This window comes from Achromobacter sp. FW305-C-30-7 (assembly GCF_058783105.1).
Map to the genome: position 1 here is coordinate 114,371 of NZ_JBYSYI010000011.1, position 52,859 is coordinate 167,229.

Annotated in this window: 70 protein-coding genes (2 of these 70 running past the window's edge); 51 read left to right on the plus strand and 19 right to left on the minus strand. The window is 61.6% G+C overall.

The window, feature by feature from the left end; all coding sequences use genetic code 11:
- From AC3WOB_RS27375 to AC3WOB_RS27385, 3 genes are all read left to right on the plus strand, one after another.
- Positions 1-269, plus strand: the 3' end of a protein-coding gene (locus tag AC3WOB_RS27375; RefSeq protein WP_013392848.1) for a Bug family tripartite tricarboxylate transporter substrate binding protein. It extends 757 nt beyond the left edge of the window; 269 of the gene's 1,026 nt are visible here — the last part of the coding sequence; the start codon falls outside the window, past its left edge; the stop codon is at positions 267-269.
- 62 nt (positions 270-331) lie between these two features.
- Entirely contained in the window at positions 332-1,261 is a 930-nt protein-coding gene (locus AC3WOB_RS27380; RefSeq protein ID WP_492276765.1) for an SDR family oxidoreductase, read from the plus strand.
- Positions 1,262-1,312: 51 nt separating this feature from the next.
- A complete protein-coding gene (locus AC3WOB_RS27385) occupies positions 1,313-2,170 on the plus strand; it encodes a MaoC/PaaZ C-terminal domain-containing protein (protein ID WP_492276766.1) in 858 nt (285 codons plus the stop codon).
- A 504-nt stretch (positions 2,171-2,674) separates the two neighbouring features.
- On the opposite strand, the gene AC3WOB_RS27390 is transcribed toward AC3WOB_RS27385, so the two are convergent.
- The 10 genes from AC3WOB_RS27390 to AC3WOB_RS27435 form a co-directional block, all read right to left on the minus strand.
- Positions 2,675-3,643 (minus strand): tyrosine-type recombinase/integrase, encoded by a 969-nt coding sequence (locus AC3WOB_RS27390; protein ID WP_492276767.1) that lies wholly within the window; start codon positions 3,641-3,643, stop codon positions 2,675-2,677.
- The gene (locus tag AC3WOB_RS27395; protein WP_492276768.1) at positions 3,570-3,800 is read right to left on the minus strand and encodes a DUF4224 domain-containing protein; all 231 of its coding nucleotides are present in this window, start codon (positions 3,798-3,800) and stop codon (positions 3,570-3,572) included. Before AC3WOB_RS27395 ends, AC3WOB_RS27390 begins: the two co-directional genes overlap by 74 nt.
- Positions 3,801-3,964: 164 nt before the next feature.
- Entirely contained in the window at positions 3,965-4,279 is a 315-nt protein-coding gene (locus tag AC3WOB_RS27400; RefSeq protein WP_492276839.1) for a hypothetical protein, read from the minus strand.
- On the minus strand, positions 4,272-4,922 hold the full coding sequence (locus AC3WOB_RS27405; RefSeq protein WP_492276769.1) for a phiTE_015 family protein: 651 nt from the start codon (positions 4,920-4,922) through the stop codon (positions 4,272-4,274). The genes AC3WOB_RS27400 and AC3WOB_RS27405 overlap by 8 nt, the downstream gene beginning before the upstream one ends.
- A complete protein-coding gene (locus AC3WOB_RS27410) occupies positions 4,919-5,335 on the minus strand; it encodes an HNH endonuclease (protein ID WP_492276770.1) in 417 nt (138 codons plus the stop codon). Before AC3WOB_RS27410 ends, AC3WOB_RS27405 begins: the two co-directional genes overlap by 4 nt.
- 262 nt (positions 5,336-5,597) lie before the next feature.
- Positions 5,598-5,789, minus strand: coding sequence for a hypothetical protein (locus AC3WOB_RS27415; protein ID WP_175209082.1), 192 nt, complete (start codon positions 5,787-5,789; stop codon positions 5,598-5,600).
- Positions 5,786-6,391: a hypothetical protein gene (locus AC3WOB_RS27420; RefSeq protein ID WP_492276771.1), complete on the minus strand. Its 606-nt coding sequence runs from the start codon at positions 6,389-6,391 to the stop codon at positions 5,786-5,788. The genes AC3WOB_RS27415 and AC3WOB_RS27420 overlap by 4 nt, the downstream gene beginning before the upstream one ends.
- Entirely contained in the window at positions 6,388-7,344 is a 957-nt protein-coding gene (locus AC3WOB_RS27425) for a ParB/RepB/Spo0J family partition protein (protein ID WP_492276772.1), read from the minus strand. The genes AC3WOB_RS27420 and AC3WOB_RS27425 overlap by 4 nt, the downstream gene beginning before the upstream one ends.
- 27 nt (positions 7,345-7,371) lie before the next feature.
- Positions 7,372-8,271 carry a recombination-associated protein RdgC gene (locus tag AC3WOB_RS27430; RefSeq protein WP_492276773.1) on the minus strand — a complete coding sequence of 300 codons (900 nt, stop codon included), beginning with the start codon at positions 8,269-8,271 and terminating at the stop codon, positions 7,372-7,374.
- Positions 8,272-8,837: 566 nt separating this feature from the next.
- Positions 8,838-8,966 (minus strand): hypothetical protein, encoded by a 129-nt coding sequence (locus AC3WOB_RS27435; protein ID WP_346546901.1) that lies wholly within the window; start codon positions 8,964-8,966, stop codon positions 8,838-8,840.
- Between the two features lie 243 nt (positions 8,967-9,209).
- Here AC3WOB_RS27435 and AC3WOB_RS27440 point away from each other — a divergent pair, with 243 nt between their 5' ends.
- The gene (locus tag AC3WOB_RS27440) at positions 9,210-9,413 is read left to right on the plus strand and encodes a cold-shock protein (protein ID WP_193353254.1); all 204 of its coding nucleotides are present in this window, start codon (positions 9,210-9,212) and stop codon (positions 9,411-9,413) included.
- 261 nt (positions 9,414-9,674) lie between these two features.
- Here the strand turns inward: AC3WOB_RS27440 and AC3WOB_RS27445 are convergent, their stop codons facing one another.
- The 4 genes from AC3WOB_RS27445 to AC3WOB_RS27460 form a co-directional block, all read right to left on the minus strand.
- On the minus strand, positions 9,675-9,812 hold the full coding sequence (locus tag AC3WOB_RS27445; protein WP_492276774.1) for a hypothetical protein: 138 nt from the start codon (positions 9,810-9,812) through the stop codon (positions 9,675-9,677).
- Between the two features lie 255 nt (positions 9,813-10,067).
- Positions 10,068-10,322, minus strand: a complete 255-nt coding sequence (locus AC3WOB_RS27450; RefSeq protein ID WP_492276775.1) for a hypothetical protein — start codon at positions 10,320-10,322, stop codon at positions 10,068-10,070.
- A gap of 18 nt (positions 10,323-10,340) precedes the next feature.
- Complete coding sequence (locus tag AC3WOB_RS27455) at positions 10,341-10,562, minus strand: hypothetical protein (RefSeq protein ID WP_492276776.1); 222 nt, start codon at positions 10,560-10,562, stop codon at positions 10,341-10,343.
- 361 nt (positions 10,563-10,923) lie between these two features.
- Positions 10,924-11,655: a S24 family peptidase gene (locus tag AC3WOB_RS27460; RefSeq protein ID WP_492276777.1), complete on the minus strand. Its 732-nt coding sequence runs from the start codon at positions 11,653-11,655 to the stop codon at positions 10,924-10,926.
- Positions 11,656-11,763: 108 nt separating this feature from the next.
- Between AC3WOB_RS27460 and AC3WOB_RS27465 the strand changes: the two genes are divergently transcribed.
- The 10 genes from AC3WOB_RS27465 to AC3WOB_RS27510 all read left to right on the plus strand — a co-directional run bounded on the left by AC3WOB_RS27465 (position 11,764) and on the right by AC3WOB_RS27510 (position 16,560).
- Positions 11,764-12,036 (plus strand): transcriptional regulator, encoded by a 273-nt coding sequence (locus tag AC3WOB_RS27465; protein WP_492276778.1) that lies wholly within the window; start codon positions 11,764-11,766, stop codon positions 12,034-12,036.
- A complete protein-coding gene (locus AC3WOB_RS27470) occupies positions 12,029-12,214 on the plus strand; it encodes a hypothetical protein (protein ID WP_492276779.1) in 186 nt (61 codons plus the stop codon). Before AC3WOB_RS27465 ends, AC3WOB_RS27470 begins: the two co-directional genes overlap by 8 nt.
- A 78-nt stretch (positions 12,215-12,292) precedes the next feature.
- On the plus strand, positions 12,293-12,808 hold the full coding sequence (locus tag AC3WOB_RS27475; protein WP_492276780.1) for a phage regulatory CII family protein: 516 nt from the start codon (positions 12,293-12,295) through the stop codon (positions 12,806-12,808).
- Positions 12,809-12,890: 82 nt separating this feature from the next.
- Positions 12,891-13,106 carry a hypothetical protein gene (locus tag AC3WOB_RS27480; protein WP_492276781.1) on the plus strand — a complete coding sequence of 72 codons (216 nt, stop codon included), beginning with the start codon at positions 12,891-12,893 and terminating at the stop codon, positions 13,104-13,106.
- Between the two features lie 28 nt (positions 13,107-13,134).
- Positions 13,135-13,398, plus strand: coding sequence for a hypothetical protein (locus AC3WOB_RS27485; protein WP_492276782.1), 264 nt, complete (start codon positions 13,135-13,137; stop codon positions 13,396-13,398).
- Positions 13,395-13,889, plus strand: a complete 495-nt coding sequence (locus AC3WOB_RS27490) for a nuclease domain-containing protein (protein ID WP_492276783.1) — start codon at positions 13,395-13,397, stop codon at positions 13,887-13,889. Before AC3WOB_RS27485 ends, AC3WOB_RS27490 begins: the two co-directional genes overlap by 4 nt.
- The gene (locus AC3WOB_RS27495; RefSeq protein ID WP_492276784.1) at positions 13,886-14,731 is read left to right on the plus strand and encodes a phage replication initiator YdaU family protein; all 846 of its coding nucleotides are present in this window, start codon (positions 13,886-13,888) and stop codon (positions 14,729-14,731) included. Before AC3WOB_RS27490 ends, AC3WOB_RS27495 begins: the two co-directional genes overlap by 4 nt.
- Positions 14,703-15,461 (plus strand): replication protein P, encoded by a 759-nt coding sequence (locus AC3WOB_RS27500; protein WP_492276785.1) that lies wholly within the window; start codon positions 14,703-14,705, stop codon positions 15,459-15,461. The genes AC3WOB_RS27495 and AC3WOB_RS27500 overlap by 29 nt, the downstream gene beginning before the upstream one ends.
- Positions 15,458-15,907 (plus strand): VRR-NUC domain-containing protein, encoded by a 450-nt coding sequence (locus tag AC3WOB_RS27505; protein ID WP_492276786.1) that lies wholly within the window; start codon positions 15,458-15,460, stop codon positions 15,905-15,907. The genes AC3WOB_RS27500 and AC3WOB_RS27505 overlap by 4 nt, the downstream gene beginning before the upstream one ends.
- A complete protein-coding gene (locus AC3WOB_RS27510) occupies positions 15,907-16,560 on the plus strand; it encodes a hypothetical protein (RefSeq protein ID WP_492276787.1) in 654 nt (217 codons plus the stop codon). Before AC3WOB_RS27505 ends, AC3WOB_RS27510 begins: the two co-directional genes overlap by 1 nt.
- A 106-nt stretch (positions 16,561-16,666) precedes the next feature.
- On the opposite strand, the gene AC3WOB_RS27515 is transcribed toward AC3WOB_RS27510, so the two are convergent.
- Both AC3WOB_RS27515 and AC3WOB_RS27520 read right to left on the minus strand, forming a co-directional pair.
- Positions 16,667-17,212 (minus strand): hypothetical protein, encoded by a 546-nt coding sequence (locus AC3WOB_RS27515; protein WP_492276788.1) that lies wholly within the window; start codon positions 17,210-17,212, stop codon positions 16,667-16,669.
- A gap of 111 nt (positions 17,213-17,323) precedes the next feature.
- Positions 17,324-18,160, minus strand: a complete 837-nt coding sequence (locus AC3WOB_RS27520; protein WP_492276789.1) for an AbiJ-NTD4 domain-containing protein — start codon at positions 18,158-18,160, stop codon at positions 17,324-17,326.
- 436 nt (positions 18,161-18,596) lie between these two features.
- Between AC3WOB_RS27520 and AC3WOB_RS27525 the strand changes: the two genes are divergently transcribed.
- The 27 genes from AC3WOB_RS27525 (at position 18,597) to AC3WOB_RS27655 (ending at position 40,508) form a co-directional block, all read left to right on the plus strand.
- On the plus strand, positions 18,597-18,764 hold the full coding sequence (locus AC3WOB_RS27525) for a hypothetical protein (protein ID WP_492276790.1): 168 nt from the start codon (positions 18,597-18,599) through the stop codon (positions 18,762-18,764).
- Positions 18,765-18,976: 212 nt separating this feature from the next.
- The gene (locus AC3WOB_RS27530; protein ID WP_492276791.1) at positions 18,977-19,516 is read left to right on the plus strand and encodes a terminase small subunit; all 540 of its coding nucleotides are present in this window, start codon (positions 18,977-18,979) and stop codon (positions 19,514-19,516) included.
- A 3-nt stretch (positions 19,517-19,519) separates the two neighbouring features.
- Complete coding sequence (locus tag AC3WOB_RS27535; RefSeq protein ID WP_492276792.1) at positions 19,520-21,226, plus strand: terminase large subunit; 1,707 nt, start codon at positions 19,520-19,522, stop codon at positions 21,224-21,226.
- A gap of 8 nt (positions 21,227-21,234) precedes the next feature.
- Positions 21,235-22,521 carry a phage portal protein gene (locus AC3WOB_RS27540; protein ID WP_492276793.1) on the plus strand — a complete coding sequence of 429 codons (1,287 nt, stop codon included), beginning with the start codon at positions 21,235-21,237 and terminating at the stop codon, positions 22,519-22,521.
- Positions 22,499-23,338: a head maturation protease, ClpP-related gene (locus AC3WOB_RS27545; RefSeq protein WP_492276794.1), complete on the plus strand. Its 840-nt coding sequence runs from the start codon at positions 22,499-22,501 to the stop codon at positions 23,336-23,338. The genes AC3WOB_RS27540 and AC3WOB_RS27545 overlap by 23 nt, the downstream gene beginning before the upstream one ends.
- 2 nt (positions 23,339-23,340) lie before the next feature.
- Positions 23,341-24,585 (plus strand): phage major capsid protein, encoded by a 1,245-nt coding sequence (locus AC3WOB_RS27550; protein ID WP_492276795.1) that lies wholly within the window; start codon positions 23,341-23,343, stop codon positions 24,583-24,585.
- A 53-nt stretch (positions 24,586-24,638) separates the two neighbouring features.
- The gene (locus tag AC3WOB_RS27555) at positions 24,639-24,893 is read left to right on the plus strand and encodes a hypothetical protein (protein ID WP_492276796.1); all 255 of its coding nucleotides are present in this window, start codon (positions 24,639-24,641) and stop codon (positions 24,891-24,893) included.
- Between the two features lie 2 nt (positions 24,894-24,895).
- The gene (locus tag AC3WOB_RS27560; protein ID WP_492276797.1) at positions 24,896-25,372 is read left to right on the plus strand and encodes a head-tail connector protein; all 477 of its coding nucleotides are present in this window, start codon (positions 24,896-24,898) and stop codon (positions 25,370-25,372) included.
- Positions 25,369-25,722, plus strand: a complete 354-nt coding sequence (locus tag AC3WOB_RS27565; protein ID WP_105240789.1) for a head-tail adaptor protein — start codon at positions 25,369-25,371, stop codon at positions 25,720-25,722. The genes AC3WOB_RS27560 and AC3WOB_RS27565 overlap by 4 nt, the downstream gene beginning before the upstream one ends.
- Positions 25,715-26,212 carry an HK97 gp10 family phage protein gene (locus tag AC3WOB_RS27570; protein ID WP_492276798.1) on the plus strand — a complete coding sequence of 166 codons (498 nt, stop codon included), beginning with the start codon at positions 25,715-25,717 and terminating at the stop codon, positions 26,210-26,212. Before AC3WOB_RS27565 ends, AC3WOB_RS27570 begins: the two co-directional genes overlap by 8 nt.
- 7 nt (positions 26,213-26,219) lie before the next feature.
- A complete protein-coding gene (locus AC3WOB_RS27575) occupies positions 26,220-26,561 on the plus strand; it encodes a DUF3168 domain-containing protein (RefSeq protein ID WP_492276799.1) in 342 nt (113 codons plus the stop codon).
- Between the two features lie 61 nt (positions 26,562-26,622).
- A complete protein-coding gene (locus tag AC3WOB_RS27580; protein ID WP_492276800.1) occupies positions 26,623-27,276 on the plus strand; it encodes a phage tail protein in 654 nt (217 codons plus the stop codon).
- 2 nt (positions 27,277-27,278) lie between these two features.
- Positions 27,279-27,590, plus strand: coding sequence for a phage tail assembly chaperone (locus tag AC3WOB_RS27585; RefSeq protein ID WP_088141932.1), 312 nt, complete (start codon positions 27,279-27,281; stop codon positions 27,588-27,590).
- A gap of 8 nt (positions 27,591-27,598) precedes the next feature.
- Entirely contained in the window at positions 27,599-27,904 is a 306-nt protein-coding gene (locus tag AC3WOB_RS27590) for a DUF1799 domain-containing protein (RefSeq protein WP_492276801.1), read from the plus strand.
- 2 nt (positions 27,905-27,906) lie between these two features.
- Complete coding sequence (locus tag AC3WOB_RS27595; RefSeq protein WP_492276802.1) at positions 27,907-30,699, plus strand: phage tail tape measure protein; 2,793 nt, start codon at positions 27,907-27,909, stop codon at positions 30,697-30,699.
- A 414-nt stretch (positions 30,700-31,113) separates the two neighbouring features.
- Positions 31,114-31,650: a DUF1833 family protein gene (locus tag AC3WOB_RS27600; RefSeq protein ID WP_492276803.1), complete on the plus strand. Its 537-nt coding sequence runs from the start codon at positions 31,114-31,116 to the stop codon at positions 31,648-31,650.
- Entirely contained in the window at positions 31,647-32,036 is a 390-nt protein-coding gene (locus tag AC3WOB_RS27605; RefSeq protein ID WP_492276804.1) for an NlpC/P60 family protein, read from the plus strand. The genes AC3WOB_RS27600 and AC3WOB_RS27605 overlap by 4 nt, the downstream gene beginning before the upstream one ends.
- Complete coding sequence (locus AC3WOB_RS27610) at positions 32,029-35,868, plus strand: host specificity factor TipJ family phage tail protein (protein ID WP_492276805.1); 3,840 nt, start codon at positions 32,029-32,031, stop codon at positions 35,866-35,868. The genes AC3WOB_RS27605 and AC3WOB_RS27610 overlap by 8 nt, the downstream gene beginning before the upstream one ends.
- A gap of 283 nt (positions 35,869-36,151) precedes the next feature.
- Positions 36,152-36,826: a hypothetical protein gene (locus AC3WOB_RS27615; RefSeq protein ID WP_492276806.1), complete on the plus strand. Its 675-nt coding sequence runs from the start codon at positions 36,152-36,154 to the stop codon at positions 36,824-36,826.
- Between the two features lie 21 nt (positions 36,827-36,847).
- Entirely contained in the window at positions 36,848-37,024 is a 177-nt protein-coding gene (locus AC3WOB_RS27620) for a hypothetical protein (protein ID WP_492276807.1), read from the plus strand.
- On the plus strand, positions 37,024-37,911 hold the full coding sequence (locus AC3WOB_RS27625; RefSeq protein WP_492276808.1) for a pyocin knob domain-containing protein: 888 nt from the start codon (positions 37,024-37,026) through the stop codon (positions 37,909-37,911). Before AC3WOB_RS27620 ends, AC3WOB_RS27625 begins: the two co-directional genes overlap by 1 nt.
- Positions 37,908-38,210: a hypothetical protein gene (locus AC3WOB_RS27630; protein ID WP_492276809.1), complete on the plus strand. Its 303-nt coding sequence runs from the start codon at positions 37,908-37,910 to the stop codon at positions 38,208-38,210. Before AC3WOB_RS27625 ends, AC3WOB_RS27630 begins: the two co-directional genes overlap by 4 nt.
- Positions 38,207-38,590 (plus strand): hypothetical protein, encoded by a 384-nt coding sequence (locus tag AC3WOB_RS27635; protein ID WP_492276810.1) that lies wholly within the window; start codon positions 38,207-38,209, stop codon positions 38,588-38,590. Before AC3WOB_RS27630 ends, AC3WOB_RS27635 begins: the two co-directional genes overlap by 4 nt.
- Before the next feature lie 95 nt (positions 38,591-38,685).
- Positions 38,686-39,129 carry a hypothetical protein gene (locus tag AC3WOB_RS27640; RefSeq protein ID WP_492276811.1) on the plus strand — a complete coding sequence of 148 codons (444 nt, stop codon included), beginning with the start codon at positions 38,686-38,688 and terminating at the stop codon, positions 39,127-39,129.
- Positions 39,130-39,131: 2 nt separating this feature from the next.
- On the plus strand, positions 39,132-39,629 hold the full coding sequence (locus AC3WOB_RS27645) for a hypothetical protein (RefSeq protein WP_492276812.1): 498 nt from the start codon (positions 39,132-39,134) through the stop codon (positions 39,627-39,629).
- Positions 39,613-39,879: a hypothetical protein gene (locus AC3WOB_RS27650; RefSeq protein ID WP_492276813.1), complete on the plus strand. Its 267-nt coding sequence runs from the start codon at positions 39,613-39,615 to the stop codon at positions 39,877-39,879. The genes AC3WOB_RS27645 and AC3WOB_RS27650 overlap by 17 nt, the downstream gene beginning before the upstream one ends.
- A 212-nt stretch (positions 39,880-40,091) precedes the next feature.
- Positions 40,092-40,508, plus strand: a complete 417-nt coding sequence (locus AC3WOB_RS27655) for a hypothetical protein (protein ID WP_492276814.1) — start codon at positions 40,092-40,094, stop codon at positions 40,506-40,508.
- Between the two features lie 19 nt (positions 40,509-40,527).
- Here AC3WOB_RS27655 and AC3WOB_RS27660 read toward each other — a convergent pair whose 3' ends face one another.
- Together AC3WOB_RS27660 and AC3WOB_RS27665 are read right to left on the minus strand one after the other, a co-directional pair.
- Positions 40,528-40,836 (minus strand): hypothetical protein, encoded by a 309-nt coding sequence (locus AC3WOB_RS27660; protein WP_492276815.1) that lies wholly within the window; start codon positions 40,834-40,836, stop codon positions 40,528-40,530.
- 38 nt (positions 40,837-40,874) lie between these two features.
- A complete protein-coding gene (locus AC3WOB_RS27665) occupies positions 40,875-41,549 on the minus strand; it encodes an SOS response-associated peptidase (protein ID WP_492276816.1) in 675 nt (224 codons plus the stop codon).
- 127 nt (positions 41,550-41,676) lie between these two features.
- On the opposite strand from AC3WOB_RS27665, the gene AC3WOB_RS27670 reads away from it, so the two are divergent.
- Positions 41,677-42,885, plus strand: coding sequence for a hypothetical protein (locus AC3WOB_RS27670; protein ID WP_492276817.1), 1,209 nt, complete (start codon positions 41,677-41,679; stop codon positions 42,883-42,885).
- 83 nt (positions 42,886-42,968) lie between these two features.
- On the opposite strand, the gene AC3WOB_RS27675 is transcribed toward AC3WOB_RS27670, so the two are convergent.
- Positions 42,969-43,115 (minus strand): hypothetical protein, encoded by a 147-nt coding sequence (locus AC3WOB_RS27675; protein WP_492276818.1) that lies wholly within the window; start codon positions 43,113-43,115, stop codon positions 42,969-42,971.
- Positions 43,116-44,197: 1,082 nt separating this feature from the next.
- On the opposite strand from AC3WOB_RS27675, the gene AC3WOB_RS27680 reads away from it, so the two are divergent.
- The 9 genes from AC3WOB_RS27680 to AC3WOB_RS27720 form a co-directional block, all read left to right on the plus strand.
- Positions 44,198-44,449: a hypothetical protein gene (locus tag AC3WOB_RS27680; RefSeq protein WP_492276819.1), complete on the plus strand. Its 252-nt coding sequence runs from the start codon at positions 44,198-44,200 to the stop codon at positions 44,447-44,449.
- Positions 44,446-45,864: a pilus assembly protein TadG-related protein gene (locus tag AC3WOB_RS27685; RefSeq protein WP_492276820.1), complete on the plus strand. Its 1,419-nt coding sequence runs from the start codon at positions 44,446-44,448 to the stop codon at positions 45,862-45,864. Before AC3WOB_RS27680 ends, AC3WOB_RS27685 begins: the two co-directional genes overlap by 4 nt.
- On the plus strand, positions 45,861-46,478 hold the full coding sequence (locus tag AC3WOB_RS27690; protein WP_492276821.1) for a pilus assembly protein: 618 nt from the start codon (positions 45,861-45,863) through the stop codon (positions 46,476-46,478). Before AC3WOB_RS27685 ends, AC3WOB_RS27690 begins: the two co-directional genes overlap by 4 nt.
- Positions 46,479-46,549: 71 nt before the next feature.
- The gene (locus AC3WOB_RS27695; protein ID WP_492276822.1) at positions 46,550-47,269 is read left to right on the plus strand and encodes a hypothetical protein; all 720 of its coding nucleotides are present in this window, start codon (positions 46,550-46,552) and stop codon (positions 47,267-47,269) included.
- On the plus strand, positions 47,266-48,120 hold the full coding sequence (gene cpaB, locus AC3WOB_RS27700) for a Flp pilus assembly protein CpaB (protein WP_492276823.1): 855 nt from the start codon (positions 47,266-47,268) through the stop codon (positions 48,118-48,120). The genes AC3WOB_RS27695 and cpaB overlap by 4 nt, the downstream gene beginning before the upstream one ends.
- Positions 48,117-49,487 (plus strand): type II and III secretion system protein family protein, encoded by a 1,371-nt coding sequence (locus tag AC3WOB_RS27705; protein WP_492276824.1) that lies wholly within the window; start codon positions 48,117-48,119, stop codon positions 49,485-49,487. The genes cpaB and AC3WOB_RS27705 overlap by 4 nt, the downstream gene beginning before the upstream one ends.
- Positions 49,484-51,178: a TadA family conjugal transfer-associated ATPase gene (locus AC3WOB_RS27710; protein ID WP_492276825.1), complete on the plus strand. Its 1,695-nt coding sequence runs from the start codon at positions 49,484-49,486 to the stop codon at positions 51,176-51,178. The genes AC3WOB_RS27705 and AC3WOB_RS27710 overlap by 4 nt, the downstream gene beginning before the upstream one ends.
- On the plus strand, positions 51,175-52,020 hold the full coding sequence (locus tag AC3WOB_RS27715; RefSeq protein ID WP_492276826.1) for a type II secretion system F family protein: 846 nt from the start codon (positions 51,175-51,177) through the stop codon (positions 52,018-52,020). The genes AC3WOB_RS27710 and AC3WOB_RS27715 overlap by 4 nt, the downstream gene beginning before the upstream one ends.
- A 14-nt stretch (positions 52,021-52,034) precedes the next feature.
- Positions 52,035-52,859: the 5' portion of a type II secretion system F family protein gene (locus tag AC3WOB_RS27720; RefSeq protein ID WP_492276827.1), read on the plus strand. Its footprint extends 48 nt past the window's final position; 825 of the gene's 873 nt are visible here — the first part of the coding sequence; its start codon is at positions 52,035-52,037; its stop codon lies beyond the right edge, outside the window.

A 52,859-nucleotide genomic window follows, 5' to 3' on the forward strand; every position in this document is an offset into this window, starting at 1 on the left:
TGCCCACCGTGGCGGAGGCCGGCGTGCCTGGCTACGAGGTCGTGTCGTGGTTCGGCCTGTGGGCTCCCGCGAGGACGCCGGACGGCGTCGTGGCGGAAATCAACAAGCAGGTCGTCGCGATCATTCAGACCCCCGATATGCAGAAGCAGATCCGCGACCAGGGAGCGGTGCCCAATCCCGATACGCCCGCGGAGTTCGCCGCCTTCATCGGCAGCGAAGGCAGGAAGTGGGCCGAGGTGGTGCGCCGCGCCAACGTGACGACCGAGTAGGCAATCGACAGCACCGGGCCTGCCGCATGCAGCCGGCAGGCCCGTTTTGAGGAGACACAGGCATGGAACGCATGATGCAAGGCAAGGTGGTGGTGGTGACCGGGGCGGGAGGCGGCATAGGCCGCGAGGTGGCCCTGCAACTGGCGGCCGAGGGCGCCAAGGTCGTGGTCAACGACATCGGGGTCGCGCTCAACGGCGACGATCTGACCGCCAGGGAGGCGCCGGTGGCGCCCGCCGATGCGGTGGTCGCCGAGATACGCGCAGCGGGCGGCGTGGCGGTTGCCAACTTCGATTCGGTGGCGACCCATGCGTCCGCCAACGCCATCGTCCAGTGCGCCATGGACCAGTTCGGGCGCATCGACGGCGTGGTCAACAACGCGGGAAATCTGCGCGACCGCTCCTTTCACAAGATGAGCGAGGAAGAATGGCGCGCGGTCATCGCGGTGCATCTCGACGGTACGTTCTTCGTCAGCCGGGCTGCGGCCACGCACTTCCGCGAACAGGAGGGCGGGGCGATGGTGCATATGACCTCGACCTCCGGACTGATCGGCAACTATGGCCAGGCCAATTACGGCGCGGCCAAGCTGGGCATCGTGGCCTTGTCCAAGATGATCGCGCTGGACATGGGCCGGTATGGCGTGCGCTCCAACTGCATCGCGCCGTCGGCCTGGAGCCGCATGACCAGTTCCATCCCCACCGACACGCCGCAACAGCGGGACCGGGTGGAGAAACTGAAGAAGATGGAGGCGGGCAAGATCGCGCCGATGGCCGTCTACTTGCTGAGCGATGCCGCGCGGGAGGTCAGCGGCCAGATATTCGCGGTGCGCGCCAACGAAATCATGCTGATGAGCCAGCCGCGCCCGTTGCGGTCGGTGCATTTCAGCGAAGGCTGGACTCCGCAGCGCATTGCCGAGATCGCCATCCCGGCGATGCAGAAGCACTTCTACCCCCTGGAACGCTCGCCCGACGTGATGAGCTGGGATCCGATCTGACTCGGCGGCCATGGACGTGGAATTGTCTTTGGGAAAAAGGGGAGGGAAGCCATGCGCTTGAGCCATGAGCAACTGTTGAACTACGAATTGCCGGAGATCAGGCAGCGCTACACGGCGCGCGACGCCATGCTGTATGCGCTGTCAGTGGGGCTGGGACGCGACCCCTTGGATGCCTGCGACCTTGCCTATGTGGGCAGGCGGCACGATCCGCTGGTGCTGCCGTACATGGCCGTGGTCCTGGGCTATCCGGGTTTCTGGCTGAATGCGCCCGATATCGGGGCCGATACGGTGCGGCTGCTGCACGGCGAGCAGGGGATGGAACTCTTCCATCCCATTCCCGCCTCCGGCGAACTGATAGGCAAGACCCGCGTCGTCGAGGCGGTGGACAAGGGTGAAAAGGGACTGCTGCTGTATTCCGAGAAAACCTTGACGGATGCCGGCACGGGGGTGCTCATCGCGCGGACTACCGCGACCCATGTGCTCAGGGGCGATGGCGGCATGGCGAATGCCGGCAGGCAGGCGCGTCCGGCGCACGCCATGCCCGGCGGTGCGCCGGACTGGACCGTGCCGGTGCGCACCCGGCCCGAGCAGGCGCTGGTATATCGGCTCAATGGCGACTACAACCCGCTGCACAGCGATCCGCAGATCGCCCGCGCCGCGGGATTCCCGCGGCCCATATTGCATGGGCTGTGCACCTTTGGCATGGTGTCGCACACCGTTGCGAGGCAGTTGCAGCCTGAGGCGGAAGGGGCCGTGCGTTCCGTGTCGCTGCGATTTTCTGGCCCGATGTATCCCGGCGAGACGCTAAGTGTGGAGGTCTGGCGGGACGGGTCCTTCCGGGCGAAGGTCGTGGAGCGCGACGCGATCGTCATCGACAATGGAGTATTGCGGGTCGCCAGCCTCGGATAGGGCGGGCCGAATCCAGGCCGCATGTTTGAGCGCGATGCGCATTTGCGCGCTGCAAAATGGAAGAGCGCCCCAGCTCTAGATGAGTCTGAGGCGCTCCTGCCCGGCTTCGCACGCGATGGGTGTCAGACAGCCCGGCAACTCAAATCTACTGCTGCGGCATAGGTTGAGCAATAGGGAAAACCCTTGAATATTAAAGGGTTACAGATACATGCCCTCGGCGGGGCAACTGGCCCGTGTGCCGGGCGCCGCTGACGTCAGTTGCCTGTCAATGGGGCCGCGACAACTTGATCCGCCTCGGTATCCGCGAATTGTGACGCCGGAGGCAGACGCCGACACTGAAGCCTGTCTTCACAGTGCCGGAGAGCGGATATGTCAGGGTTGCGGAAGCGTCAGTTGGGACAGGGCATGACCGAATACATCTATCGCCCCGAAAACCGCATAAACAAAGGCTTTGCGCAAAGGCGTCAATTAGATGTCTAAAACTCGGCCCAGTAAGCTGTACGCTTACCCAGCCTTTTTGCTCGGGCCTTTCACCAGCTTGGGCCGCTTGTCGCGCAGGTAGATTCGGGTCGTCCGAGGATCTGAATGGCCGAGTAGGGCGCTCGGATCGATGCCTTGCGACTCTGCATCGGTGCCGGCCATCGCGCGCAGGTCGTGGAGGGTAGCGTCAGGGACGCTAGCCTTGACGGCGGCATCCTTGAAAATGCGCCAAACGTTGGAATGGAGCCTGAGATTCCCCCCGCGGCCGCCAAGCAGATATTGGGTTCTGGTTTTCGAGCCTCGCAACTCTTTGGCGCGATCAACGGCTGCCCGGAGCTCCGGCGTCCATTCGACCACAAGCCGCTTCCCTGTCTTCTGCTGCTCGAAGTACACGCCTTCGTCACGCAGGTGGTCGAGCTCGATCTTCAACACGTCACCGATTCGCTGCCCAGTCAGGTAGCAAATGTCCATGACGCATTGAAGCCACGGCGGGCAGCCCTTGTAGATGGCCGCATACTCCGCTGGCGTGATCAACCTATCCCTCGGCTTTTGCACGAAGCGCTTCACGCTCACGCATGGATTGGCTTCGACGCGACCGCGGTCCAAGGCCCATTGGAAAACCAGCTTCAGAACGGTCAGCATTCTGTTTGCCAGAGCTTGACGGTCTGCGTACCCATCAAGTAGCTCAACTACGTCGCCATGACGCACCTGGCTTGGGTAGAAGGCGGCAAAAGCCACTTTCAGCTGCGCTGCACAGTATTCGTACTGCTTGCGCGTCGATTCAGCCACGTCCTTTGTTAGAAAGGGAATCGCGGCATCGATCAGTGCGGGCATCCCGTCTGTGGGGGCGGCGACGATACGGGCGTACTCCAGCAGCGCGCTGTGAAGGTCGGCGCCTATCTTGCGCCACTTTCCACCTTTAACGTACCAGTACGCGCCGTGTTTCAGGTATACGCACGCGGGGAGGTGTCGGTCCTTGGTTCTTGGTCGCATGGCCTAGTGCTGCCTCCATTGCTGCCCGTAGGACCACTGGGGTCCCGTCGGGGCGAATCTTGAACGGGATAGAGAGGAAACGCAGGGTCTCAATCTGCCCCGCCTTCCTGGTCTTCCCTGTGAGTTCGATCAGCTCCTCATGTGTGAGCGTGAGCATTTCGCCTCCAAAACGAAGCCCACGCTAGGTGGGCTTGCTGAATTTGCTGATTCGAGTGGGACGCCATCAGCGGCACCGGGGGCGCTTGGCCCTGGTCGGTTTAAGCAGCCCCGCGGCGATGCCTATGATGATCGCGAGCGGGACCGCGAGTGCATAGAGTGCAGTCATGATTGCTCGGCTTGCGCGGACAGTGCGCCGCGATCATAGGCGCGATGGCCGTACAGCCTGTAACCGCCGCTTTGGCCTTGTTTCAGCGAAGGGCAATAAACTGCGCGCATCTTCAACCCTGAGTCTTTCATATGAAAATTCTCTGTAGCTTGGCCATCGTGGCCACTCTGTTGGCCGGCTGTGCCGTTTACACGCCGGATGGCGCCGTGATCGTTGATCCGCATGGCGGTGGTGGCGGCGGCGGATTCTGTCCGCCGGGGCAGGCCAAGAAGGGCAACTGCTAATCGCATTCCGGGAGGCACGCTACGCATAAGGCGCCTCCCGTTTCTTCTGCGCGCCCGGTTGCGCGGACAGGGCGGCGCGGGCCAACTCATAGGCTTGGTTGAGGGGGAGCATGTTGACCTCAACGCCCCAAGCATTTCGCACGGGGTTTGAGCAGCACTGCGCGAACATGGATTCGTGAGCCTTCACGATGGCCTCAGCTAGTTTGATGAAATCCCCAGCGCGATCCTGGCGCTCTACCTGGGTGGCCTGGGGCGCAGGATCGCCGTGTACCTGTAGGAACACGCTGGAAACTTGAGGAAACTGCGTAGCGTAGGCGCGCCACCTGGCGGCGTCTTGCGCCTCCCCGGCTACAGGGGCGCTTGCCAGGGCGGCGCGGGCTTGCCATGCCTCCCAGGCGCGGCGAGCGTAGGTCAGGGAGTAGGAATCGCCGTCGCGCTCCACGCCAAGATTTTGCGAAGCCATCCACGCTTCAAACGCCGCCCGCTCATCGGCTACAGGGGCGCGCAGCTTGGACAGCAGGGCGTAGGCGCGGTCGAATCCGGCCTCGAAGATGCGCCGGTTGTCGTTCGTGTCCATGATCCAAGTGCGGGCCGCGAAATACTCATCGGCCGCTGTGACACGCTCGGATTCCTGCATTGCCGCCTGGGCGGCGGTGGTGTGGTCGGTCATGCTGCGTCCTTTTCCGCTTCTGCGGCCACGCGCTCAAAGTGGAAAATGATCGGAGCGCCGGTTTCAACGGCCAGGCCGAATCGCAAGGCGTGGCGATAAGTGGGGTAGTTGTCGGTCAGAACCTTGCAGGTGCGCTGGAGCTTCACGCGCCAGGCTTCAAGGCTCATTGCGTGCTTGTCGATGTTGCAGGGCGGGCACGCGGGCATGTAGTTGCTGGGGACATCCCGCTCCGGACGAAGCGGCGCGCCGCTCACAAGCTTCCAGGCGCGCTCGCCGCGAACCATTTTCAAGTCGCGCTGCACCGGCTCCAGGTGATCGACGTGCCAGCGCTCCGGCAGAGGCTGGCCGCAGTACGCGCATTTGCCGTCGAACATGGCGAAAACGCGGGCGCGCTCGGCTTTGCTGATCGCCATCACCCCTCCTGCTGCTGAGAGGCATAGCGGGCGGCGCTATGATGGGTATACACACTTGGGAGAGCGCCATGTGGAGATGCCGAAATTGCGGGCTGGGAATCATATTTTCGGTAGTCGACCCCGAGATCGACGAGGCTGGATGCTTCTTCATGTGCCCGGGATGTGACTATCGGAATAAACTGATCAACGTTGGCCCCTACGGGGACGATGACCCGATCTCGGTGGCTCAGGCGGATGATTGAGGCGTCCATCACTTCTCTCCCTAGTTGCTCTGCTGGATAGCGTCGAAGATCTCTTCGGGCGACTGGCGGACGGTTTGGCTCTTTCCGTTTTGGGTGTGGATTACTGCTCTCGATCCGTGATAGCTGTTCAGCACGGCGGTCACGGAGACTATGAAATCCGGATTGATCGCGAGGGCATTCCCGTCGATATCCGTCAACAGAATCAGGCTCATGCCCCATCTCCTTTGCCCTGCTGGGCGGCAATGGCGGCGTCGATACCTGCGTTGATTTCTTTGGCGAGGTCGCGCTCGTCTTGATCAAGGTCGATTTCCCCATCGTCGGGGTCAGCCAGGCGCGCGCCGCCGTAACCGGCCTCTACGAACAATTCGATGCTGTAGCCGAATGGCAGCTCGGCACATGCGCGTTCTATCGCTGCGCCAACTGCCGCACCCCGCGCATCGCCGGCAGCGGGAGCGGAGCGCTCGGGGCGGGCAGGCGGGTATGCTTCGGCGGTCATCGCCTGTTCGAGGGCGGCGCGCAGGTTTTCATTCCAGTTTTCGCCAATCACGCGTTCGCAGGGCCGCTGCATGAAGTGCGACACGATTTCGATGCCGATGCTGTAGTCGTCGCCATTGGAATGGCTGATGAAGCGAACGTCCCAGCATGCGCTCTGGATGGCGTCGAGCAGTTCGCTATCGCGTTTCCAGCGTGCGATCTGCCTTTCATCGGTGGTGGGTTGGTTGGGCGCGAAATCGTTATCAGGGGCTCCGATGGCTGCGCCCATGAAACTGCTGAGCGCCTGATCGGCGCTGGTTTGGGATTCGGGGGCGCTCATGCGGTGGCTTCCTCTTGTTCAAGGTCCATAGGTGCCTGTGTATCGGGGGCGGCTTGCTGTGCCTCCTTGGCGGCTTTCTCGGCGCGTTTGGCGCGGACGGTTTCGACTGCGCCGTGGGCTTCGAACAGGTCCAGCAGATCCTGGGTCTTCACCGTGATGGTGTCGGCAGCTACGCGGCCTTCCTGGATGTCGATGAGGATTGCGCGCTGGTTGGCGTCCAGTCCCTTGATGAAGGAGTCCACGCCGCTGATGAGCGGGGAGACGACTTTGCGGGGGAGGGCGCGGCCGTGGATGGTGCTGGCGGTGACCTTGGACTTGCCGGCGGCCTTGACCTGGTCAACCTTCCCGGTGAGGAAATCGCCGGCCTTGACGCCCAGCCTGCGCACGGCGTCGATAGCGACCTCGGCGGACACCTTGCAGCTGCGGACCAGTTCTTGCACTTCGCGTTCGGCGTCGGCCAGGACAAGGTAGTTTTCGACGTGAGTCCGGCTGAAATGGGTGATTGCCGCAATCTCACTAGTCTCCAGACCTGCACCACGGAAGCGCTTGAAGCCGCGCGCGGCCTCCAAGGGGCGCAGCTGCGCGTTCTTGTTGCTGGTGTAGATCCGGGCCTGGCGGTCGATTTCGTTGCCCTGGAAGGCGGTGATGGCAACCCATGCGATGGGGAAACCTCGGGCGATGGCACGGCCGAGTGCGTCATAGCGGCGGTGCCCGTCCACAATCTCTACGCCCGAGCCATCCGGCAGGGCCACCACTTCCAGCGGGGGAAGGATGCCGCCGGACATGATGTAGGCGGTCAGGTCTTCGATGCCGGCCTCATACTCGTCGTCCAGGTCGCGCAGGTTGAAACCGACTTTCACGCGGATGCGGCCATACTCGATCTTCATTGAGTCGGCGCGCTTGATCGTCTTGTCCAGAATCATCGTCTTGAACGATGCGGGGGGATGGGTCATGGGATACCTCGGTATGTGGGGCGCGGATCAGATGCGCTTTTCGCCGCCCAGGGCATCGACAAGCTCGGCGAGCAGCTTGGCGAGTTCGCCGGTCATGAGCAGCATGTCCGAATCGAATTTCTCGTCGTCGTTGGCGGCCACGCCTTCATTGCCTTCTTTCAGTACGTCGAGGGGAGACACGCGCTTGATATCCAGCCCTTCGGTGAGGACAAAGGAAATGCGATCTGCCCAGGTCATGGCGAGGCGGGCGCATTGCTTGCCTGTCTGGATGTGGCGGCGCACGTCTTCGGCGTCGATGGAATGCTTGATGTAGCGGATGGCTGCGCCGCTTTCGCCCGATGAGCGAAGCTCCGTGTCCTGATCGATGCTGAAGTTGTCCGGGGCCTCGTCCTCGGCGAGCCAGCTGGTCATGGCGGACGCGGGCGACTGGGTGACATACAGGTTTTCCAGCGGGAACGGGTCAATGCACTTCGCCAGAATGCCGATCACCTCGTCCGCCCTGGCAGACGCCGCGGCGTCGATCACCAGCCAGCGGTTGAGCGGATCAATCCACACACGGGTATCGCGGTAGACGCTGAAGGCGCGGGGCAGGAGTTCATCTATCACGCGCTCCTTGATTTCCTTCATCAGCTTGCGGCCGACCTTGTAGCCTTGCTGCTCTTCGATTTCCTGGGCGCGGAACTCCGCCACCTGGTTGATGACCGTGCCGGGGAGCAGCTTATTTTCGGCACGCAGGGTCAGCAGGATCTGACCGCCGACAATGTGGGCGAGTCCGCCGTTCTCGCGGGGCGGAATCCAGCCAATGGACTGCATTTCCAGGTTGTTGCCCGGATGGAATGCCTGGCGGGCCAGTGCGTCTTCCAGGTCATCACCGAACAGCGTCCAGACGGCGGACAGGCGGTAGATCTTCAGGTTCTTGAACCACATGGGAACTCCAGAGGTAGGGCGCGGGTTAGGTAAGTACGCGCCTTTTGAAAGGAATGGGTTAGGATCGGCACTCAACTGACATGCGGGGAGGCGGCTATGGAGCAGTGTGTGAAATGCCAATCATTGATAGGCACTAGTGGCCGGCGGAGCGGCCACGATGATCTGCAATTGACCGAGGGTCGGCGTTACAAGGACGCTATGGCCCTGGCCAGCGGACGGCGAGAGTGGTACCGCTGCCGAGCCTGCAACACGCACTGGCTCCGAGATAACGACTCAAACGACCCCGACTGCCAATGGGAGATTCAGGGGCATTAGCCATCCAGAAAGGTGGTAAGGACGCTAGTAACCAGCACCGCGTCCCAGCCAAGGCAGGACCACCAGAAAGACGAAAGTGAACACCAGGGCACCGATCCATGCCATGGGCGGGATATTGGCGTTCCTATCCCAGTCGCCTTTACCCGCGTGATCGCGCGGGGCTAGAAGGTCAGCAAGCTTTCGGACGCTGACGGGCGGAGTGGTCACCCTGGCGACGGCGACGCGCCTGGGGGCGGATGTGCCAATTGCGTTCATGTGGGGCTCCAGGGATCGGCCGCGACATAGCGGCGGGTGAAGTAGTTGCCGATGGGGACCAGGGCCACCGCCACTAGGGCGAGCAGCGCCAGGCCCCACCAGATGGCGGGGATAGTTGATGGCATGGGGATCTGCGCGGAATGCGCGGTGGTGGGCTTCGGAGAGCAGGCCGGAGGCCCGATCATCGCTTCACGTTGGAAAGTCACTTTTGCGCCGGTGACGTAGCGGCGCCGCCCCGCTCTCCGAAGCAACCGGGAAGCGGTTGCAGGATATGTGTTAATTCGTAACGGACATATCTTTGTTGGGGCTAATCACCGATAGTGGCCCCGGGAACATTTTTCCCTGCAAATCTAGGACTTACATTGAAGATTGAAACTGGTATCGTGAAGTGGTTTAACAACGACAAGGGCTTCGGCTTTATCATGCCGGAGCTGGGTGGCAAAGACCTCTTCGCCCATTTCTCTGAAATTCAGGGTGATGGCCACAAATCTCTCGAAGAGAACCAGCGAGTGTCATTCGTTGCTGGCCAAGGGCAAAAAGGCCCGACGGCGACGATGATCAAGCCGATTTAGTAGCCGAGTTGCTCGCTGGAATGCGGGCAGCTGGGTAGCAGGTTGTGGGGCCGGATCCTTTGAAACATTGGATTCGGCCCTTTGCTTTTGGGCTCCGTCGGGCCTACTTGGTGATGCTGCTGCCGAAGTTGAAAACGTCGATCAGTTCTTCAATGAAGCGTACGAGTGCTTCGAGCATGGCATTGCTCCGTGGATTGATGGGATGGTGTTCAGGCAACAGCGCCTGCCGATACCCCGCGCGCGGGGCATGAGCCGGGGCTGTCAGGCGAGAATCCAATCTCGGTCGAATTCAGCGCGGGTAATCAGCTCGCGAATTTGTCCGCTGAAAAGCTGCACCAGCGAAGAACCCAGCTGTTCAACGCTCCAAACTCTCGGTGAATTTTTGCGGCGCGCTTTCATGGTCATTTCCTCAGTGCTGGGGTTGACGGCGAGGGCTAGGGACGGGCGTCAGGGTGCCGTAGTCGTCCATTACGCCGGGCAGACAATCGCCCTGCGTAGTGAGGTCTACGCTTGCCCATGCAAGCCAGTACCGGCGGTCGCGGTGGAGGCGGCCGCCGAATATCCCGCCGGGGGTCTCGTCCAGGTAGTCGCCGCCTAAACAGTCATGCGTTTCGATGATTGGCACGTTCGATGCCTCCAGGCTGGAAGAGTGATTTACTCGAAACGGATGGTTGCTGCCTTCGAAAACCAGCCCCAGCCCTGGCAGACAATGCCGCTCACATACACGCCGCTCGGGCTCTTGGCGGTGAAGCCTGTGCGCACCGCATCGTCCCTGCCGCATCCGAACATTTGATAGCCGGTAATCTGGACATCGGAATAGCCGGCATTGCTAAGAACGCGGTGCGCGTTCTGGGCGTCGGTGCAGCCAGCCAGGGCGATGACGAGCCCGATTGCGAGAATTGCTTTCATGGAGGTTCCTGGATTTCTTCAGGCTGCCACTGGCGTGCAGTGGTCGACGGCCACGCAGCCGCGTTTGCCTTCAAGCCACACGACGGCGGTGTGGCCGCTCAATACTTCGGCTTCGGTCTTGGTCTTGAACGTCTGGGGTTCGGTCAGGCCTTTCACTTCGACGTAGCTGATGGTGTCGCCCACCTTCACGCGGGCATTCCAGGCATCAACTTCCTTCTGCGGGTTGGGTCTGCGGTTCATGGTGATTTCCTCTCTGGTTGGCTTCGGTAAGCGCCGCACGCGGCGCTGGCCGAAACCGCCTGGTCGAGTACCAGGCGTTTCTCTGCCGTCTATCCGGCCTGTCTCCACTTTCAGTGCTTCGCTTGCGTTGGTCTCCGCAGCGGTGGCACCCGGTTGCTGTTTCGCGCCACCTACGTGGAACTGGGCGCGCCCGCGCGCGGCCCCGATGTGGGGCGGCGGTTGGGTCTGACTGGTTTTTAAAGAACGGTAAACAAACGTTGATGAAATAGTAAACACTAGTTTTTGTTTGGTCAACAATTGTTGGCGTTGAGGGAAAAAAAAGCCACCCGCTCGGGTGGCTGCATTGCGATTGATCTAGCTTTCAGTGTGTGCGCACTTTGCTGGGCGGCACGATGGCGCCTATCGCGTGGATCTTCTCTACCTGGCCAGCGTGCAGGCTCATGCGCACTTCGCCATTGACGGACAAGACTTCGATGTCGCCGCCGCGGCGTTGAACTAGGAGCTCCTTGACCATTTTCCGGCCGTCGGCGAGCTGAAGGGCAACGTATTCGCCAGGTTCGATATCCGCATTGGGCTCGACAACTACATACCAACCATTGCGAATCGCCGGTTTCATGCTGTCGCCTCTCACGCGCAAGACATAGGCGTCTGGATCGGTCGACGCGTGGAGGATGTACCCGTCGCCGTGGCCCGCAGGGTATGCAAGTTCTTCGTAAAAGCCGTTCTCTCCGAGTTGTGCCATACCTACTACCGGAATCAATCGTCCAGGAGATGCCCGCCCGATGTACTCGGGGGCCGGCTCCGCTACTAAATGTTTGCCGTGATCTGTCGGCGCGGAAGTGGAATAGGCGCGCCTAGCAGAATCTCCTAGTAGTTGATGAGCGGCATCCAAGCTGCTCAGCTCCACTTCTTGAAGTTCTTCCACAGACAGACCGAAAGCGCGTGCGATCGCCGCTGCATAGCTCGACTTTTTGCTGTCCCGCTTCTCGAGCTGATCGATGGTTTGCCCGCTGGTGCCCGCGAGTTCTCCAAGGGCGTCATGCGTGAAGCCCTTCGCGAGTCGGAGAAAGCGGATGTTCTTGCCCATTGCCATGGGGCGCACCTTATCAACATTGGTTTATAAATTCCATCAACGTAAGTTGACCTTTTGGTAAACACTCGTTTACCATCGAGCAAATCACTTACGTCGAACGATGGATCTATGACCTCTATTCAATTCAAGCACCGCCCGGCGCTCGCCGAAGCAATCGAGCTTGCGGGCTCCAAGGCGGCCCTAGCTCGAATGATCGACGCGTTACCGCAGCAGATCGGTAACTGGTTGACACGAGACAAGGAGATTGACCCGGTCTACTGCGCTCGCATCGAGGCGTCACTGGGTGGGCGTGTCTCCCGATCCCAACTCCGGCCCGACGATTGGGAAACCGTGTGGCCTGAACTGGCGCGCGGCCAAGGAGAGGGCATCCCCCATGCGTAACGCAGCCCCCATGACGTTCGGTGCGCGCCTTGCCTTGCATCGTCCGGCGCCAGAAGAGGCGCGCTGGTTCTTCAACGTCCCGCACGAAGCTGCAGCCGAGGACGCACACGTGCCTGGCGATACGACAACGCCTCCCGCGCCTGACGCGGTTCAGATCGGTCCCACTGACGTGTCGTGAAGTTTCCATGCCTTGCATGGTAGGGCCGGCCAAGCCGCTCCGAAACCCTGATTTTTCAAGATTCCAAGGTAAGACCCGATGACCAGCCGCCTGAATTCCCATCATTGGCTTGATGTTCTTTACAACGATGTCCGCAGTACGCCAGGGGGCGTGAAAGATGCCGCCTCGTTTCTTTCGGAACGCCGTGGCAAGCAGATTCACTACGAATCCCTGCGCGCCAAGTTGAACGGGCAAGAAGGCGAGTCGATGACTTTCGAGATGGCCGACTTGCTGACCGAGTGGATGTTGCAGTACGCGGCGTCGGCGGATTTTGCGCATCGTTGGGCGCAGACCTACGCAATGGTCGAGCATGGCCTGACCTGCTTGGACGTGCCGGCGCCCCCAGAAGGAGGCTGGCCCGACGAGTTGAAGGCCATTCATCAGAAGGTGCTGCAGGTTGGGGCGAAGGTAGGGGGCTTGAATGCTTCGACGCTGGACGCGATGGCGGATGGTCGTATTGACAACGATGAGCGTAGCGCGCTGTACGCGCTTTTCATGGAACTGGCTGTCCTGGCATTTCGTGGTGCGCGCAATGTGTCGAGGGTGCAATGCTGACCCGTGGATCGTCTGGTGTACCCGTGCGGGCGCGTGTCGCGTCCACGGAGCGTAAGGGGCGGCGCTGTCGCGCACGGCTGCAATGATGTGCAGCAGCGCGAAGTTCCAGCGGTGGGTTGTTTCCCGCATCGGCGCCGTCCCCGAGGGCGTGGCCCCGAGCCAGCACGCGGCGCAGTACGTGCGCGACATGTGCGGGGTCGCCAGTCGCGCGGAGTTGGACCACAACGCGATAGCAGCAGGGCTGTTCCATACGGCCGTCCGCAAGCCGTTCGTGGCATGGAGCGGCATCTATGGCTGACTGCCTGCACATGTTCAGGGGCTACCGAGTGCCACCAGCGACGGTCGAGGCAGTGCGGCAGGCCATCATCGACACCCCGCGGCAAGTTCAAGTCGGCGCGCTACGGGCCATGGTTTCGCCTGCCATGGTGGCCGTCAGCCCTTGGCTGCGGACCACCCGGGATGACGCCGCGGCTGCTGCGGTGGAGTCGTTCCTGTTCGACGCCGTGCGCGCCGGCCTGGTCAGACGTCACATGAACGGTTGGAAGTTCTCGCACTGGTCGCGCGTCCGAAAGCAGCGGGGCGCGCCATGACCTTGCAACGCAAGACGCCGCTTCGCCAGAAGACGCCGATGAAGCGTGGCGCGCCGCTGAAAGCCAAGGCTCCGATGATGCGCGCCAAGCCGCTGCCTCCACCCCGTGCGGCCATGAAGGCGCGCAAGAAGGGCAAGAAGCCGGCCAAGACCGTCTATCGCAACCCGGCGCTGCTGGACCTTGCCAAGGGCGAGGAATGCTTGCTGCGCGTGCCCAAGTACTGCCAGGGCGGCACGGACACCACGGTCGCCTGCCATTCCAACCGCCTGCGAGACGGCAAAGGGAAGGGCATCAAGGCCCACGACTGGGCTATCGCCTTCGGTTGCGGCGGGTGCCATTACTTCCTCGATCAATCAACCGCGCCGTGGGAAATGAAGCTGAGCTACTTCGTTCCCGGGCTGCGTCTTACGCGCTCGCGCATCATCGCCTTGGGCAAATGGCCCGAGGAAGCGGAGCGCGGGTATCAACGTTTGTATGGAGAGTCGCCATGAGCGTGAAAGTCATGGGGATGGTGTTTGAAAGGTATCCGAACGGCGGCGGGGAAATGATCCTTGCGCTGGCGCTTGCGGACCATTCGAGCGATCAGGGTACGGGCATCTACCCGTCCATTGCGTCCCTGGCAGAGAAGACCCGCCAGTCCGTGCGCGCCGTTCAGTACCAACTGCGCGGCATGGAGAAGGCCGGCTGGTTGATCCTGGTGAATGCTGGCAACGGCGGCCGCAATCAACGCCGTGAGTACCGGATTTCTGAGGCTTGGATAAAGGGTGCAGATTTTGCATCCCTCAAACCCACGGACCCGGAGCAGGAAAACGGTGCAGATTTTGCACCACCTGAAGCGGCGGAAAAGGGTGCAAACCACGACACAAAGGGTGCAACTAACGACGCAAAGGGTGCAAACGGCGACATGAAAGGGTGCAACGGGTTGCACCCGCATATAACCGTCATAGAACCGTCAGAACCATCAAGAACCGTCACAGGCGCGCGCAAGCGCTCGCCGGGATTTGATCCGCTGGCCGTGGGGCTTCCCGTCTGGCTGGATGCGGAACTGTGGGGGCGCTGGGTTCGCCACAGGGTACAGCTTCGCAAACCGCTGACCGAGGAAGCCGCGCGGCAGCAGGTCAAGGACTTGGCGACCTTTCGCCAGCAGGGCCACACGCCCGCGACGGTCATCGAACACGCCATCGGCAAAAGCTGGCAAGGCCTGTTTGCCCCCAGTGGTAACGCATCCGGGGGCGCGCAGCGTCCCGGCAAGTTCAATCCGACCGACTACGTAAACCGCAATCGCACCCATGGAGGCCCCGACTATGACGACGGTCGCACAATCGACGGCTGAGCGCTCCGGCTGGGCCGTGCCGCTGGCGAAGCTGGAAGGCATTTCCCTGATCGACCACCTTTGGAATCGGCTTTCGGGAACGTATGGGGGGCGCTGGCTCAAGGACTTCCCCGACATGCAGAGTATCGAGAACTGGAAAGAGGCCTGGGCCGAAGCGCTGGACGAAGACCGCGTGACGCCTCATGAGGTGGCCGAGGGGCTGCGGACCTGCCGCCGCGTGTTCCCCGACTGGCCGCCCGCCGTGGGCGAGTTCATCCGTGCGTGCCGGCCAGGCCTGATCCCAGAGAACGCATTCCATGACGCAGTTGCCGGGATGAACGCTCGCCGCCGCGGCGAGGTGGGGCAATGGAGCCATCCCGCCGTCTACTGGGCTGCGGTGCGCGTCGGCTCTCATGACCTGCTGAACTGCGGCTACTCGGTGATGAAGACGCGTTGGGAGCGCGCACTTTCCGAGGAACTGAGTCGGGGCGAATGGGCGAGCGTTCCCACGCCCGCAGTCGCGTTGCCGGCCCCTGGTGCGAAGCACGCCATGCCAGAAGAAGCGGCCAAGGCACTGGAAGCTCTAGAGGCGGGCGAGATCCTGAGCGAGTCTGGCCGCGATCCTCGGCGCGGTGCAAAGCGCATCCTCGCAGAGATGGAGAAGAAGGGGGGTCGGCAGTATTCGCCCACGGTCATCGCCATGGCGCAGGCTGCCATGGACGCCTATCCGGACACGGGGGCGCAGGCATGAAGCGATGGCCCAATACTCCTGCCACTCGCGCGCCTCGCACGGCCGGTCGCGGGGCGGTTCTCGCTGGACCGAGCGAAGACACCATTCAAGCCCAGGTTGTCCGGTGGGCAAACCTTCAGGCCGGTGTTTACCCGGAGCTTTCGCGCCTCTTCCATGTCCCCAATGGCGGCCAGCGGCACGCGGTTGTAGCGGCCAAGCTGAAGGGGCAGGGCGTTAAACCTGGGGTGCCGGACCTTTGTTTGCCCGTGCCGCGCTTCGGATGCCCGGGGCTGTGGATCGAAATGAAGACCGCTGACGGCAGGGTCAGCACGACCCAGAAAGATTGGATCGGATACCTCAAGGGGGCGGGGTACCGCGTCGAGGTGTGCCGAAGCTTTGATGAGGCGCGCGCTGCGCTACTCGATTACCTGAATCCGAAAGTGATTTTTTCCCCGGGGATTATCTGATGATTACTTTGACCCTTTCGCGCTTTCCTTCGACCCCGGTCGTAGAAGCGCAACCGAGCCGACTGTTCGCCACCGCTCACGCGGCGCTGACCTTTGCCTACAACCATACGGACCAGGTGTATGACAAGCCCATGATGGCGCGCCTCGCACAGGCTCAATCCCAGGCTGGTGCCGAGGGAAAGGGCCTGGGCGGCACGGATGGGGCCGGGCAGGCCGCCATTGTCATGGGCGCATTGAAAACCCTGCCTCGCCTGTACCGCGCAATTCTGGTGGCGCGCTTCGCGCCGCGTACCGACCGTTGCAAGTGCTGCAAGGGCACCGTTGATCGCCATGATTGGCTGGCGGCAGTTCGCGAGATATCAGACGCCGCTGTGTGTGGTGCGCTGTCAGCACACCCTACGCCGCGTGTGCTGCGAGATGCAATCGTAGCGCGGTATTTCGGCAAAGACGTGAAGCTGTCTGAGGCAGCAGCACATGCCCAGGTGAGCGCGGCCACCGCCACCAACCACAATGGGAAGATCAAGCTGTGGCTGTATGGCACGCGCACCACGAAGCAGAAAGGCGGTGAGCGTGGCGCGGGCCAGAAGGGCGTCGAAGCGCTAGCGATGGAGTACGCGGCCGATCTGTTGGCGGCGAAAGGCTTGTGCGACTGACTCTTGCAGGGTTGAATTTTCTCTGCTAAAGTTCGCCCTGTTTAGTCACTTTGAATAAGTGCGTCCGAAAGCCCGCTATGTTTATGCAGTGCGGGCTTTTTTGCGTCTATTTTTTCGGGAGTTTGCGTTCCTTCAGCGCGAAGCCGGGTTCATACAGGTGAACGAGACCTAAAACGATTTCCTTGCACACCTCGATGAGCTTCTGCGCCTCCTTCTCGTTGCAAAAGTGTCCGCCATGGGCAATTTTGTTCCGCATGCCGTTCAAGGGCTTGACTTTGTCTGTCAATAACCGAATTGATTTCTTCTTTTCTGGTTGGTGATCAACCAGATGCTTGAGGAGTCGGTCGAACTTTCCCTGAATTCCGTTTGCCCAGAAGAGCAGTTCATCAATAAAGTTTTTTGTGAGATTTCCCTGGGCCTCAAACTCCTTGCGAATGGCGAAGCTTGCGGCCAACTCTGCTGCTGTCGCTGCGCGCACGACCGCCGCAGACCATTCTTCTCGGTAATGTAGGCCGGATAGTTTGACCCACTGCTTTCCGATCTTGGTCAAATCATCCAAGTTCTGATAATCCACAACCACGCCAATTTGCTCGGGCGGGGCGTTCGTCCTTTGGGCCGGACCGTTCGGCGCTAATTTATGTTTTTTTGTCATGGGTATGTGGCGCAGGAAGGACAGAAAGGAAATTTGCGTAGGAATGGCGCGGTTCGCGGTGCATAACCGATATTCACTCTACAGTTTTCGTTGAGAGAATACGGCTTGCCTCTATTGTCTCGTCGAGTCCATCAAGTAGGAGACGAATGCAGAGCATGCGACGAGCATAAACTTTGCTTCCGCATACGTGCACCTCTCGCCTTCATCTGTAAGAGCGTGGCGGACACCGGACTCGTCACTGCCATAGCCATAGAGTGCGCTGAACGCTTTGCCTAGCGAGGAGTGGACGTGCGGGACTCTTTTCAATGCTGCACCGAGAGTTGCGTTCGGAGTGCCGGTGGCTTCTCGGCAAACAGCCTCGACTGCGGATAACGACTCTTTGACTGAATTGCGGTAATCCGGACTCTCTCTATCAGATAGCAATTCGAGTGCACGTTGCAAATGAGTGTTAGCGGCAGTGCCCGCGTGCTCCAGAGCTGACTCGATAGCGGAAATCTCGGTTTCCGAAGTTATCTCGACGATCTGTTGGTTGACGATGCGATAGGCAGACCGCTCCCTTTCAAATAAGCCGTTCAGAATTTCAGTTCTGTCAGTGGTGAGGCCTGAACTCTTTTCCGATAGTAGCGCCTCAAGGAAATCGAACGAGTGATACCAAGTTGATTCGAAGAACTTCTTCTTGAAAAAGTCATAGGAAGTGCTTTCACCCGTGTAGCGGGGAATCAATGGAGGCAGTTGATCGTAGTCCAGATTGAAGTGATGCAGCCACAGTCGCGTGGAGATGTTGTCGAGGTTCTTGTACGCATCTGATCTCTCGGATTCCCAGCGATTATCCCAAAGGAATATTTTCAAAGCGTTCCAGATACGCGTGCGTAGTTCGCGATTGAAGTCTTCACGTTGTATCGCATCCGATACCTTTATGTAGCCGTTTCGTGCTGAAAATAAGACCATTTTTCCTCTGACTAGCTTGAAATGGCGGGTTACATATTCTACCTCTCCCGGGCATTGGCTGTTCGCGGAGGGGGCGGCGCTAATTGGGGGGCTTCAGTCCGTATATGAAGATCAAGACACTCAAACCGCGTATCGCGATGGCTGGGTCCAGATTGGTTGTCGCGCCCACACTCAGCACCAGACGTATGACAGGCCGTAAGCTGCAAGAGCGGCGGTTACGCATTTGGTCTGCTAATCCGCACTGCGCAGATTGCGGAACTCTGACCGTCTACCCATATGGCTTCGAGCTAGACCACAAGGTAAGCCTATTCGATGGAGGCGAAGACACCGACGTGAACACGCAAATTCTGTGCGTGTCGCGCGATGCGAACGGGCGGAAGACCGGATGCCATGACGTCAAGACTCGCAAGGACATGGGATACAGGAGCCGCACGTAATGTCACAGATCACAGTGGAGCTCTACCTTCGCGTCGCGTGGTGGGTGCGCTGGTACCTGGCCGGCGTCGTGATCACGGCACGCCTGACCGGCGCAACGCCGAACATGACCAAGGTCGAACGGTGGATCAGGCGCGGCCTATTCGGCCGCGCCATCAGAAGGCCGTAGCTCGCTGCGCTGTCACGCTAATGGCCGAAGAAGGTCAAGCGCCTCTGGGATCGCGCCCTGGCGGGCTTGTATCCCGGCGTGAGGGGAAACGGCAGAGGGGGGGCGGGGTGAAAGTCTGGCGAGGCCGCCCTCCGGAAACCACCTGTTCCCTCACGCACGGAAAATTTCCCCCTTTTGGAAAATTGTTAACCCTCTTTTGTTAACCACAAGCTATGGCATTAACCGACAAAAAGCGCCGTTTCGTCGATGCGCTGCTGTCGGGTCTATCCGGTGCGAAAGCCGCTATCCACGCGGGTTACAGCGAAAACGGGGCGGCCCAAGCAGCCGCCCGATTGATGCGCGACAAGCATGTTCTGGCTGCCCTGGGGCGCATCGCCCAAGTTAACAAAGCGGTTAACAAAAAGGCGGTTAACAAAAAGGCCAAAGAAGAGGCTCCGGCCAAGCAGGCACCGCCTACAGAAGGGGCGCCGCCGCCAGCTGCCGGCGAGTCGCCGATGGGTGGAATCGGCCTGAAGGCCATGGGGCTGACGTCGGATCCGATGACGGTGTTGGTGGCCATCATGAACGATGCGAGCGAGGAGCCGAAGCTTCGGCTGGAGGCTGCTAAGGCACTCATGCCGTTCACGCACGGGAAGATTGCCGATCAGGGCAAAAAGGACGCGCAAAAGGCCGCAGCCAACAAGGTCGCTGCCGGCGGTCGCTTCAACCCTCCGCCTCCGCCCACGCACCTGCGTGTTGTCGGGAAAGGCTAAGCCATGGCCTGGACAACCGCATGCCCAGACTGGGCGGACCGCCTGCGGGCGCGCAAGTCGATAATTCCGCCGCCGATCTTCCCCAACCAGGCCGAGTACGCGCTGGGAATCTTCAAGCAGTTGAAGGTAGTTGACCTTCCGCAGGTGTATGACGAAGCCATCGGCGGATACCGGCACCAAACGTTCGGGGAATGCTCAGAGGAATGGGTGTTCGATTTCGTGCGCGCCATCTTTGGCGGTTATGAAGCCGACACGGGTAAGCAGCTGATCCGTGAGTACGGGCTGCTCATTAGCAAGAAGAACACGAAATCGACCATCGCCGCCGGCATCATGCTGACGGCGGTCATCATCTGCTGGCGCCAGGAAGAGGAGCACCTGATCCTGGCTCCCACAAAGGAAGTCGCAGACAACAGTTTCAAGCCGGCCGCCGCCATGGTGCGCGCCGACGAGGAACTGTCCGATATGTTCCATATCCAGGACCATATCCGCACGATCACGCATCGGACAACCCGCAACAGTCTTAAGGTGGTAGCGGCTGATACCGACACAGTTTCGGGGAAGAAGTCGGGCCGAATCCTCGTCGATGAACTTTGGCTGTTCGGCAAGCGTGCAAACGCCGTGGCGATGTTCCTTGAGGCGCTGGGAGGCCAGATATCGCGGGATGAAGGTTGGGTGATCTACCTGACGACACAAAGCGATGAGCCGCCGGCGGGTGTCTTCAAAGAAAAGCTCGCCTACTGGCGCGACGTGCGAGATGGGCGGGTGGTCGATCCGAAGACGCTGGGTATCCTGTACGAGTTTCCGGAAGACATGGTCGAGGCAAAAGTCTATCTCGACCCGGCGAACTTCTACATCACCAATCCGAACCTGGGCCGTTCGGTCAGCGGCGAATGGTTGGGGGATCAGCTCAAGCTATTGCAGGCCAGAACGGACGGAGCGTTCCAACAGTTCCTGGCCAAGCACCTGAATGTCGAAATCGGGCTGAACCTGCGTTCTGACCGCTGGGCGGGTGCTGATCACTGGCTAAAGCGGGGGAAGCGGGAACTGACGCTTCGCGCGCTGATGGAGCGTTCCGAAGTGGTCACGGCCGGTATCGACGGCGGCGGCCTGGATGACCTACTGGGCTTGGCATTTCTAGGGCGCGAGCGTGGCACGGGAAACTGGCTGCATTGGGCGCGAGCCTGGGCGCACCCGTCTGTTCTGGAGCGCCGCAAAGAGATTGAGCCCAGATTGCGCGATTTCGAACGGGCTGGCGAGTTGGTCATAGTCAAGCAGATCGGCGATGACACCGCCGAACTGGCGACCCTCATCCGCCAAGTGTATGACGCGGGCTTGTTCCCTGAGAAATGTGGCATCGGTGCAGACCAAAACGGTGTGACCTTCAATGACGCGCTGGTTGAGGCTGAAATCCCCGAGGAATTGATCGTCGGAGTGTCTCAGGGTTGGAAGCTGGGAGGAATCATCAAGACGGTGGAGCGCAAGCTTGCCGAAGGCTCCTTCTTGCATGGCGATCAGGCGCTGATGGCTTGGGCTGTAGGCAATGCTCGTATCGAGCTGCGCGCTAACGGCATCTTGATCACCAAGCAGGCGAGCGGCACAGCGAAGATTGACCCCTTGATGGCGACATTCGATGCGGCACAGTTGATGGTCCTTAATCCCGAGGCCTCAGGCCGGTCGGTGTACGAGTCCCGCGGGATTCGATTTATCTGAGAGAACCCATGAAATTACTGGACCGCTTTCTGGGCGGCTCAGCCGACGAGTTGGCGCCTGAAGCAGGCCCGCGGCTTGAGCCCACCATTGCGCTCGAAAGCGCGCAGGCTTCGTCGCAGCCCAGGGGGCAGGCCTTTCGAGGTTTGGACGATCCGGCGCTGCTGGAATACATCCGCAGCGGCGACTACAGCAGCCGGGTGGAGTCGCTGCGGAACATGGCCGCATTGCGATGCGTGTCTCTAATCGTCACGTCGCTTGGAATGCTGCCGCTCAACCTGATTCGAAACGACGCATCAAAAGCGGCAGCGAAAGACCACCCGGGGTATCGGCTGATGAAGCTGAAGCCGAACGGGTGGCAAACGCCCTTCGAGTTCAAGAGCATGATGCAGCTGCATGTCTTGCAGCAAGGCAATGCCTACGCGAGGGTTATCTGGTCGGCAGGCAGACCCATCGCATTGGTGCCGATGGCGCTGGGGGCGGTCAAGGCCGAGCTGGTGGGCTGGGAGATGCGATACACGTACACCCGGCCGGATGGCCAGCAGGTAAAGCTGTCTCAGAAGGAGGTGTTTCACCTGCGGGACATCACCATTGATGGGGTGGAAGGGCTGGGCCGCATGAAGCTCGCGCGCGATGCCATCGCTCTGGCGCGTGATGCCGAGCACGCCGCCAGTCGCGTATTTCGGACGGGCAACCTGGCGGGTGGCGCGGTGGAGGTTCCCAAGGCGCTTTCTGATACGGCCTATGGCCGAATGCGCAACTCCCTTGATACGGACTTTGCGGGGGCCGAGAACGCGGAACGCTGGATGCTGCTGGAGGAAGGCGCCAAGGCAAACAAGTTCAAGGTGACAGCAGCCGAAGCGCAGCACATCGAGAACCGCAACGCGCAGATCGAAGAGGTGGCGCGCGCCTTCGGCGTGCCGCGGCCCCTCCTGATGATGGACGACACCAGTTGGGGGTCGGGCATCGAGCAGCTTGGGATCTTCTTCGTGCAGTACGGGCTGCAGTTCTGGTTTACCGCGTGGGAACAGGCGGCGATGCGCACCTTCCTGACCGACGAGGAACTGGACGAGCTGGCCTACAAGTTCAACGAGCGGGCGCTGATGCGCGGCACGTTGAAGGATCAGGCCGACTATTTCGCCAAAGCGTCCGGGGCGGGCGGCCATGCCCCGTGGATGTGGCAGAACGAGATCCGGGAGCTGTCAGACCTTCCGGCGAGCGATGACCCGCAGGCGAACAAGCTGCGCGATCCCATTACCCAAAAAGGAAAATCCAATGAGCCTGCTGCATCTGCCTGAGATCAAGGCGGACGCCCGCCTGGCGGCCGCCGACTTCGATCTGCGCCCCGACGCACTGGAGCGGTGGGCGCCACAGGTACGCGCCGCCGGCACGGACGAAGACGCCACCATTTCCATCTACGACCCCATCGGGGAAGCCTGGGATGGAAGCGGTGTGACGGTCAAACGCATTCAGGCCGCGCTGCGTTCCGTCGGGGCCCGTGAGGTGACGGTGAATGTGAATTCACCCGGGGGCAACTTCTTTGAGGGGGTTGCAATCTACAACGCGCTGCGTGAACACAAGGCCAAGGTAACCATTAAGGTCCTCGGCTTGGCGGCGTCTGCGGCTTCCGTTATTGCCATGGCTGGCGATGAGATCCTGATGGGTCAAGGATCGTTCTTGATGATCCATAACGCATGGGCTGTAGCCATAGGAAACCGTCATGACCTGATGGATGCTGCCGCGAAGCTGAAGCCGTTCGATGAAGCGATGGCACAGGTTTACGGGGCCAGAACAGGCCTGTCGTCCTCGCAGGCCGCAGCGCTCATGGACAAGGAAACTTGGATCGGTGCTGAGCAGGCGGTAGAGGATGGGTTTGCCACAGGCCTACTGGATGGCGCCGCAGTTACCGAGGCGCCCCAATCGAATATGGAACGGCGGGCATTGGCCCAGGTGGAAGCGGCCATGGCTCGCGCTGGATATAGCCGCTCTTCGCGTCGCGACACCTTCAAAGCACTTTTCTCCGGCAAGCCGAGCGCTGCCACAACCGCCATGCCGTGCGCTGGCGACGACGTAGCAGCCCTGCTGCAAACCACACTTACAACCCTGCGAGGTTAAACATGAAGCAACAATCGAATGCCCGCGTACCCCGCGGGCTAGTCTCCGTTCGCGCCGACGCCGGCGCTCCGGGGGATATCAAGGATCTGGTTGCCCAGCTGAACCAGGCCTTCGCTACGTTCAAAGACGAGCATACGAAGCAGCTGGACGAGGTCAAGAAGGGTACGCACGACGCCCTGCAAGCGCTCAAGGTCGAAAAGATCAACGCCGATATCAGCCGGCTCCAATCGGCCATCGATGACGCCAATCTGAAGATCGTATCGGCCCAGATGGGCGACGGCAGCGGCCAACGGCTGAAGGACGCGGAGTATAGCGACGCGTTCAATGCCCACTTCAAAAAGGGCGATGTGCAGGCCGCCTTGAACAAGGGCGCCGCGGAAGAGGGCGGCTACCTCGCTCCGGTGGAGTGGGACCGTACGATCACGGACAAGCTGGTGCTGGTTTCGCCCATGCGCCAGCTGGCAACCGTTCAGCCCGTGTCTGGCGCCGGCCTCACCAAGCTGTACAACCTGGGCGGTACGGCCTCGGGCTGGGTTGGCGAAACTGCCGCGCGCCCGCAGACGAATACCGCGGGCTTTGCCTCGCTGGGTTTCGGCTGGGGCGAGATTTACGCCAATCCGGCCGCCACGCAGCAACTGCTGGACGATTCCGCGATCAGCCTGGAAAGCTGGCTCGCCGGGGAGGTGGAAACCGAGTTCGCCAAGCAGGAAGGTCTGGCTTATGTTTCGGGCGATGGCGCCAACAAGCCCTTCGGCATCCTGACCTACATCGTTGGCGGGGCCAATGCCACCAAGCATCCCTTCGGCGCGATCAAGGTGGTGAACAGCGGCGCTGCGGCGGCCATCACCTCGGACGGCGTCATCGACCTGATCTATGACCTGCCCTCGGCCTTCACGGGCAACGCGCGATTCGCCATGAACCGCAAGACCCAGGGCCTGGTTCGCAAGCTGAAGGACGGCCAAGGAAACTATCTGTGGCAGCCGTCCATGGTGGCGGGCCAGCCCTCCACTCTCGGCGGCTTCCCGCTCAGCGAGGTTCCGGATATGCCTGATGCGGTCGCTGGCGCGGCCGCCGTGCTGTTCGGGGACTTCAAGCGTACCTACACCATCTACGACCGCGTAGGCGTGAAGGTGCTGCGTGATCCCTACACCAACAAGCCCTTCGTGCTGTTCTACACGACCAAGCGCGTGGGCGGCGGTGTCCACAACCCCGAGCCGATGCGCGCGATGAAGATCGCGGCGGCGTAACGAGCCAAGGAGGGGCGCCAGAAGGGCGTCCCTCCACTACATGGGAGAGAAATATGCCGAAGCTGATCAAGACGATCCGCGCTGTGCCGAAAGGCGAAATCTACCCGGTCGAATATCCCGCCGGCGATGAATGTCCGGTGTGGCTGCTGCCGGCCGCTCATGACCTGGACGCACTGGAAGAGCCTGAGGGCGACGCGAGTGAAAAGGCCGAACTGATGGCGAAGCTCGACGCGGACGAGATCAAGTATGACAAACGCTGGGGCCTGGACAAGCTGCGTTTGGCCCTGACCGAAGGCAAGAAGGACTGACCATGCCGCTGCTGACGCCTGAAGAGTGCATTGCTCATTGCAACGCTGATCCGGCGGATGCGTCAATGCTGGCCGACCTGCTTGCCGCTGCCGAAAGCGCGGTGGCAGGCCATCTCAATCGCGCATTCTATTCGGCGCAAACCGATCTCATCGCCGCGCAGGACGCGCTGCCGCAGGCTGCCGGCGAAGCGCAGGACGCATACGAGGCAGCGATGGCGGCCGCGGCGGATCTTGTCAACCCTGCTGCGCGCCAAATGGCAACAGCACTTGCGACGGAGCGGTTGAAGGAAGCGAAGATCGGATTTCAGCGCGTGCTGTTCGGCATGGTGGCGACACCGCGTGTCAGGGCCGCGGTGCGGCTGACGCTCGGCAATCTGTATGCCAACCGCGAAGAGGTGGTTGTCGGTGCAAGCGCGGCTCGGCTTCCTCAAGGGGTGCCGGAACTCCTGCGCGCTGACAGGCGGGAGATGATGCCATGAGGGCCGGGACGCTGCGCACCAGAATTCGGATCGAGCGGCGGGAAGACGGGCAAGACGACGCCGGGCAGCCGAATGGACCCTGGGTGGAAGTTGCAACAGTACCGGCAGATCCTCGCGGTCAGACCGGTATGGGTGCCATTACCCGCAACCAGGAAAACATTGGCGCGTCCATCAACGCATACAGTTTCCGGATCCGGTTCCGCCGCGGCATCGACCAGGGGATGCGCGTACTGGAGCTGTACGACGGGCAGCCGGTGGGCGAACCCTTCGATATCAAAAATGTGCGGATGGACCTTGCGCGGCGGCAGTGGACGGACCTGATCTGCGAGCAGGGAGGCAGCGATGGCTAAGGGGCTTCAGACGACGTTCGATACGTCGGGCTGGTCTGCGGGCCTTGATCGTCTGTTGGGGCCTGCACGGGTCAGCCTGGCGCGCTCGATGGCGGTTGCTGGCGGCGAGGTGCTGCGGGATGAAGCCAAGGCGCGGGTGAATACGCACAACGGAGTTCTGGGCACCGCCATCTACCTTGCCTTCCGGGAACGGTACTCGACAGATCAGGAGGTCCAGTATGCAGTCACCTGGAACAAGCGTAAGGCACCGCACGGCCACTTGGTGGAGTTCGGACACTGGCAGATCTACGCCGTAGTCCGCAAGCCGGACGGCAGCTATGTCACGGACAAGCGTCGCAGGCTGGCTACGCCAAAGTGGGTGCCCGCCTATCCGTTCCTGCGGCCGGCCTATGAAGCCGCCTCGGAACGCGCACAGGCGGCAATGATCCAGCGCGGACGGCAGCGCCTGCCCGAGCTTCTGGCTGGGAGAGAGGTGAACGATGACACTTGAGTCCAAGTTGAAAACGCTTCTGGGGCCGTTGGTCGGCGGGCGCGTGTATCCGGATGTCACGCCGGACAAGCCGGAATTCCCGCTGATCGTTTACCAGGGCGCGGGCGGGCAAGAGCGTTGGTACGTCGAGGGCAAGCGCCGCGAGAAGCGGAACCAGCGCTTGCAGGTGTTCGTCTGGGCGGCCACGCGGTCGCAGGCGAGCGCCCTCGCCGATCAGATCGGCACCGCCCTGTGCGAAAGCGACTTTCCGGCCGTGGAGCCCTACGGCTCTCCCACCAGCCTCTACGAAGAGGCAATCAAGAAGTACGGCACCCGCCAGGACTTCGGCATCTGGTTCCTTCCCTCCTGACTTTCTCCTGCTTCTATATCAAACCCGGCTCCGCGCCGGGTTTTTCATTTGAGGAAAACAAATGTCTTCCATTTTTATCAACGGATCTCAGTTTCGAATCTCCACGCTTCTCGCTGCGGCAGTCGCGATCAGTGCCGTCACCAACGGAGAGGACCCGGTTGCATCTGCCGCCACTCCCCCTGCCGATGGCGACAAGCTGGTTATCGATTCGGGCTGGTCTGCCTTGACCGAATCGGTGTATCGCGCCATTGGCTCGACCGCTGACAGCTTCAAGATCGAGGGTGCCGATACGACCGATCTCCGGCTCTATCCGGCTGGCCTGGGCGTCGGCTCCTACCGCAAGGTGAGCGACTGGGTGTCGCTTGACCAGATCACCGACGTGCAGATTACGGGTGGTGAACAGCAGTATCACACCTACCAATACGTTGAGGATCCGACCGGCAAGCAACGTCAGAAACCCACGGTCAAGACCCCGACCGTGCTGACGTACACAGTCGACTACGACCGAAAGAAGGCTTGGTACAAGGCGCTGGTCGCCGCAGACAGGCTGCGTGCACCCATCGTATTGGAGACGCTGTACCCGGACGGAAGCGTTACCTACTACTACGGCTATCCGTCGTTTCGCAAGGATCCGACGGGTGGCCAAAACGTCAACCTGCAGAACGGCTTCACGCTGTCTCTGATCGCCGATGCTGTTACCTACGACGAGGCCTGATCATGACTTTCATCATCAAAGGGAATCCCGTCATCGAAGCGACGGTGACGATTACCGGGCAGGGCCGCACTCAAAAGTTGGAGCTGGCGTTTCGCCACAAGACTGACGACGAGTATCGCGCACTCATGGCAAAGGTCGAGAAGGGCAAGCTCTCCACGGGCGGGCTCTTGCTGGAGCTGGTCGAACGCTGGAATGCAGACATGCCGCTGGACGAGTCGGGCGTTAACGCGCTGCGGCAGCACCAGCCAGGGGCTGACCTCGCCATCGTGCAGGCCTACAACCGCGCGCTGCAGGTCGAACTGGAAAAAAACTAAAGGCGGCGGTGGCGGCGTTCTATTGGACACCGCCATCCGCCACTGCGCTCGCGCTGGCCGGCATTCGATCTCGGCCCGCACTGTTTAAGAGGCCCGTTCCCGAAGTGTTGCCGCAACTGGCTGATGCCTTTGCGCTCTTCATCCGCAATCAAACGCAATGGCGTGTTGGCGCGGGCGGCCCTATCGGACTGGACTACTTGGCGCTGCAAGCCGATCTGCGTTTGCGGGGTGTTCGGCGCAAACGCCAGCGCCAGGTCATGGACATGCTGCGAATGGTTGAGCGTGCGGCCCTGGAGTTTCTACACAAGAGCTGAATATGGCACAGGAAAGCATAGGGACTGCGCGGTTAGACATTGTTGTCGATACTTCGCAGTTCGATACCGCCATTGCGACGGCGAAGCGCGGCACCAGCGACATGTCGCAATCTGCCCAGGCGGACTATGCCAGGCTGAGCGCCGCCGAGCGTCGCCGAGTGGACGCCCTGGTGAACCAGGCGAACACCATCGACTACACGCGGAAGCAGCAAATTCTGTACAACGCTGCGCTGCGTGAAGTACCCACTTCGATCCTGGACGAACTGAAATCGAAACTCGCCGCGACGGGCGCGGCGGCGGCCGGCGCGGGGAAGCAACTCAACCAGTACGGGATCAGCGCCGCCCAACAGGCCGCAGCCCTGCGTGGCGTGCCTGCGCAGTTGACCGACATTGTGGTGTCGCTCCAGGGCGGGCAGCAGCCGCTGACGGTGTTGCTCCAGCAAGGCGGCCAGCTAAAGGACATGTTCGGCGGGATCGTGCCCGCGGCGCGCGCGTTGGGTGGCGCGTTAATGGGCCTAGTTAATCCGTACACCCTTGCGGCGGGCGCCGTTGCCGCAGTAGCCGCGGCGTGGGTAAAGGGATCCTCCGAAGCCGAGTACTTCCGTGAAGCACTGATTCTGAATGGGAATGCTGCGGGTGTCACGGCGGATAACTTGGGTTTGCTGGCGCGCGGATTGGGCGAAGTCACGGGTAGCCATTCACGCGCAGTTCAGGCTTTGAATGCGGTTGCCGCCTCCGGGAAGCTGTCCGGCACCGCGCTAGCTGACGTGGCTCTCATTGCTGCTGAGATGCAGCGTGCGACTGGCGTGGAGATTGAAAAGACCGTTGAGGTCTTTGCAAAGCTTGGAAGGGACCCGGTTGCCGCGGTTGTGGAACTCAACGAGCGGTATGGGATTCTGACGGGCACCATCTACGCTCAGGCCCAAGCCTTGACGGACCAAGGTCGGGCGCAGGAGGCCGTTGAGCTTGTCGCGAGGCAGGCGGCATCGGAACTCACTGGCAGAACCGCCGCGCAGAAGGAGAACCTGGGGTCGCTCGAATCGGCATGGAACAAGCTGGGCTCAGCCGCGTCTTGGGCTTGGGACAAGATGCTGGACATCGGTCGTGAGACCACGGTCGATGAGACCTTGCGGGTGGTTGAGCGTGAGATTCGCCAGCGTGCTGAGAATATTCGGATCGCCTCTGAGGCTGGCGCGACGATCAGCGATAAGGAGAGGGCTGGCCTCAAGGACGCAGAAGGGCGTCGTGATGCGCTGATCGCCCAGCGCAAAGAGGCGGAAGACGCAGCCAAAGCGCAGTCGGAACTTGTGCGGATTAACCGCGAGGCGATCCAGTCCCGCGAACACATTGCGCGCATCATCGAAGAGGGTGCATCCAAAGCGGACAAGTATCGGAAGGCAGTGGCCGATCTAGATGCGTGGATCATCAAGTCGCAAAAGGATGGCACGAAGCTCTCGGATGAGCAGATAAAGGCCGCACGCGCCGCCGTTGATCGGCAGTTCGAGGAAAAGGGCGCCAAAAAGCCTCACACGGACGATGCCGCTACTAAGCTCCTCCAGCAATACCGAGAAGCAGAAGCTTCCTTGCACGCTCAGATCACCAGCGAAGGCAAGCTGGCAACCTGGGGACAGAAGCGCGCTGAGTTCGAACAGCAGATTGCCGACCTGAAGGACAAGAAAGTCCTGACGGCGGATCAGAAGAGTCTGCTGGCCCAGCAAGACCTGCTGCGCCGCCAGCTTGATCTGAACGTGGCCGCCGAGAAGGAGCTACGCACCAAGCAGGAAACCGCCAAGGTCGAAGCCTTGCGCGCCAGCTTGGTCGCCACCCGGGATCTGGAACAGCAGCAGTACGCGGATCAAGTTGCCGGGGTGGGGCGGGGTGATCGCGCCCAGGAAGAGCTTCAGGCGCGCCAAGGAATCCTGCGGGACTACCAACGCCAGCAGGCGCAGTTTGATCGTTCGATGGCCTCCGGCCAGATAACGCAGGAGACCTACCAGAGCGAAACCAAGCTCCTACAGGAACACCTTCAGCTCCGGCTGTCTATGCAACAGGAGTACTTCGACCACGTGCGAAGTGCCCAGGCAGATTGGAAGAACGGCGCCAAGTCGGCGCTTGAAAACTATCTGAACTCGGCTACGAACGTTGCCGATCAGACGAAGGGGCTTTTCTCGAACGCATTCCAGGGTATGGAGGATGCGATTGTCCGCTTCGCGACAACAGGGAAACTATCGTTCGCGGACTTCGCGACTTCGGTAGTCGCTGACTTGGCGCGGATCGCTACACGCCAAGCAATGGCCGGGTTGGTGGGAAATTTCCTCGGATCTTCCGGCGGCGGATTCTCGTCGTCGCAAGTGGGCGGAACAATGACTGGGGATGTGTCTGCGTTGCGGAGTGGCCCCTGGGGATTTGGAACAGCGATCGCGGGTTCGCGCGCCTCTGGTGGCCCGACTGCAGCCAACTCGTTGTACCGGGTTAATGAACTTGGTCCGGAGCTCTATTCGGAGGGAGGTAGAACTTACCTCATGAGTGGTGCAGATGGGGGGTACGTGACTCCACTCGTTTCGAATTCCGTTGGAAACGCGACGGCTGGTCGTAGCCCTGTAGTGAACATAAACATGACCGGGGCTCCATCGGAGCCTGAAGTTCAAGTCCGCCAGCATACGGACGGCTCACTGTCGATCGACATGTTGTGGCGACAGATCGATAAGCGTCTGGGTGGTGCGATCAGGGCTGGGAACAGCGAAGCTGGTCGTGCAATGCAACATCGATTTGGATTGAAACCACAGTTGGGGTGAAGCATGGCATTACCTATATGGCCGGCGGCCCTGCCGCTGCTTGAGTTATCCCGGCAACCGGCAGATCCGTTCATACGCACGGCGATGGACAGCGGATTAGCACGCCAGCGAAGGCGATTTCGCGTTTATCCGATCACGCAGTCAGTGAGGTTTGTGCTGACGCAGGAGCAATTCGAGAAGTATTCCGCGTTCGCGGAAGTCGACCTCAATGGTTGGACCAGCTGGTTCATGTTGAAGATTCGAGATGGGCGCGGGGTCCGGTTCTCGCGAGTGCGGTTTATCAAAGCTCCCGTTGAGACGTACGTTGGACCGGATTGGCATGTGTCCGGTCAAGTCGAAAAACTCAATATTGATTAGCAGTTCAAAAGTCACTTTCTGGGCCCGCTTCGGCGGGCCTTTTCTTTGGGTGTCTCTATGAGTTTGGAACAGGCATTGAAAGAGGCCTACGCCAGCGCGCCACAAGACCGCGTGGTGTTCGACACGCTGGAAGTCCTGCATTCGAGGTTCGTGGACGACGAGGGCCAACGTACGGCCATCCGCGTGGTGTTGGGCTACGAGAACATCGTGGCCCGATTGGAAGGTGACGCCCCGCTACATGGCGGGCAATACGTAAATTTCATTGCGGCGGCCTTCGGGTTTTCTCTGCCGGGGTTCGAAGAGGACCAAGTGCCACAGATGAAAGTCACGCTGGATGGCGTGACACAGGAAATCATCGCTCACTTGGAGGCGGCCGCGAGCGCGCCGAGCGAGCCCATCGTAGTGATCTATCGCCCCTTTGTTTCGACGGATCTTTCCAAGCCAAGCATGGACCCGCCCATTGTGATGGAACTGACCAACGTCAACGCTGCCGGCGTCCAGATAACAGGCACGGCGACCCTGGATGACGTGCACAACGCGGCTTTTCCACGCGAGAAGTATCTGGCCAGTCGCTTTCCGGGGCTTGTGCGATGAGGGCCGACCAAATCCCCCAATTCCTGTGGAAACCGTGGGAACCCGGCGCCATTGGCCCGGACGCCTACGACTGCTGGGGCTTGCTGCGTGCGGTGCGCCTGGCGCACTTCGGGGGTGGAATTCCTGCCTGTGTCTTGGGTGAGGCTGCACGCGCCTTGCATGCCGAGAAGCTGCGCTCCGGGGAATGGGAGATCGTCCCTGCGCCGGCGCACGGCGACGGTGTGCTGATGCGCGAGGGTAGTGAGCCTCACGTGGGCATCTACCTGGAAATCGACGGCGGCGGCGTGCTGCACGCTATGCGTGGTTACGGCGTCATCTTTACTCATATGCGCGAACTTCGATTGATGGGGTTCGGGCGCTGTCAGTTTTACCGAATCCATGCCTAAAGTTCTCTTTTGCGAAAACCCCTTCCGGCCGCAGTTGAGCCGCGAGTCGGTTCCTGTGCGGGCCGGCACTCGCATCGACACAATGCTGCGCGCGCGTGGCGCGGTATCGGGCCGCGGCGAAAGGCTAGTACGCAATCACGTCTTCGTGGTGCAGGTGAACGGGGAGTATGTGCTGCAAGCCCATTGGGTGCGCAGGATTGAGACCACTGACGTTGTGGCCGTCTTCTATCTGCCCGGCGATGGTGGCAATGGCGGCTCCAATCCCATGCGAACGCTGCTCCAGGTCGCTCTGGTGGTGGCGTCCATGTGGGTGCCAGCAGCAATGGGCTTGCAGGCTGGGGCTGCGGCGGCGATGTCGGCCGGAATCATGATCGGCGGGAATCTGCTGCTGAACGCGGTTCTACCTCCACCGTCGGCGAATCTCGCTTCCGGACGCGAGCAGGCCAGCCCGACCTATGGCATCAACGCGCAAGGGAATCGGGCACGATTGCTCGAGGCAACGCCGGTGTTGTATGGCCATTTCCGCGTCTATCCGGACTTTGCCGCCGAGCCGTACGCCGAGCTGGATGGGAATCAGCAGTATCTATATCAGCTGCTGTGTATCAGCCAGGGCGAGATCGATATTGAAGAGATCCGGATTGAGGATACCCCCATCGGCAATTTCGCCGAGGTGCAATATGAAGTGATCCGGCCCGGTGGCAAGGTGACACTCTTTCCGGACAACGTGGTCACGTCCAATGCTGTCCAAGGCTTGGAATTGAAAGGGCCGAACGAGACCGACGGCGGCGCCGTGGGGCCGTTCGTGGCAAACCCGGCGGACTCGCGCGCCAACAGGATCGCCATCGATATCGCCTTTCCGGCTGGGCTGTACCGTGCGGATGATAAGGCGGACTTGAATCCTTTCACGGTTAGCTGGGATGTGCTGGCACAGGCGATCGACAATGCCGGAAATGCGATTGGCGAGTGGTTCTTGCTGGGGAGCGAGTCTTATCGCGCCTCGACGGCTACGCCTCAGGCCAAGACCTACCGTTACACCGTGCCGGAAGGGCGCTATCAGGTGCGTGCTCAACGCACAAGCAACAAGCAGACCGACACTCGATACGGCAACGTGCTGCAATGGGCAGGTATGCGGGCATACCTGCCGTCGCAGCAGTCCTACGGCAATCTGACGATGCTGGCCGTGGTCATGCGGGCCACCAACAACTTGAACCAGTCGACAGCGCGACGGATCAACGTGATTGCCACGCGTAAGCTCAAGACCTGGAATCCAGTTGATGGATGGTCCCTTTCTACTACGGCCACGCGTAACCCCGCCTGGGCGATAGCTGATGCCTGCACGAACAAAGAATATGGGCGGGGGCTGGTCGATAGCCGCATCAACTTGAACGAGCTTTACCGGCTGGCGCAGGTATGGGACAGCCGCGGCGATGAGTTCAACGGAGTATTCGACACTACGACCACGTTCTGGGACGCGCTGACCAAGATCGCCCGCGTGGGCCGCGCGAGGCCCATGTATTACGCGGGTGTGATCGACATTGTGCGCAATGAGCCGCGCACTGTGCCGACGGCGATGTTTACACCCATGAACATCGTGGCGGAGTCCTTCTCCGTGGATTACAAGTTCATGAAGTCGGACAGCCCCGATCACGTGGTGGTATCTTTCATCAACGAGGAGACATGGCAGCCTGAAGACGTGGCCTGTATTCTGCCTGGTGGTACGCAGGAGCGCCCGTATACCGTAGAACTGATCGGCTGCACGAATCGGCCGCAAGCGTGGCGGGAAGGCATCAGCATGGCGGCAGCCAACCGAGATCAGCGCCGCTTTCCCTATCTCTCGTCCGAGTTGGACGGCCTGCTGCCGAAGTATCTTGACCTTGTAGCCATCACGCACGACGTGCCCAAATGGGGGTTGTCGGGATTCGTGAGGGGGTACAGCCAGGCTACGCGCGTCCTGACCATGTCTGAGCCGCTGGAATGGTGGATCGGAGAGAACCATTACTTGAGCCTGCGCATGCTGGACGGCTCCGTGCGGGGACCGTTCCTGGTGACGCAGGGGGAGGATGAGTTCTCTGCCGTCCTGGCCAGTGCCTTGCCGGCGGATGTCGAAATTGCCTCTGGCGATACGGAGGAACCGACGTATTACCAGTTCGGACCGGGTGAGAAGAGGGCGCTCAACACGTTGGCGCTGTCGGCTACGCCCGACGAGAACGGAAGGGTAGCGCTGACTTTCGTCAACTATGCGGATTCTGTGCACACCGCTGAGCTAGGCGGGGACGTGCCGCCACCGCCGCCACCGTCACTGCTGCCTAGCAAGCCCGGCGCACCGATCGTGAACGAGGTGACGGTGTTCGCCACTTCCGTTGCCGGTGTGCAGCAAGTTTCCTGCACGCCAGCGCGCGGTGCTACGGCCTATGAGTTCCAGGCCAGCAACGATCAGGGAACGACGTGGATGCCGCTGGGGACGGTGGGGGAGCCCAGCACTAAAGCTCAGCTTTCACCTGGGGTTTGGTGGGTACGGGCGCGAGGCATCGGCACACTGCCGGGGCCGTGGAAGACGTGGCAAGGGCAGATCAGCGCCACGATGTTGCCGCCTCCCACATTAACGTCGCTCACTGCTGTCGGGCAGGTGATGGGGATCGACCTGCACTGGATCTGGCCGTCTGGTATCAATCTGCGGGCCATCGAGATTTACCGTTCGATGACCAACAGTTTTGTCGACGCCCAGCCGCTCGGTATGTTCGCATACCCGCAGGCCTCCCATTCAATTACAGGTCTCGCTAACAACGTGGCCATGTACTTCTGGGCCAGAGTCCGGGATGAGGCTGACCAGCCTGGGCCATGGTATCCGGGGGAGTTCGGCGTGCGCGGGCAGTCCAGCGCGGATCCGACGCCGCTCTTGAGTTACATGGAGGGCAAGATCGGCGCCGGGCAATTGGCGCCGGGTCTTATCGAAGAAATTCAGGCTGGCATTACCGACGAAGTATTGAAAGACATCGTAGGCGACCTGACGGGCGCCGATGTCCAGGACAAAACCTGGTTTGCAGGGAATAGCGATCGCAGCTTTGTCGGGACGGTCAGTGCGACATCCGTCATCAATGAGGGCGATTTCAGGGAGGCGATGCGCTCCATATCGCTTGCGGCCCAGACGGAGGGGAATCTTGCGGTCATCCGAGATGAGTTGCGCGTGACGGCGAACCTCACTTCCGTCACGGCTCAGAAGTTGTCGACGCTGAGTGGAAGGATGGATGAGAGCGAAGCCACGCTGCAGGAGACTCATAGCATCGCAGTAGGTGCGCAGGGAACGGCATCTGCGGCGCAACAGCTGGCGGGCAGCGCGAAGGCCACGGCTGACTCTGCTGACCTCCTGGCAACCACAACGAAACTCTCGCTCAGTTCCACGTGGATGCTCAAAGCGCAAGTGCGCCAGGATGGGCGGGTCGTGCAAGCTGGCGTTGCATTGGGGGCGTCGATCGGTGAGAACGGCCAAAACCGAAGCGAATTTCTGGTGATGGCTGACACGGTGGCTTTCCTCACCTCCCTAAACGGAAGGTTGCACTCGCCGTTCATCTTCGACGTGGCTGCGGACACCGCCTATTTCGATACCGCATTCATCAAGAACGGAACCATAGGTTCTGGGAAGTTCGTGGATGAATTGCTCTCCGATGCCACCGATAGCCAAGGCAGGCCGCTGCTTTACATGAATATGAGAACCGGACAAACAATCTGGCGGACGCAGGGGGCCAGCGGGGAGCGCTCGGAGATGGGCGGCCCTGGCTATCGCTGGTACTACCCGAATGGGCAACTTGGCGTACGACTTGGAGGCGGAAGCTAATGGCATCTCCATTCGAGATTTTTGCTGCTGATGGGTCCCCGCTCATTACCGGTCTTACGAAGTGTGCTCGTCAGTTCGGGGAGGTGACAACGGGAACCTCGGACGGCGCCGTCAGCATTCCGGAACTAGCTTCCGGCAGTCCGTGGATCGCAACCCAGACTCTGGGGTATGCAAACAGCCTCAGCGCACCGCAGATCTTCTTGAACGGCACGGTCATTTCCTGGAAGTTCAGCGGTGCGCCAGGCGCGAGGGCGAGTGCGAAGATTCTTTATGGAGTGAAGTGATGGCGTTGGCGGCATTGGAGATCTATACCGACGCCGGGGATTTAATCGTTGACAGCAGGAACGTCAACTACTTCCTCAGGCACAAGGGTACGGCGTATAGGACGAACGAACAGTTCAGCGTCGTCACTCTGCCCTGTTCATCTCCGGTCGTATTTCTTCGACCGTTGGATGGCGGCTCAACGGCATGCCTATGGGTGGGGCAGAGCGGCGGGGACTATACGTTTCGGTTTGCGGGTGATGTCGAGTATTACATCTTCGACAAGCCGTGGCAGACCGGCGGCGCGCTGGACATATTCTCAGAAGATGGGCGCCACATTTTCATGAGCGGCGCCCATCCGCTGAATATTGTCGGCAGCGCGGCCATCGGGCCCTATTGGACGGCCAGCCGAAATGCGCACTTGGATGGGACTTTGTGGGCCGGCCTGCCGGCATCAAAGTATGCGGTCAACCAGTCGTTCATTCGGCAGGGCTACAACTGCATGCCTGAGATGGGGGGCGGCTGGTCGGCCTTTCTATATCCCGAGAAGTTCTACGCGCATCCGCAAGGCTTCGTCGCGGCATTTCCCGACTCAGGCGTGAAGTTCTTCGGCTGGGCGCCGATCTACAGCAACACATTTTTTAGCTACGCCGAGACCTGCATGTTCTCGGTGATTGACGTGTCCGGCTTTCTTTGAAGCGGCGCACTAAGGAACAACATGACCAATGAACAGATGCAGATGCAAATGCATGAAGTGCTGGTGCGCAATGTTGGAAGTCGTTTGACGCCGGAGTTGATCAATGGGCTTACGGCGAGGCTCCACCAGATCGCGCTGGAGTGCATGCAAGCTCGAGCTATTGCTGAGAGCGATCAGCATACTGAAGCGGGGACGTAATGCCGGATCTTGCTCCATACAAGGTTGACCTTGATACACCGCAGCCGAGCGGCGGGCGGGGCGAGGCGCCGCGATCGGCGTTCACCAAGTTCAACAGCATGGTTGAAACTCTCTCGGGCGTTGCTGATGGCGCTTACGATTCGACGCCCGGCCGCTTGCTCAAAGTGGGCTATGGGGGGTTGGGTATCAAGTTCACGCTCAATGAGTCCCGGGACTGCAACGATATCCCCTCGCTTATGCCAGGTCGCGGAACCTGGAACGAGCTGATCGGACCCAACAACCCGAACAGCCCCGGCAATGGTGAGTTCTGGTACATCGAGCAGTACCGCTACACGGATGCCGTTACGCAAATCGCGATTCCCTATTATGCGACGTCCAATTCATTGGGTGTCGTAGAACGCACCCGGTACGAGGGCGTCTGGTCGGGTGGTTGGTCTTCGTCCGGCCAGCGCGCCAGAACTGCCGCGGCGGCAGCACAAGCAAAGGCCGATGCTGCGATGGTGGCGGCTGCGGGCGCACTGACGGAGCGAGGTTCCAACAGCCTGGGCTCTTGGCTGCGGTTCGGTGACGGGACGCAGCTGGCCTACATCAGGCAGAACGTGAGTCTTGCGGGTGCTACCTGGACGAGCAACACGGCGGGGCTTTCGTACTTGAGCCTTGGGAGTATGTCCTATCCCGTGGCGTTTGTTGGCGAGAATCCAGTGGTCCTGGAGTTGTCGTACACGGATAGCGATATTTCAGGCCGATCCGCATATTGGTCGGCAGCACCTACCGGTGTAGGGCTGACTCAGTTTTCCGCCACCGGCTACCTTTCTGCACCCGTAAGCCCTGCGCCTGTTGGCGGGTCAGGCGCTTTTCGAGCAACGCTACTGGGGAGATGGAAATGATCATCAACGTTATCCCTCTGTGTCTGCCGCCCGGCGAGACGCCAGATCTGCTGGTTACGCGTGACGGCGATGCGCTGGTGATAAACGGCGATCGGTTCGACTTCGGGCCGCTGGAGGAGGGGCAGGTATTGCCCGAGGGGGCGGTAGTAAGCGGCCACGTCTGGGGCCGGGTGGCGCGCCAGGACGGCCGCATCCACATTACCTTGAGAGTGCCCCATGCCTCGGATGCGAGCGAGGCGGCGCGTTTCCCGAGTCCTCTCATTGACCCGCCAAATGGTGTCTTGGAGTTCGCAACATGATCGATTGGGGGAAAGTGGAAAGTGCCGAGTCGCAACTCGCTAAATCGAAGGTCTCGCAGCGGGAGCGGGTGGAGGCCGATTTCGGGCTGAGGGTCGCGAAGATCATGACTGAGGGCTCTGCGGTTGACCGTCTGATGTGGCCTGTTCAGCAGCTTGAGGCTCTGGCCTGGCAGAAGAGCGCGGCCGCCGAGACTCCGTATCTTGATGGGCTCGCGGCAGCTCAGGGAAAGGATCCCGGCGAGGTGCGTTCCGCAGCGCTCGCGCGAGTGTTGGCTTTGATGTCAGAGAGCCAGGCGCTGACCGCGCAGCGTCAACGCCTGCTTGACGCGATTGAGGCTGCACAGACTGCCGAGGAGGTCACTTCCGTTGTTTGGCAGTAGCCGTGCTGATGTTCATTGTGCAGCCCGCTTCGGCGGGTTTTTTTTCGTCCATACGGGAGGCAATCATGCGAACCGTCTACAGGAGCAGTGCAACTATGGAACCGAGTTCTACGGGGCTGGGAGGCCTCGCGGCCTTGAAGGTCGCAATGGCATACGGCATTCCCGCGGCGATTGCTGCGATCCTCGGGCTACTGATCATGCCGCCCCGGACGGCAAGGGAGTTCACCGTCCGAACGGTCTCTACCGTGGCGTGCTCGTTCCTGTTCGGCCCCGGATTGGCTGCGGCCGTGATCGCCTGGAAGCCCAGCCTGATGGAGGCCATGACGTGGCTCGCCCAGCATGGGGCCGGCAGTGATGACGCACTGCTGGCGAAGTTCTATGTATTGGGTCCGAGCATGTTGATCGCGGGGCTGCCGGCCTGGTGGGTCCTGGGCGCCTACATGCGGTGGATGGCGACGATGCGCCAAAAGGGCCTGCTGGAATGGGTGGCCGAGGCGCGCGCAAAGCTGTTTGGCGTGCGACCTGGTGGGGAGGGCTGATCGTGGACCTGAAGACGATTGTTCGGACGGCGGTTAATCCCGCGCTGGCACTGCTGCCGGCCAAGATGGACACGCCCGCGGCACGCGTCCAGTTGCTGGCTACCGGCCTGCAGGAAAGTCGCTTTCTGCATCGGCGTCAGCTTGGCAATGGGCCGGCCCGCGGATTGTGGCAGTTTGAGCGCGGGGGCGGCGTACGTGGGGTGCTCACCCACCCGGCGAGCCGCGAGTATGCGTACGGGGTCTGCGGCCTGCGCGGTGTGGAACCGGTGGCTGCGGCAGTGCATCCCGAGCTGGAGTTCGACGACGTGCTGGCGGCGGTCTTCGCGCGCCTGCTCATGTGGACGGACGCCTGGCGCCTGCCTGCGGTCGGTGATGTGGAAGGCGGTTGGGATATGTACATCCGGACCTGGCGGCCCGGCAAGCCGCACCCGCAAACCTGGGGCGGGCTATACGCCCAGGCAGTAGTTGAAGTTGGAGGCGGCTATGCCGGTGTGGCTTGAGCGAATCAAGGGATGGCTATTGCTGGCCGGCCTAGCGCTGGCAGCGTTGGCCAGTGTCTTCTACCGCGGGCGGGCGACGGGGCGGCAAGCAGAGCGCCAGGAGCGGCAGGAACAGATCAACGAACAGGCGGCGCAGGCGCGCCGGGAGGTACGCAATGTACAGCTTGAGACGGCTCGGATGGACGATGGCGCTATTGCTGATGAGCTTGAGCGTGATTGGGTGCGCGGCGCCGGCCCGCGTGGGCGTTGAGTATTGCGACCACGCGCGCCCGTTTTACTTCGAGTCCAAGGAACAGGTCCGCGCCACGCCGGAGTCAGTTCGGCGGAAGATCCTGGAGGACAACAAGGAGTGGAAGGCATTGTGCGACTATTCGCACGCGGAGTTGTCCGGTATAAATGTCGCGCGGTAAATGCTGAGGGCAGCCTGTCGTACACTTCGGCGAGAACAATTACCAATAAAGGATGAGTATGCGCCTTTGCCTTTCTTTGGCGGCTTCGGTTTTGCTAGTCGGCTGTACCGCGACCAATGTGGACCATCGAACTGCGGCGCCTGTTCCCGCATCTCGGATTCTGGAAGCGAAGGCAGTGGCCGCGGAGGATGACAAGGTGGAAATCTACTTTAAGCGGGATTCTGGCCTGCCTTTGGTGGAAAGCTATCCCACGCTCACTATTGGAGGCCGACCCATCGCGAGGATTGGAAAGGGTGAGGTGTTGAAGGTGTTTCTCAAACCTGGGACCTATGTGTTTGGCATCCCTACAGATATCCTCGATAGCGACACGTACGCAATGACTGTGCAAGTTGGGGGTGAAAATCCAACGGTCTACAGGATTGCATTTCAATATGGCGGCATGCGAATTCAACCAACGGCTGGCCTGTAAAGAAGCTCGCTGCGCTTGCTCACCGCGGCGCCATCCCCTTGCGCAGCTTGCGCGGCGATTCCAGTAGGTCGGCCGCCATTTCTTCGTACTCCCGGATACAGGGCTCCTTGCTCTTCATATCGATGAGGATGTCGAATACCGTTCCCATCACGCCGGATGGCCGTCGGAACTCACCTTCGAGCTGATGGAATCGCAGGACGAACGCGCGCTTCTGCCTTGCCTCATGTAGGAGGGCAAGAATGTCGGGCTCTATGCTGCCATCGGGCCTGGTGTGGCGCAGCCTGATGGCATGAAGCTCGGCGTAGGTGAGCGGGTCTTTGAACGGCATGGCGGAAAATACTGGTTGGATATCCAGTATATTCCGCCTTAAATGGGGTCGATTGCATCCGGCATCTGGTACTTGGAATTGCCCACCTCCTGCCGCACGGGGTACCAGGTGAAGGCGATTTCTGGTAGTCCACGCTCAAGCAGCGCCAGGGCTTCGCCGGTTGGGCGGTCCGGATCCATCCATTGCAGGGCGAGGTCGGGTGGCAATGCCACTGGCCGGCGGTCGTGCACGTCGATCATGCCACCCGCGGCGTCGTTCGTGACAATGGCAAAGCCGTGGGCTTCGTCCGGTTCGGCGCCGGGCCGCCAGTTGCTTAGGCCGGCGAAGAAGAGCGGGGCGTTGTCTGCGGCGTGGATGTAGTAAGGCTGCTTGGGAGGCTTCGGCCCGGTGCCTAGTGGCTTCCATTCATACCAGCCATCCGCCGGCACCAGGATGCGGCCGCGCCCCGTCAGCATCTTCCAAGGCCACTTGTTGCCGAGGATCTTGTCGAGCCTGGCGCAGTTCATGGCGTACTTCGAACCGCTCGGGCGCCAGGTCCACCACTGCCGATCGACTTCGAAGTTGCCGGCCAGGCGGTGCATGGTCAGCGGCCGCGTGCCTGGCGGGATGTTGTAGCGTGGCCCGGCCGAGTCGGTGAAGATCTGACGCTGGTTCGGGAACATCCGTTCCACGTAGTCCATGGGGCCGGACTTCTGCGCGATACGGCCGCACATAGACACTCCAATAGCAAGGGGCGCTCACCGTAGTTTTGTTCTTTTAGAGGTTCGTAAGTCGCAACGTTTCGTGTTCGAAAATGTCAAAGGGTAATATAGCGTTGGCGCGAGCGAAAAAGGATGCGGCATGAGCGACATGGACTTATCCCCGACAGTTCATAAAAGAGAGGCCCGTAAGGCGGAGCGGGAGGTGGTAAATGTCTGCGAAGCCTATTCCGCATTAGACGCGGTCTCGACGCCACTGGGGTTCGCAAAGGAACTTCGTGAGATAGCGCACCATTTCCTCAAGATTCGGAGCTACGGCGATCTATCGAGCAGTCAGACACAGACGCTTAGACAGGTACAGGATCTTGCTGGGGCGGCACTGTCGATTTTAGACGGGGCACGTCGCAGTGTATTTGAGATCCCGACAAGCTATCTTGACGACCTCAGGCGCGTTTCGATGCAGATCGAAGCGTCCATTTCCGAGAAGCTGGCCGGATCGGACCTACGCGATAGACGGCATTCAGAGGACGCATTGGCCCTTGCTGTAGCAAAGGCCGTGCAAATCGAGGTTGCGCGGCATGAGCTTGCTTTTCGACAGACGGAATCGTTGAACGACGAGTTGCGGAGCCGATTGCAGAAATTGGTCGAAACTGAAGCTGAGGTCAGAAAGAGGACCACCGCACTGTCAAATGACACTGCAGATGCTCTAAATCGTATGCAGCGTTCTGAAGAAGAGTCTCGCAAGGCAATCCAAGATTTTCAGGATAGGCTTGTGAAGTGGAATGCCGACTGGGATAAGCAGGTGGATGGCTCACGTCGTGAGGCGTCAGATCTGATCGAGGAACTGAGGTCTTTGAAGACGGAGGCTAAGGACTTATTGCAGGTCGTCGGGGAAAATGGAGCATCAGCAGGGTATCGACAAGAAGCTGACAACAGCAAGAGAAGCCGATTTTGGTGGCAAATATTTACCGTCGCATTCTTTTGCCTATGGATTTGCGCGTCGGTATGGGCATTTCATCTGACGAAGGATCTGCCTTTGACGTGGCCACTTGCCGCGAGACAATTTGTGGTGTCTCTGCCATTTGTTCTGCTATCGGCATTTGGGGCGCTTCAAGTTTCACGGGCAAACGCTGGGGATCTTTCTAACCAACGAGCAGCTTTGGAAATCCATGCGCTGGGTCCATTGCTGGCCGGTCTACCCGAAGCAGATCAAGTCCGCGTTCGTCAGACTATCATTCCCAGGTTCTTCGGCATGGAGATTGGCCGACCTGTTGAACGAAGCGAAAATGCAGATACTGCGGAGGTGCTGTCGTTACTTGACAAGCTCTCAGCCCTGTTTAAGAAGAGCTAGTGTTAGTAATGAAGCTGAATTTGGCCACTTTCAGCACCTGGTAGCGGTGGCATTGCCTTCCCATTGTAAGGGCCAGTATAGGATCAGCCCAGGCCTGCCGCGTCCTCTGGATGGCGCTCAAGGTAGTAGACCAGCGCGCGGACGATCAGAAGAATCATGCGTTGCTGGGCAATGGGCAGCGAGTCGAATTGCGCCGGGGTGAAGTATTCGTCGTAGGGCCAGGGTTCCATACGAGCCAGTCTAGCTAGATCGTGTAGGGCAGTCGCGATCGAACGCTAGAAATCGGACAGAAGGACGCGGCGACTTGCTTGCGCGGCCGATAAATGCTCGAGAGGGAGAGCATTCGGTCCGCGCTTTTGAGACCATTTGAACCTCATGCCTTCAGAAGGCCAATGAAGGCCGCAAGAACGGCTACGACGGCAGATAGAAACCCCAAAACCATTTGAAGCCTGTCCGCCGATTTGTGCTTTTGGGAATCTTCTAGGTATCTGTCCAAGCTAACTAGCGCGCTTGGATGTACAAGGTAAGTTCCGTCCGGACTTCTCGTAAGTTCTCCAGTCTCAACAAGCGAATCGAGGACAAAGCGCCAACTTATTTGGGTTTGACCCGAATCGGGGTGTCGATTCAATCTGGAGCTACGAGGTACAAAATCGGTCACGGAAATGGAAGGTTCGCGCTGACTCTGAGCGACTGAGACAGCCTTGTGCAGGGCAGTAAGGCGTGCTGCCCTAGGAAGGTTTGTACGGTTGAATGCCCATTGTTGAAAGCGGTCCTCTAGATCCGCGACCCGATACCACCTTAGTCGCTCAAACCAAACGAACTTGCGCAAGGAGTCAAAACGGAACTCGTGGCGCCTGTAGTAGTGTCGAATCGTGATTGGGCACCGCAAGAATAGATCGAGTGGAACTACCGTCGGTGCCGCATCTACTCCGTCCACAACTGCGCGAACAGATACACCTTCTGGCTCATAGCTATCCAGCAGCCAGAAATTTCTGTCATCCGCCCCTGGAACGTAAACTTCGAAGTAGTCTCTTCCTCGTAGTCGCTCTTCTCCAGACGTAGGAATGCGATTCGGGGCAACTCTTCGAAGAGCAATAGACAACGCTCGTTTTACGAGCCTACGGGAGCGGGGAGGGTCAGCGCTTTCTGGAAAATTCATGACGTTTTACGAGTGGTCGCTTAGGGTAGGCGGGCGCGGTAGTTTACCGTCTAAAACTCGATTGCCGGGGTAGGAAAAACAGTGACTTACGCTCGCCAGTCGCACAGTCTGAATTAGACCTTCCGGCAGCGAAAAACCATTGAAAACAACGGGTTGGATTCGAAGTTCAATAGTCTGACCGAATACATCGTGGTCGTGGCCTTGGTCGCCGTAGCGGCCATAGCGGTGTATCAGTACTTCGGCCAGGTGGTGCGATCGCAGACCGCCGCCATGGCGCGTGAACTTGCCGGCGAGGACGGCGGAGCGCAGAGCCGTGCGGCGCAACAGGCGGCGCAGAAAGCGGCGGCGCAGACCAAGGCGCGGTCGCTCAAGTCCTTCACCGGCAATGCCGCGGATGCGAAGTGATTACACGTTCTTGCGCATCGCTTACCCACCAGCGTGGCCAGGCGCTGGTCCTGGGCCTGCTGATGGTGGCGGTGGGGGGCATCTCCCTGGTCGTGCTGTACAACCTGGGCCAGACCGTGGGAGCGCGTCAGCGGCTGACGCATGCCGCGGACGCGGCGGCGTATAGCGGGGCGCTGGAGCAAGCGCGCGCGCTCAATGCCCTTGCCTATATCAACCGGACGCAGATCGCGCATCAGGTCGCCATGGCCCATCTGGTCACGCTAGGTGCGTCGGCGCAATACGCCCGCACCCTGCAGTCTCAGCGCAATCGCCGCAATCCGCCCGCGGGCTTGATCACCATGTTGTTTGGTCCGGATGTCGGCATGGCCTATCAAACCGCGCAAGCCGTGCCTGATGCGGAACAGAGGCTGGCAGCGGCGTTCGGCGAGCACGACAGAGTCGTCCACCAGGTCCTGGAAGCCGCCGCGGCGTCCGCTGTCGCCGGTCTGACGGATTCGCGCGGTCGCATCATGAACAAGGTCCTGGTCGCCAATCTTGTGGAGGATGTTCCGACACTCGGCGCAGATGGCGTGCATGCCAGAGGCGCCAGTTTGCGGCTGCTGACGGACGGGTGGCCTGGCTACGTGGGGCGCCGCCTGGCCATGCGCGACGCAGGTCTGCGACCCGCCGTCGAGCAGGCGGTGGAACGCTATGGCTTCCTCAATCGCCGTAGCGCCACACGGCGCAATCCGTGGATGGTTCAACCGCTATGCCCGCTGCATCGTCACGAGCTGCGGCGCCGGGGCTCTACCTGGTTGGGACCGGACGGGCGTTGGGGGGCGCTGGACACCCAGTCCTACCATGCACTGCGCTTCAACCGCTGGAGGGGCTGCTACTTTCGCGAATACGCCATGGGCTGGGGCACGGCGCAGGGGCAGAAGATCAAATCGCCCGAAGGCCTGGAGTACGTGGATGAGCCGCCGCTCGATTTTTCCGACCAGGATTTCTGGCGCTGGGTGGAACTGTCAACAAAGTGGGATCTGCTCAATGACATAAGCAATCCCATGGCCAACTCATACGCCATGGCTGCCGCCCAGCGCTGGCCGGGCCGGGGCCTGCCCGCCTATCGCGAAGTCGCTTTGTCGCGCAGCGGCGATTCCCTGCGCTTCGCGATCGCCGTCCGGCTTGCCGGTACATCCTTGAAAACCACGGATGCGGAAAGCGCGGTCCGGGCGCCCGCGGGAGAGTTCCGCTATGCCGCCCTCGGTCCGGAGGGCGCCGTTACCGTGACCTCAGCGGCGGAGACCTACTTTGCCCGGCCGGAACCACGCGCCGACGGCCGTGATGAACTTGCCACGCTTTTCCGTCCCTACTGGCAAGCGCGCCTGTCGGCCGTTACCGTGGGCGAGGCTGCGCGGGCAAGGGGGACGCCATGAATCGGATTCGCACGCGGCAGCAAGGGCAGGCCTTGATCGAAGCGTTGCTGATGCTGCCGCTGCTGGCCCTGCTGCTTTGGGCGGCATCCTGGATAGGCGGATTGCAGTTCACGGCTCAGGAAGTCGCGCAGGCCAGCCGCCGGGCCGCGATGGCCGGCGCCTTGGGGCAACCCTCGCAGAATCAGCACGCTCCAAGTGGCACGGCGCTGTCGCGGAATGCCAGCGCGCTGCCTGGTATCGCGCCAGCCCAGGTCACCGCCTTGCAGGACGAATGGTTCGGCGCGGAACTGAAACTGATGACCGCGACGGCAAGCACTGCGCGCCGTGACCGGGACAATGCGGCCTGGTTGCGCATCGCCCGCCGCACGCACGTGGCAAGCGGCGCCGGGTATGCGCACGGCGACACCGACGCGCAGCGCCGCATCGGCCGTGCGCCAACATTCTGGCGCAGGGCTGAAAGCGCTTCGCTGGCGGAGGCAAGGCGTTTGAAGCCTGTTGTCGACCGCCTGGACGGGCCGTGGCGCAGGCCTGGCCTGTCGCTGGACTGGCTGTCCGAATGGGCGGATGTGGTGCCCGCGGATCGGCTTAGCAATCGCAAGGGGGCGGGCAAATGATCGGACTTTGTCTTTCGCCATTGCCTGTGGGGCAGGTTGCCCCATGGGGTAGTGGTTGGCGGACGTTGGCGGTGGCACGAACACTACGCCTGTTGCTGGCTGGTGCACTGGCCGTCGCTGCGGTGGGGGAGCGCAATATTGCCGCCGCGCAGGATCGGGCGAAAGACGGCAACGAGGCAGGAGCCGCCACCAGGACCCGGCCCGGCGTCACCGCGCTGGAAGCCTTGCGTTTTCCTGCGGGTTCGCGGCGCGGGCTGCTGGCGGAAAGCATCTGGCTGCATGGAATCCCGGCACGCGTGCTCATATTCGATACGCCTCTCAGCACGCCCGAACTGATCCGCTACCTGTCAGCGCAGCAGCCCGCTCTGGCCGACCTGAACGTGTTGTCCGGCCAAGCCATCCTATCGGGTCAAGTTGGGCAAGAGCGCTGGGTCGTCCAGATGGAAGGCCTGGGCGTACGCCGCACGGCCGGAAGCATTTCGGCGGTCAGCCTGCTGGCTGCGCCAGATAGTCCGCTGCCTGCCTGGCTCCCGGCTGGCGCTCGTCAAAGGCTGGACGTGGCGGTGATGGAGGACGGCGTGCGAGTCTCGGAACGCATCTGGCAATACGCCTTGCCGCCGAGGCAGTTGGCTCCGCTGCTGGAGGAGCGCCTGGCCCAGAACGGCTGGCGTCGTGTGCCGGCGTCCGAGGAGTCAGCGCATTGGTGGATCCGTCCGGGCGCGCGCATGCGGTTGTCGCTGGTGCCGCTGGAAGGCGGCAGCGGGCTTCTGGTCAGCGGAAGATCGCCATGAGGCTCTGGATCACCCATGTCCTGCAGCGCCTGCGCAGAACGGGCGTGTACGCCATCGCGCTGATCGCGGGCTTGGTGTCCGCGTGGGCGGTGCGAGAGCACGTGCAGCAGCGCGTCCAGGCGCTGGAGGCCGAGGCGCGCACGCCGATGGTCAGCCGCCTGGTCGCGGCGTATGACTTGCCCGCGGGCACGCAACTCGAAGAGCTGCATCTCGCCGTGCGCGAGATCCCGGAGCCATGGGCTTCGCGGGCCAGCATCGATCCCCTGGATCTTTCTGGCCTGCTTGGCGCCACCTTGCTGGCCGATGTCGCCAATGGTGAACCCTTGCTCCGGGGGCATTTGACGTTCACCGCGCCGGTTCCGGCCTTGGCGTCCCGCCTGCGTAGCGGGCAACGCGCGTTGACGGTGGCGGCCACCGACCTGGGAGGTCTGGCGGAAGTGTTGCGCGTGGGCGATGCCATCGACATCTATGTGAGCTTCGCGCATCGCCAGCAGGAGCTGACCGTGCCTCTCTTGCAAGGCATGCGCGTGCTGATGGTCGGGGGCGAGGCCGATGGTGAAAACAAGGGCGGCAATATCACCTTGGCGGCGACGCCGGACGAGGCGATGCGATTCGTGGCGGCCCGGCAGAGCGGGGTGCTGACAGCGATGCTGCGCCATCGCGATGATGCCGCCGTGGTCAGCGGCGCAGCGCAAGGCGATCTTGCTTCGTTGATCGGATTGGACCTGGAGCCTCGGAAGGCGCCGGGCGTGGCCATTCTGTACGGCGATCGGCTGGAGCCCTCGGCGGGTGAAGGAGCCATGGAGATGGAGGCGGCCGTCTCGCCTCGACTGAAAAGGGGGCGGCCATGAGGCGTGTCGTCGCCAGAATATTTGCCTGGGCGCTATGTCTCGTCAGCCCTGCAGCGTGGCCAGCGGACGAGGAGATCGAACTCCAGGTGGGCGAAACGCGGATCCTGTCGCACCCCGGAGTCAAGCGCGTGGCGATAGGCAACGGCCAGGTGATCGGCGCCATCGAGGCCGAAGGGCGCGAGGTCATTGTGTTCGCCCGTGCCGAGGGCGTGTCGTCCCTGCATGTCTGGGCCAACGGCGCCCGCGCCAAGGCTTATGAACTAAGGGTGGTGCCGGCGGGGGCACCGCGCCTGCGGGCGGAAGTCGCGGCCTTGCTCGCCCGCATTCCGGGTGCGCGCAGCACCGAGGTGGGCGGCCGCATTCTGATCGAGGGCGACGATCTTTCCGATGACGACCGTTTGCGCATTGCGGCCCTGGCGGACCGCTATCCCGCCGTGCTGGATTTCACCGGGCAAGTGGGCTGGGATCGCATGGTGCAGTTGGACGTGCAGGTCGTGGAGATCCCGACATCGAAGCTGAGGGATCTCGGTGTGCGCTGGGACGGAATGTCCCAAGGCGGCATCAATGCCGGCCTGGCCTGGGATGCGGGGTCCCGGGGGCGCATGAGCCGCCCTGGCGAGGAGATCATAGAAACGATGGGCCGGATCTCGTCGGCGGCCGGCTACTTCGGCGTCAATGCGTTGTTGTCGTCGCGCATCGCGATGCTGGCTCAAAGCGGGGAAGCCGTGATGCTGGCCCAGCCTCAATTGCTGGCGCGCAGTGGCGCCAGCGCAACCTTTCTGGCCGGTGGCGAGGTTCCCTACTCGTCAACCGATACGCGCGGCAATTCGACCACGCTGTTCAAGCCCTACGGCGTCATGCTCAGGATTACCCCTCGTGTCGACCGTAACGGGATCATCCGTTCCTTGATCGAAGTCGAGGCGAGCTCGGTGGACAACGCGCTGAGCGTGCCGGGCGGACCGGCGTTGCGCACGCGCCGCGCGTCAACCGAATTCAACGTGCGGTCCGGCGATACGCTGGTCATCGGCGGCTTCCTGTCGCGCGAGCGGGACGAGGCAAGCGACGGGCTGCCATGGCTGAAGGACATCCCGGTCCTGGGGGCCTTGTTCTCGTCCCGGCGCTATCAGTTGCGGGAAACCGAGCTCGCCATATTTGTGACGCCGAAGCTGATTGCGCAGGCCGAGCCCGCCATGGCGGACCGTGTGCGGCGTGGGCGTGGCGTGCTGGAAGCGGCATTTCCCGAAGCGCCTCGCCTGGGAACCGCCGTGCCTGCCGCGTCAGGCTGGGATGCCTACGCGGGCGCGGGCTCGCAATGGGACGCGCGACCTGAAGGTGTCCCGACTCCCCCAACGGAAACGAGGCCATGATCGACATAGAAATGATGTTCGAGGACGCCACGGTGGACAAAGCGACACTGGCCGCTCCTGTGCTGATCGGACGCGGCGCGCATTGCGGCTTGCGCATTGTGAACTGGCGTGTGGGACGCCAGCACGCCCGTCTGGTGTGCGAAGAGGCCGGTATTGCTCTTGAAGACTTGGGAACGCTGGCGGGGACGCTGGTGAACGGCGAGAGGATCGTGCGCCACGTGCCGGTACTGCCCGGCGACGAAATATTGATCGGGCCTTGCCGGCTGCGGGTGTCGCTGGCGGTCGCCTCCGAGCACACCGGCGAATCGAATGGTCCGGAGGCTGACAGCGCCGCGCGCGATATGGCTGCAGCGCAGCAGTTGCCGACGCTGGCCGCGCCTGCAACGCCGTTGCCGGCGCGCGCGCCGCTGCATCAGCTGCAGGAGCGCCAGCGCCTGCATGCAGCCTTGCTGGCGGCGCTGGACCTGCGTCGCCGTGACGTGGCGGGCATGAGCGACGGCATGCTGCGTGCGGAGGCCGAGCGGCTGCTGACGCATATCGTCGCCTCCGACGAGGATTTGCCGCCTGGGGCGGACCGGGCAGCGCTTTGCCGCGAGGTGCTGGACGAAGCGGTCGGTCTGGGGCCGCTGGAGCCCTTGCTCGCCGCCGCCGACATCACGGAGATCATGGTCAACCGCCATGACGAGATCTACGTCGAACGTGCCGGCCGCCTGTCGCGCCACCAGGCGGCCTTCACCAGCGAGCAATCGTTACGCTGGGTCATCGAGCGTATCGTCACGCCCCTGGGGCGGCGCATCGACGAAAGCTCTCCGATGGTGGATGCCCGGCTGGCGGACGGATCCCGGGTGCATGCCATCATTCCGCCGGTGGCCATGAGAGGCGCGAGCCTGACCATACGCAAGTTCCCGCAGCGGCGCCCGGGTATGTCCGATCTGATCGCGGCGGGTTCGTTGAGCGACGCCATGGCGCAGTTCCTTGCGCTCTGCGTGAGGTTGCGCAGGAATCTGGTGGTATCCGGAGGCACGGGGGCTGGCAAGACGACCTTGCTCAACATCCTGTCCAACGAGATTCCCGATGGCGAGCGCGTGGTCACCATCGAAGACGCGGCGGAGTTGCGCCTTAACCACGATCATCTGGTGGCGTTGGAGGCGCGTCCCGCCAACCAGGAGGGGCGCGGGCGCATCGACATCCGCGAGCTCGTGCGCAACGCGTTGCGCATGCGGCCAGACCGGATCGTGGTGGGCGAGTGCCGCGGGCCGGAGGCATTCGACATGCTGACCGCTATGAATACCGGCCATGAGGGATCCCTGACGACGCTGCATGCCAACTCGCCTCGCGATGCGCTGGGACGCCTGGAATCGATGATCCTGATGGCCGGCCTGGACCTTCCTTTGGCGGCGGTGCGCGAGCATATCGCCGCCAGTGTGGATATCGTGGTGCAGCAGGCCAGGCTGGCCGACGGGCGGCGCGTCGTGACGTCGATCGCGGAGATCACCGGCATGGAAAGCGGACGTATCCAGCTCCAGGATTTGTTCCGGTACGACCGCGTCCGGGGTTTCTTCGGCTGCGGCGCCTTGCCCGGCTTCGCGCGCGATTGGACACAGCCCGATGAGGCCTTCGACCCTGCCTGGTTTTCCGACACGGAGAAGGCGGCGCCGGGGACTGCAATTTTTTCGCGAGGAACGCCATGATCTGGCTAGCGGCGGGGGCCGCCATGATCTCCGTGCTGCTGTTGGCTTGGCGGGTCCAGAGCTGGTTTGCGCCGGCGCTGCGTCGCTATCGCGAGGTCTACACGCAGGAGGCGGGCTTGCGCCTGAGCGAGGTGTTCCTGTTCATAGATCCGGCCCAATTGTGGGCCGGCGCAGTGGCCTGCGCCGCCTTGGCGGCAACCTTGGTCTTTGCCGCCACGGGTAGCGGTCTGGTGTCCGCCATGGCTGCGGCGCTTGCCTCGCGCTTGCCCCGTGCGCTTGTGAACGCGTTGCGACGTCGGCGCGCCCGCCGGTTTGAGCAGCAACTGCCGATGGCGTTGTTGATGCTTGCCGCCGCTCTGCGCGCGGGCGTGGCATTGACGACAGGCCTGCGCCACGTCGTCGAGCAGAGCGGCGCACCGTTGGCCCAGGAGTTCGGCTTGATGCTGCGCGAGCAGCGCATGGGAGTGCCCTGGGACTCCGCGCTTGAAAACCTGCGCAATCGCATGCCGGCCGATTCGACCGCTCTCGTCGTGGCTGCCATGCGCATTGCGGCACAGACGGGCGGCAATCTGGCGGAGGCGCTGGAGAGCATCGCGCAGACCCTGCGCGCCCGGCTGCAATTGCAGGCGAAGCTGCTGGCGCTGACATCGCAAGGGCGTCTGCAGGCCTGGATCGTAGGGTCTTTGCCCTTGCTGCTGCTGGCCGTGCTGGACCGCCTGGAGCCGGAAGTCATGGGTTTGCTGTGGCATACGCCCGTGGGTTGGGGCGTGCTGGCCATCGTGGCGGTGCTGGAGACCACGGGCATGCTGCTGATCCGGCGCATTGTCCGGATCGATATCTGACGGAGGAGGCTGCGATGTGGCTGTACTTGAGTCTGTTGACGGCCGCGTTGGCTGCGGGGTGGTTGGCCTGGGTGGTCTTGAAGCCATTGTTGCTGGACAGCCAGGGCGCGTCCTCCGCCTTGCCGTGGTGGTGGCGAGCGGCCTGGCCCTGGATTGCGGCGGTGGCGCCCTTGGCCGGGCCTTTGTGTACCTGGCGTTGGCGCATCCGGCTGACGCGGGCGATCGAGCGGGCTGCGTTGCCCGCTGGCATCAGCTACGCGCATGTGGCGGCGCTGAGCTGGAGCGCGGCAACGGCCGCCGGTGGGCTGGCGACGACGGTAGCGCTTGTTCTGCTGCAGGCTCAGTCCTGGGGGTGGATTCCTTGGGCGGTAGCGTCTGCCCTGGGGGCCGGCGCCGCGCCGGGCCTCTGGTTGCGGAGTTTGAGCGTCAAGCGGCGGCGCAGCATCGAACGCGATCTGCCTTTCGTGTTCGACATGATGACCTTGTGTGTGGAGGCGGGGCTGAGTGTGCACGGGGCATTGCAGATGGCCGCACAGAGCGGCCCGGCCGGCATATTGCGCGATGCCTTGGCCGACGCGCTGGCGGAGATGCGCGCCGGAGTCTCCCGGACCGCGGCGATCAAGGCCCTGGCTGAACGCAGCAATAGTCCGCTTGCGCGTAATTGGGCTGCCGCCTTGGCACAGGCCGAGGCGCTGGGGATAAGCCTGGGGCCGGTGCTGCGCGCGCAGGCGGCGCAAAGTCGCAGCGATCGCCACGTGCGGGCGGAACAACTGGCGATGCAGGCGCCCGTGAAGATGCTGCTGCCCTTGATCGGCTGCATCTTTCCCTGCACCTTCATC

Bases quoted from the DNA above. Each gene is read 5' to 3' on its own strand.
- AC3WOB_RS27670 (WP_492276817.1), top strand. From the start codon at position 41,677: ATGAGCGACATGGACTTATCCCCGACAGTTCATAAAAGAGAGGCCCGT.
- AC3WOB_RS27690 (WP_492276821.1), top strand. From the start codon at position 45,861: ATGAATCGGATTCGCACGCGGCAGCAAGGGCAGGCCTTGATCGAAGCG.
- AC3WOB_RS27545 (WP_492276794.1), top strand. From the start codon at position 22,499: ATGAGCCTGCTGCATCTGCCTGAGATCAAGGCGGACGCCCGCCTGGCG.
- AC3WOB_RS27430 (WP_492276773.1), bottom strand. From the start codon at position 8,271: ATGTGGTTCAAGAACCTGAAGATCTACCGCCTGTCCGCCGTCTGGACG.
- AC3WOB_RS27650 (WP_492276813.1), top strand. From the start codon at position 39,613: ATGCCGGTGTGGCTTGAGCGAATCAAGGGATGGCTATTGCTGGCCGGC.
- AC3WOB_RS27655 (WP_492276814.1), top strand. From the start codon at position 40,092: ATGAGTATGCGCCTTTGCCTTTCTTTGGCGGCTTCGGTTTTGCTAGTC.
- AC3WOB_RS27705 (WP_492276824.1), top strand. From the start codon at position 48,117: ATGAGGCGTGTCGTCGCCAGAATATTTGCCTGGGCGCTATGTCTCGTC.
- cpaB (WP_492276823.1), top strand. From the start codon at position 47,266: ATGAGGCTCTGGATCACCCATGTCCTGCAGCGCCTGCGCAGAACGGGC.
- AC3WOB_RS27600 (WP_492276803.1), top strand. From the start codon at position 31,114: ATGAGTTTGGAACAGGCATTGAAAGAGGCCTACGCCAGCGCGCCACAA.
- AC3WOB_RS27490 (WP_492276783.1), top strand. From the start codon at position 13,395: ATGACCTTGCAACGCAAGACGCCGCTTCGCCAGAAGACGCCGATGAAG.
- AC3WOB_RS27455 (WP_492276776.1), bottom strand. From the start codon at position 10,562: ATGAACCGCAGACCCAACCCGCAGAAGGAAGTTGATGCCTGGAATGCC.
- AC3WOB_RS27480 (WP_492276781.1), top strand. From the start codon at position 12,891: ATGATGTGCAGCAGCGCGAAGTTCCAGCGGTGGGTTGTTTCCCGCATC.
- AC3WOB_RS27400 (WP_492276839.1), bottom strand. From the start codon at position 4,279: ATGCGTAGCGTGCCTCCCGGAATGCGATTAGCAGTTGCCCTTCTTGGC.
- AC3WOB_RS27630 (WP_492276809.1), top strand. From the start codon at position 37,908: ATGATCATCAACGTTATCCCTCTGTGTCTGCCGCCCGGCGAGACGCCA.
- AC3WOB_RS27615 (WP_492276806.1), top strand. From the start codon at position 36,152: ATGGCGTTGGCGGCATTGGAGATCTATACCGACGCCGGGGATTTAATC.
- AC3WOB_RS27410 (WP_492276770.1), bottom strand. From the start codon at position 5,335: ATGGCGATCAGCAAAGCCGAGCGCGCCCGCGTTTTCGCCATGTTCGAC.
- AC3WOB_RS27435 (WP_346546901.1), bottom strand. From the start codon at position 8,966: ATGCCATCAACTATCCCCGCCATCTGGTGGGGCCTGGCGCTGCTCGCC.
- AC3WOB_RS27540 (WP_492276793.1), top strand. From the start codon at position 21,235: ATGAAATTACTGGACCGCTTTCTGGGCGGCTCAGCCGACGAGTTGGCG.
- AC3WOB_RS27380 (WP_492276765.1), top strand. From the start codon at position 332: ATGGAACGCATGATGCAAGGCAAGGTGGTGGTGGTGACCGGGGCGGGA.
- AC3WOB_RS27530 (WP_492276791.1), top strand. From the start codon at position 18,977: ATGGCATTAACCGACAAAAAGCGCCGTTTCGTCGATGCGCTGCTGTCG.
- AC3WOB_RS27565 (WP_105240789.1), top strand. From the start codon at position 25,369: ATGAGGGCCGGGACGCTGCGCACCAGAATTCGGATCGAGCGGCGGGAA.
- AC3WOB_RS27635 (WP_492276810.1), top strand. From the start codon at position 38,207: ATGATCGATTGGGGGAAAGTGGAAAGTGCCGAGTCGCAACTCGCTAAA.
- AC3WOB_RS27570 (WP_492276798.1), top strand. From the start codon at position 25,715: ATGGCTAAGGGGCTTCAGACGACGTTCGATACGTCGGGCTGGTCTGCG.
- AC3WOB_RS27595 (WP_492276802.1), top strand. From the start codon at position 27,907: ATGGCACAGGAAAGCATAGGGACTGCGCGGTTAGACATTGTTGTCGAT.
- AC3WOB_RS27665 (WP_492276816.1), bottom strand. From the start codon at position 41,549: ATGTGCGGCCGTATCGCGCAGAAGTCCGGCCCCATGGACTACGTGGAA.
- AC3WOB_RS27500 (WP_492276785.1), top strand. From the start codon at position 14,703: ATGACGACGGTCGCACAATCGACGGCTGAGCGCTCCGGCTGGGCCGTG.
- AC3WOB_RS27585 (WP_088141932.1), top strand. From the start codon at position 27,279: ATGACTTTCATCATCAAAGGGAATCCCGTCATCGAAGCGACGGTGACG.
- AC3WOB_RS27515 (WP_492276788.1), bottom strand. From the start codon at position 17,212: ATGACAAAAAAACATAAATTAGCGCCGAACGGTCCGGCCCAAAGGACG.
- AC3WOB_RS27580 (WP_492276800.1), top strand. From the start codon at position 26,623: ATGTCTTCCATTTTTATCAACGGATCTCAGTTTCGAATCTCCACGCTT.
- AC3WOB_RS27450 (WP_492276775.1), bottom strand. From the start codon at position 10,322: ATGAAAGCAATTCTCGCAATCGGGCTCGTCATCGCCCTGGCTGGCTGC.
- AC3WOB_RS27640 (WP_492276811.1), top strand. From the start codon at position 38,686: ATGGAACCGAGTTCTACGGGGCTGGGAGGCCTCGCGGCCTTGAAGGTC.
- AC3WOB_RS27550 (WP_492276795.1), top strand. From the start codon at position 23,341: ATGAAGCAACAATCGAATGCCCGCGTACCCCGCGGGCTAGTCTCCGTT.
- AC3WOB_RS27415 (WP_175209082.1), bottom strand. From the start codon at position 5,789: ATGAGCCTGATTCTGTTGACGGATATCGACGGGAATGCCCTCGCGATC.
- AC3WOB_RS27715 (WP_492276826.1), top strand. From the start codon at position 51,175: ATGATCTGGCTAGCGGCGGGGGCCGCCATGATCTCCGTGCTGCTGTTG.
- AC3WOB_RS27520 (WP_492276789.1), bottom strand. From the start codon at position 18,160: ATGGTCTTATTTTCAGCACGAAACGGCTACATAAAGGTATCGGATGCG.
- AC3WOB_RS27505 (WP_492276786.1), top strand. From the start codon at position 15,458: ATGAAGCGATGGCCCAATACTCCTGCCACTCGCGCGCCTCGCACGGCC.
- AC3WOB_RS27465 (WP_492276778.1), top strand. From the start codon at position 11,764: ATGACCTCTATTCAATTCAAGCACCGCCCGGCGCTCGCCGAAGCAATC.
- AC3WOB_RS27710 (WP_492276825.1), top strand. From the start codon at position 49,484: ATGATCGACATAGAAATGATGTTCGAGGACGCCACGGTGGACAAAGCG.
- AC3WOB_RS27610 (WP_492276805.1), top strand. From the start codon at position 32,029: ATGCCTAAAGTTCTCTTTTGCGAAAACCCCTTCCGGCCGCAGTTGAGC.
- AC3WOB_RS27395 (WP_492276768.1), bottom strand. From the start codon at position 3,800: ATGCTCACGCTCACACATGAGGAGCTGATCGAACTCACAGGGAAGACC.
- AC3WOB_RS27660 (WP_492276815.1), bottom strand. From the start codon at position 40,836: ATGCCGTTCAAAGACCCGCTCACCTACGCCGAGCTTCATGCCATCAGG.
- AC3WOB_RS27390 (WP_492276767.1), bottom strand. From the start codon at position 3,643: ATGCGACCAAGAACCAAGGACCGACACCTCCCCGCGTGCGTATACCTG.
- AC3WOB_RS27425 (WP_492276772.1), bottom strand. From the start codon at position 7,344: ATGACCCATCCCCCCGCATCGTTCAAGACGATGATTCTGGACAAGACG.
- AC3WOB_RS27495 (WP_492276784.1), top strand. From the start codon at position 13,886: ATGAGCGTGAAAGTCATGGGGATGGTGTTTGAAAGGTATCCGAACGGC.
- AC3WOB_RS27605 (WP_492276804.1), top strand. From the start codon at position 31,647: ATGAGGGCCGACCAAATCCCCCAATTCCTGTGGAAACCGTGGGAACCC.
- AC3WOB_RS27620 (WP_492276807.1), top strand. From the start codon at position 36,848: ATGACCAATGAACAGATGCAGATGCAAATGCATGAAGTGCTGGTGCGC.
- AC3WOB_RS27405 (WP_492276769.1), bottom strand. From the start codon at position 4,922: ATGACCGACCACACCACCGCCGCCCAGGCGGCAATGCAGGAATCCGAG.
- AC3WOB_RS27625 (WP_492276808.1), top strand. From the start codon at position 37,024: ATGCCGGATCTTGCTCCATACAAGGTTGACCTTGATACACCGCAGCCG.
- AC3WOB_RS27555 (WP_492276796.1), top strand. From the start codon at position 24,639: ATGCCGAAGCTGATCAAGACGATCCGCGCTGTGCCGAAAGGCGAAATC.
- AC3WOB_RS27475 (WP_492276780.1), top strand. From the start codon at position 12,293: ATGACCAGCCGCCTGAATTCCCATCATTGGCTTGATGTTCTTTACAAC.
- AC3WOB_RS27470 (WP_492276779.1), top strand. From the start codon at position 12,029: ATGCGTAACGCAGCCCCCATGACGTTCGGTGCGCGCCTTGCCTTGCAT.
- AC3WOB_RS27525 (WP_492276790.1), top strand. From the start codon at position 18,597: ATGTCACAGATCACAGTGGAGCTCTACCTTCGCGTCGCGTGGTGGGTG.
- AC3WOB_RS27535 (WP_492276792.1), top strand. From the start codon at position 19,520: ATGGCCTGGACAACCGCATGCCCAGACTGGGCGGACCGCCTGCGGGCG.
- AC3WOB_RS27385 (WP_492276766.1), top strand. From the start codon at position 1,313: ATGCGCTTGAGCCATGAGCAACTGTTGAACTACGAATTGCCGGAGATC.
- AC3WOB_RS27560 (WP_492276797.1), top strand. From the start codon at position 24,896: ATGCCGCTGCTGACGCCTGAAGAGTGCATTGCTCATTGCAACGCTGAT.
- AC3WOB_RS27510 (WP_492276787.1), top strand. From the start codon at position 15,907: ATGATTACTTTGACCCTTTCGCGCTTTCCTTCGACCCCGGTCGTAGAA.
- AC3WOB_RS27460 (WP_492276777.1), bottom strand. From the start codon at position 11,655: ATGGCAATGGGCAAGAACATCCGCTTTCTCCGACTCGCGAAGGGCTTC.
- AC3WOB_RS27675 (WP_492276818.1), bottom strand. From the start codon at position 43,115: ATGGAACCCTGGCCCTACGACGAATACTTCACCCCGGCGCAATTCGAC.
- AC3WOB_RS27420 (WP_492276771.1), bottom strand. From the start codon at position 6,391: ATGAGCGCCCCCGAATCCCAAACCAGCGCCGATCAGGCGCTCAGCAGT.
- AC3WOB_RS27445 (WP_492276774.1), bottom strand. From the start codon at position 9,812: ATGAAAGCGCGCCGCAAAAATTCACCGAGAGTTTGGAGCGTTGAACAG.